Here is a 57,671-nt window from a genome sequence, read left to right on the forward strand (position 1 = left end):
GGGCTGGACGATGAGTTCAGTACGCTGAAATTCCTGGGTCAGGAGCTTCAGACCCGGGCAAAGAACATACGATTTCAGAAAGCGTCATAACTAGAATTGAGGATCGGAGAGGATTTCCTCTCCGATCCTTCTTTTGGATGAAACACAGGTGGGTCAGAGAAAAGCTCTCCAATGGTATGGTCACACTATTTTTTGAAAGCAATTGCTTTGTTATATTATCCCATTGTGAGATTCTGTTATATATGGTATGATGTCGTTATCTGTTGAGAACTTCAATATCTGATACTTTTAATCAAAGAATCAAGTTTCGTCCTTTAAGGCAATAATTTCGGCTAACCCGCGGCTGTCGCCCAGGATTTCAACATCTTCATCATTTGATCGGTTGACTTTCATCTGTGTAGACCCACCGCCATCAAGCATAACGCCGGCATATCTGGAATTAACTTTACCGCCATCTGTAATATCGAAGTATTCCTGAATCGCTTTGCGAAAGTTTTTATAGTTACATGCATTTTCAGTTGCAATCAGATATACATAGTTGATATTCATATCCGCAACCAGTGCCGTTCTGGCCGCAACTCTATCGTCATACGCCTGGGCCGGTTTCTCCCCTCCATTACCAGTTGCAACCGCAGTATCATAATCGGAGTAACCCAGCCACAGAGAAATTCCACCTTGTGCCCACGTTCCCACTGCGCTGGTTCCAGCAATATTAGCCGCATCCGTGCTTGGCTTATTGAATAGAGCAGACAATTGTCTACCGTTCCAAACAATAATACCGCCGCCGTTCCAATTATTCGAGTTTCCGTCATTTGCGTTCGGCCCTACAACATGCCCGTCTACCTACGCCAGACTAATTACTCGCCGCCCATTAGTACCACCTGGCCAGTTGAAAAAACCGCCGTTTACACCATAGTAACCAGATTCTTTTAAGTTTTTGTAACAACGGAGATTCTTTAGGGTAATGTTGCGCGCCCTTGTGCGAATCATGTGCAGGAGTATACCATTATAGGTCCCTGTTTTATAGTTATGATTTGTCGCCATCTTTTTAACTCCTTTGTTGTTTTTATAATGTATTATTGAAAAATTACATTATTAGTGTATTATATTCCTCGAAATATTTTTGCGTATTTCAACAAGCAACTCGTCCCCCATTTTTCTGGTTGCGAAATATGAATAATCCTGTTTTATAAAACACAGGGGGGATTGCTGGGAGGTGAACTATTTGTTTTTGCCCATTACTCCATTAGAAACCAAAAGTGATCAGGATTTTTTAAAGGCGCTTTACGAATCATATCAAGCCCAAATGTATGCAACAGCCTCACGCTATGTGTCTATTCAACAGGACCGAGAAGACATTGTACAGGATGCCGTTGTACGTTTATGCGGAAAAGTCAAAAAGCTAAGAAGTCTGCCACAATATGCTTTGCCGATGTACATCATGTATACGGTTAGAAATACAGCAATTAATTTTCAAACGCATCAATCTGTTGTAAAGCGCCATACTACCCCTCTGTCTGTGACACCTGACCACTACCCATCTCAGGCACTACTTTCTGAAAAGGCACTGGAATACGCAGAAAGTATGCAGGATTTAAAAAGAGTCTGGCACTTGCTCTCTGAGGAGGACCGCGAACTGCTTTACCGAAAGTACATCTTGCAGGAATCTAATGAGGATTTGGCAAAGCAGTATCATTGCCAAAAGGACAGTGTTCGAATGCTGCTGTTCCGTGCGCGGCAAAGAGCACTGGATCTAATGAAGGGAGAGCAAGTAAATGACGAGACATGAAGAATTATTGGAAAAATATACTGATGCATATTTTGCGCTGTTGATGGAAGAAGTCGCTATAGATGAGGGCAGACGGCTGGATCGGGAAAACGAGATGTTGCGGCAAGATCCAAATGTGGCAGTGCCGGAAGCATTAAACCAGCGGTGCATTCAAATCATTGATCGCTATTTTGCAGTTCAACGGCGGCAGAAGACTTTGCAATCGCTGAAAAAAGTCATGTATCGGGTTGCAGTACTAGTTATGATAGCCAGCACCCTGTTTACAACGGCATACGCATTTTCCGAATCTTTCCGGATGCTGATCGGCAGGTTCGGTACTCATGCTCAATTGCGTCTGGAGGCGCCTGTCACGATTAAAAACACTGCAACACCTTATGACATTTCAGCGGAGTGGCTTCCTGACGGATATGTTTTTACAGAGGAACGCCGGAGCAGCCAAAGTATTTGGAAACAGTATGCTGCGGCAGATGCCCGTCTAATTGAAGTGAGTACTTATATAGATCCTAATGTCACAATAAGTTTGGACTCTGAGGACGCAGAAGTGAAGCCATTAGAAATTCAGGGAAAGTCTGCGCTAATGATCGAAAAAGAAGGAGACGTGCAGATTGCATGGGTCGATCCAGAAACAGGGGTGTTGTGGGAAATATTTGGAGAGGGGATAGCTGAAACTACTATTATTCAAGTAGCAGAACATGTAATTCTAAAATAACATACTTTGGAGGGTGCTATGAAAAATCTTGCTTTACGTTATTTTTCCGTTGCTTTTCTTTTGGCTTTCGCACTTGTTTTAGCTCCAACCAATATTGCAAGCGCTGCGGGCGATACAAGCACAGGATTTATTGATGAAATTGAACCCAGATATACTGGCATTTCTAAACTGGGGGCTAATCTCACCATCAATTCAAATGGAGCTGCGCAATGCTGGGGAGAAGTTCGGTCCCGCAGTGGTTACACGTCTACTCTTACAGTATCCTTGCAGCAAGACGGAACTACAATTAAGAGTTGGAGTGTTTACGGTGGCGGTCTTCGTACTGTTGATGAAAGCTACACTGTGGAGAAAGGCCACAGTTATCAGGTAATTGCCAGCGTTGTTGTGAAAGATTCAAAAGGAACCGTTGTTGACAGAACCTCCGAAGAGTCCCGAGTGCAGTCCTATTAATCTTTCTAAATCGTTCAAGCATTTCCCTTTCTGCCGGTATGCAGTGCATAAAAAATACAGCGCATAGGAGATAAGTTCATTGGTGCTTGTCAGAGATGCTCCAGACATCTCTAAGTACAATCAACGCTTTTAAGATAGCCGGTCTGCCGCAAAACGCAAGGCCGGCCATTTTCTTTAATGCTTATCAGGCGACCGATTTACCGCTGTTTTGTGGGATCGGCCGCATTTCTTTTACCCTCATTTCCTATGCCAGATGCCGGTCTCCGCCTGATAAATTTGCCGTTGAACGATTGATAATGCAAATTTGTTTGGAAAGGACCCTGTCATATGAACACAAATAAGAATATAGAAGCATATGTTGTCAATATTTTGGAAAGCTACCCGAAACGTGAGCTTCAAATTAGTCTTCTGCATTATGAGATGCAGCATACAGCTCATATTTCGCCGGAAGAGATGATTGAGGGGATGTCTTTTGCCCATGGTGACAGCACAGGCGGCCGCAAGGGCCGTATCTCCGACAAGACCATGTACATTGCTCTGAATTATCAGGAGCGGATGGACCGTATGAATGAAGATGCCGCTAATAAAATTGCCCGTCGCCTCTTGGAACTGGAGTCCGAGCAGGATCGGATTCGTTATTATGTCTCGCTTCTGGAAAAGCGGGAAAGTGTGGTAATACGGTTGACTTATTTTGAGGGACTCAGTCAAGAGGCTGTCGCTGAATCTCTCGGAATTGTTTCCCGTACCATGCGTAGGATCAAGAAACGTGCAATCGAAAAACTGGCAAAGATGTATGGTTTTGCGGAGAATCCCAAAAGGTGATTATCCATACATAACCCGTTAGTCACAGTGTCCGCTAATTGTCCACCATATGGGACTTGCAATGTCCTTTTACTCTGTGCTATGATTAGACTGTCAAGATAAAAGATGCTCCCCGGGCAACATAAGACCCGGGGAGCATCTTTTATCTTGACAATTATTGAGGAAAGGAAGTAAATACATGGTACGTACTCGGACAATTCGGGAAGCGGCGGCCTACTTCCAAGAAAGCGACCCTCAGACCTGCCTGACGGAGACCGCCATCCGCACGCTGCTCCGCACAGGAGCCGTTCCCAGCGCCCGCGTGGGCAGGAAGTACCTGGTCACTATTGAAGCCTTGGAGGCCTATCAGAAGGGCTCTGTGGGGCCGGAGAAGCCCAAATCCGAGGCGTATAAGAAAGACTTGCCCGGGAAGTGGCAGATCAAGTGAGGCATTTACTTTTCCCGGCGTAGAGAAATAAAATAATTCCTTGTGGATTTCAAAGGAATACGGTATAATTTTATTGCTCTGAATCACAAGGCATTATTGAAAGGAGAATGCCAAATGGCCTCAAAAGCCAAAAAGAACTACACCTATTTTACAAAAGCGGTCCAACTACCTGACGGAACGCGGAAATATCTCAGGGGCAAGACCCAAGAGGAGCTGGATGAAAAGGTTTTGCAAGTCCAGATTTTAGTCAAAGCTGGAGTGGATGTATGCAGTGAAGAAACTTTTGGGCATCTCGCACAGATGTGGTTTGACATTTACAAAAAACCCTATCTCCGTGAAAAAAGCCTGGATGCAATTCGATATGTGCTCAATCATCAGATTTTGCCCCAGCTTGGCGGCTACCGGCTCCAGGACATCAGTCCTATGCAGATTCAAGCGCTTATGGCTGGCCTTGCTGAAAAAAGCAATTCCTTGCAGTCAAAAGTTTTAATCCACCTGCGCAGCATCTTCACCGTGGCCATGGAAAATGGCCTCATCGCCAAGTCGCCTGTGAGCAGTATGCTGAAAGCTGGCGGCAAACGGGCAGAAGAAAAGACTGCCCTGACCCCGGAGGAAAGCAGTCTGCTTCTGGAACAGGTCAAAGACATCCGGGCTAGAACCTTCCTGCTGATTGCCCTCCACACCGGGATGCGTCGAGGCGAGATCATCGGTTTGATGTGGGAAGACATTGATTTCCAAGAAAAAATCATCCATGTCCGCCACAATGCCATCATCAAGGAAAAGGCAACCACAATCAGCGATGACCTCAAAACGAAAGCAGGACGCAGGGATATCCCCATGTCGGAGGAACTGGCGCTCTGGCTGGAAGAACAGAAACACAAAGCCCATTCCAAATTCGTGTTCACCATGAAAGACGGCAAACCCATGACACAATCTTCTTACAAAAGCATGTGGCGGCACATCAGCGCGGAACTTCCTGATACACACATCTCCGCACATATCCTCCGCCACACTTACATTACCCGTATGTTTGAGGCCGGATTGGATATCAAAGAAATCCAATACCTGGCTGGACACAGCACGGTGGACATGACGCTGAGGGTCTATACGCACTACGACCAGAGGTCCAGAAAGACAAAAACCGCAGAAAAAGTGCGGGAAGCATTGAGAACGTAAGAGAAAAATTTTGTTCAATTGTTGCAAATTTGCAACAGAGCGCCGATTGGGAAATGGCGGAGGGTAATTCTATGCCGCTTTTAATTGCCTGCACGGTCCAAAACCCCGCAAACCCTTGGGCGGCAATCGGTTCAAGGCTCAAAAAATTTGCAACACTTTTGCAACAAAATGACCGCAAATAGCCTCAAAACACGGTAAAACACAGGAAGCACAGCAGGGTAAAAATGGAAGCAGAAAAACCCTCAAACCGTTGCGGCTCAAGGGTTTCCTGTGGTGACCCGGCGGGGATTCGAACCCCGGACCCACTGCTTAAAAGGCAGTTGCTCTGCCAACTGAGCTACCGGATCATATTCTGCTGTAAACCGCCCGCAGGCGGAGAAAAATGGCAGGGACGGCTGGACTCGAACCAGCGGATGAGGGAGTCAAAGTCCCTTGCCTTACCACTTGGCTACGCCCCTATGTGGAAAGAGGGAACCGGGGTAACCCCGATCCCCTGCTTTTGTTGGGGTGGGAGATGGGACTCGAACCCACGACACCCGGAACCACAATCCGGTGCTCTAACCAACTGAGCTACACCCACCACATATAAACCATACGGAACGCCCGCTGACATTTCCCACGGGAGAGATGGTACGCCAGAAGGGACTCGAACCCCTGGCCTACTGCTTAGAAGGCAGTTGCTCTATCCAGCTGAGCTACTGGCGCGAATTTGATGGAGCAGGTGACGAGAATCGAACTCGCATCCCCAGCTTGGAAGGCTGGTGCCCTGACCATTGTGCTACACCTGCGTTCGCCCTCCCGGAAATTGTCAGCTGAGATAGAATACCACGAAACCGGGCGGCTGTCAAGTAGTCGGACGCATTCTTTTGAAAATTTTTGCGAAATTGGCAGCCCGGGCCAGAACCAACGGCGGTCAGTACTGGCTCACGGCGCCGGTGACGCAGTTTACATAGTAGCCCACCGTGTCGGTGACGATATGCCAGACCGGCGTCAGGGACATGGGGGCGGCGGTGGAGCTCTGGAGCTCGTAGCAGAGGGACATCTCCGTGATGGAGGAGGCCACGGCGCCGGTCTCCCGGCGCATGGCCAGGAAGGCGGTCAGGGCGGCCTGGGCGGAGAGGAGCTCCGGGTCTCCGGCGGTCTCCGCGGAGGTCTCCGGCAGCAGCGTGCCCCGGGCGGATACCACCGCGTCCTGCTCCAGGAGGAAGGTCACAGCGCAGTTGGCCACCGTCAGCCCGCCGTACTCCCGGAGGGCGGTGACGGTGCCGCTGCCGGCGTCGTCCAGCTGAACGGAGGTTACCGTGTAGTGAAAATCCCGGCAGAACCTGCGGCAGAAATTCTCCCCGCCGGAGGCGGCCAGGGTGCCGGCGGCCTCAAAGCTGCCGTTTTCTCGAAACAGCGCCGCGCCGCCCGCGCCGCTGTACGAATAGACCCCTCCCCGTTCGGAGTGGCGGAGGCTGCCCCCCAGCAGATTTGTGGCGGCGGAGCGCTCCAGAGCGGTATCCCGGGTCAGGATGCGGCAGGGCGGTGGTTCCTCGTCCGGAATGGCGGCGGGAGAGAGCTCCATGCCGTCGGCGGCGAAGAGCTCCACCAGCTGTTCGGCAGACCGCTCCCGGGCGGCCCGGGCCGCCGTGCCCCGGTAGGCCATGGAGCCCAGCAGGAAGCCGTTCACCAGGAGCAGGATCAAAATGATAACGTTTTTCAGCTGATACCGGTCCATCCGCGCGGCTCCTTTGTCTGAGATTTGAGCGTCCGTTTCATATCATGCAAAGTGCCGGATATTTTTCCGCCGCTCTGCAGTCGATTTTCTTGCCGGGAGACAGCCCGCCTGCGGAAATCTGCCTTCATTGGCGGAAAAATCTCTCGCCGTTGGGCAGCCTGCCCTTCGTCAAACAAGACCTAATCCGCCAGCCACCGGGCGGAGGCGGCGGCGCCGTCGTCCACGTAGCCGATGGAGAGCTCCGCGCCTACCTGCCGCACGGCGATGGCCAGGGCCTGGCGCAGGGGCAGCAGCAGCGAGGTCTCCCCGGTGTCCGCATACTGCCGGAAGCGGAGCATGAGACCGGTCACCACGCCGCCGGACAGCGTGACCTCTGCGGCGCTGCCGCCGTGGTCAAAGCGGATGGGGACGCCGCCGGACTGCCAGCCGAAGGTGAGGATGGCGGCGCGCTCCGTCTGGCGCACGCCTGTCAGATACAGCCCGGCCTCGCTGGTCTGACCGGCCAGCAGGGTGTTCAGCAGGGCGTTGGCCCCCATGACCGCCTCCGTCACCGTGGGCTCCTCTCCGGCTGAGGCAATGGTGAGGGCCGGGTCGCCGCCGCTGCGGTAGCGGATCGAGCCGTCAGGATTGAGGCGCAGGGTGCGGTCGCCGTCGGTGATTACCTCCACGCCGCCGGACTCCGTGTAGCGGGAGTTGGTGCGGGGATAAAAGCCCAAGGCGGACAGCAGCGCGCTGCTGTCCGGGAGGGCCGAGGCGGAGGAGAGAACCGGCAGCTCCGGAAGCTCCAGGGGGAAGAGGGAGCAGGGGGCCGCGCCGGCGCTGTCCGGCTCCCCGCCGTCCAGGGCGAAATAGGCGCCGTTGAGCTCGTAGCCGCTGACCACACTCACCAGCTCTTCCGCGGAGACGGCGGAGGTCCCCTGCCGGCAGACATCTCCCTCGCACCACAGGTACAGCATGGCCTCATCGGTCTCACGGGCGGAGACCACCAGCCGCCGGACGGACAGATCACTGTCCAGGGACGTGCCCACCAGTCCCGCCAGCACCGGCAGGGGCAGGGGCTCCAGGAAGTCGCAGTAGACGGAAGTGCCGTTCAGCGCCTCCAAAAACGCCTTGTTCTCGCAGAGGGTGAAGGACTGCACAGAGCGCAGCGCCTCCCGCAAAAGCCCGCCCACGGGCTCAAAATCCCCGCCGGCAGTGGTGAGCGTCACGCTGCCGTACCGCCCGCCGTACACGCCGGTGACCGCCAGGCGCACCGGGGCGGAGAGGCTTGTCAGGGCGGTCTGGGAGACGTCCGGCGTCTGGGATGAATTTCCCGCCAGATACTGGAGATATCCGTTTCCGGCGTCCAGACCCAGGCTGTACAGCTGGGTCTGGGCGATCAAAAACGCCGCGGACAGGGCCAGCAGAACGATGGCGATGTTCTGGAAAAAGTCCCGGCGTTTCCGCCTGCTCTCGTCCATGTCCGTTCTCCCCTTTCTTTAGGCCTTGTTTGAAAAAGTCAAAACGCCCAAACGGTGGATCTTTATCCGCTGCTCTGCGTTAAATTTTCTTGCTGGGCGTCAGCCCGCCTGCAAAAATCTGCCTTGATTGGCGAAACAATCTCTCGCCGCTGAACATTCCGCCATTTATCAGACAAGTTCCGGAGCCTGTTCAGCCGCTTAAAGATGTGCGCTCACTCTCCGGACAGGATCTTGGAGTCCGGTCCGCCCACGGGCAGCTCCAGGCGCACGGTGGTGCCGGGGCCCTCGTGGGGGGCCAGGGCCAGAACGCCCTGATGGCGCTGGACGATCTCCAGGGCGATGGAGAGGCCCAGGCCGGTGCCGCCGGACTCTCGGGAGCGGGCCTTGTCCACCCGGTAGAAGCGGTCGAAGATGTGGGACCGGTCCTTCTCCGGAATGCCGATGCCGTCGTCCGAGACCTCCATCCAGGCCACCCCGTCGGTAGCCCCGGCGGTGACGCGGATGTGGCCGCCGTCCGGCGTGTATTTCACGGCGTTGCCGATGATGTTCATCATCACCTGCTCCAGCCGGCTGCGGTCGCCCACGATGAGAGGAAGGCTCTCCGGCGGGTCGTAGACCAGCTCGTGGCCCCGCTGTCTGGCGTTGAGGGCGTTGGCCCGGACCACGCTCTCGATGGCCTCCTCAAAGGGGAAGCGGGAGAGCACCAGCTCCGCGTCTCCCGCGTCCAGGCGGCTGAGGGTCAGCAGGTCCTGGACGATGTGGGTCATGCGGTCCGTCTCGTTGATGATGATGTCCAGAAAGCTGTCGGCGGTGTCACGGGGGATGTCGCCGCCCGCCTCCCGCAAAGTCTCGGCGTAGCTGCGGACATTGGTCAGGGGGGTGCGCAGCTCGTGGGAGACGTTGGCCACAAACTCCTTGCGCCGCTCCTCATTGCGGTGCTGTTCCGTCACGTCGTGGAGGACCACCAGGACGCCGCTGCTGTCCTGGCCGGAAAAGGGGGCCAGATACAGCTCCAGCGTGCTGCCCCCCACCACCAGCTCCCCCTCGGCGTGGTCGGGGCGCTGGAGGGCCAGCACCTCCCGGAAGGGGTGGACGGAGCCAAAGAGGCTGTCGTAGGAGCAGTCTGTGTCCACGGGCCTTTGGAGCATGGCGGTGGCCGTGGGGTTGCAGTGGATCAGGCGGCCCCTGTGGTCAAAGGCCGCCACGCCGTCGGTCATGTGGAGAAAGAGCGTATCCAGCTTGTTGCGCTCGTTCTCCACGGCGGCCAAGGTGGACTGGAGGATGTCCGCCATCTCGTTGAAGGTGCCGGTGAGGATGCCGATCTCGTCGGCGGACTCCACCAGCAGCTCCCCGCCGAAGTCCCCGGCGGCCACCCGCTCCGCGCCGGCGGTCAGCTTCTCAATGGGGCCCACCATGGTTTTCGACAGCAGAAAGCTCAGCAGCACGGAGATCAAAAGGCCGATGACCAGAGCCTGCATAATAATCAGGAACAGCTGGGAGTTCAGTCCGGAGACCGTGTCCTTGTTGTCCAGAATATAGATGATGAAGGCGTTCTCCCCGCCCATGATCGGCACCGCCACGTCCATGAAGTCCGCGGTGATGTCGCTCTCGTCTCCCACCGCCGTCTCGTCCTGCCGGAGCACGGCGTTCCGGGCGGCAAGGAGGTTGACGCTCTGCTGCCGGGGCAGGACGGACTCGTCGGCGGAGCTTGAGATATAGGCGCCGGTCTCGCCGTCCAGCACAAAATAGTTTCTGGTCCGGTAGTCCACGCCCAGGGAGCCGGCCCTGGCCTCCAGAATCTCCGCCACGCGGCCGGCGGGGTCCTCCGGGTCCGCGGCGGCGCCCCGCAGGTCAAAGACAAAGCTGTTGTTCTCCCCGCCGAAGACGTCGCTCATCTGCTGGTAAAAGGTGTTGATGTAAAAGCTGGAGACGCTGACCGTGAGAAAGGCGCCCACCACCGCCATCAGCGACGTAATCAGCAGCAGCAGGATCAGCGTGAGCTTCATGTGAAGACTTCGGAACATGGCGGGCCTCCTTTCGCAGTCTTTTCCGGGTCACTCCTGTACGGAGAAGTAGTACCCCACGCCCCGGCGGGTGAGGATATAGGCGGGGCTGGCGGGGTTCACCTCGATCTTCTCCCGCAGGCGGCGCACCGTCACGTCCACGGTGCGCACGTCGTCGCCCACGTAGCCGTAGTTCCACACCTGCTCCATCAAATCCACCCGGGAATAGACCTTGTTGGGGTGGCTGGCCAGGAAGGTCAAAAGCTCGTACTCCCGCTGCGTCAGGTCAATGGCCTGGCCGTCCCGGAAGACCTGGCGGCTCTCCGTGTTGATGGAGAGGTTGCCGGACACCGCCATGGCGCCGGCGGCGGCTGTGGCCGCGGCGGGGGCCGCCATGGCGGTGCGGCGGATGTTGGCGCCCACTCGGGCGATGAGCTCCCGCATGGAAAAGGGCTTTGTGATATAGTCGTCCGCGCCGATCTCCAGCCCCAGGACCTTGTCCGTCTCCTCCTCCCGGGCGGTGAGGATGATGACCGGCACGTTGTCCCCCGCCTGCCGCAGGGCGCGGCAGACCTCAAAGCCGTTCATCCTGGGCAGCATCACGTCCAGCAGGATCAGGTCCGGCTTTTCGGAGCGGGCCTTGTTCAGCCCGTCCTCCCCGTCGTAGGCCTCCCGGGTCTGGTAGCCCTCCCGCTGGAGATTGAAGCGAAGAATGTCCACGATGTTCTTCTCGTCCTCCACGATGAGGACGGTCTTCTGTCTGTCCATAAAAACCTCCGGGTTACTGTTACAGGTTCAGGAGCACCTTGGCCCGCAGAACGGCGGCCACGGTTTTGGCGTCCTCGATCTCGCTGCTGACGCAGCGGTGCACCATCTCGTCAAAGGGCACCCGCTCCACGTTCAAAAACTCGTCCGGGTCCAGATGCTGGGCCTCCATCCGCAGTCCCCGGGCCAGGAAGAGGTGCAGCGTCTCCCCGAAGCAGCCGGGAGAGGGCAGCAGGCGGCCCAGGGGCAAAAACACCTCCGGCACCGCGCCGGTCTCTTCCGCCAGCTCCCGCAGGGCGCCGGCCGCCGGCTCCTCGCCGTCGTCCAGCTTGCCCGCCGGGATCTCCAGCGTGGTCCTGCCGAAGACATATCGGTATTGGCTCACCACCAGCACGTTGTTCCGCTCGTCCAGGGGCAGGACCGCCACGCCGTCGGTGTGGTCCGCCACCTCCCGGAGGGAGGTCTCCCCGTTGGGCAGCTTCACCGTGTCCACGTGGACATCCATCAGGATGCCCTTATATTTATCTTCCCTGCGCAGGAGCTTTTCAGTCAGATCCATGGGCTGCTCCATTATATACACCTCGCGTTTTATTTTTTGAAAGGGGATCTACCCTCTGGCAGTATAGCACATTCCCGGGAAAAAGCAAAGATTTCCTTGCGCCTCCGGAATATTTTCCCTGGCAAAACGGCAAAAGCGCGTCCGGAAAAATGCTCCGCCGGGTCTGGAACGCCGCTGCTCCGCATAATCCTGAAAAAAGCGGAGAAAATGGAACTGCAAATCCTTTTTCCAATTTTGCGCTTTGGAGGCGGTTATGCGGAGACGTCTGTTTTTCTGGGAGCTGGGGGGCTTTTTGTTCACGGGGGCGCTGGGGGCGGCGCTCCACTTTGTCTACGACTGGAGCGGGCGGAATCCCGCGGCGGCGGCCTTTTCCGCCGTCAACGAATCCACCTGGGAGCACATGAAGCTGCTGTTTGTGCCGGTGTTTCTCCTCTCCGTGGTCCAGGTATGCGTCCTGGGGCGGGACTGCCCCCATCTGCTGTGGAGCCGGGCCCTCTCCACCCTGGCGGGGCTGGCGCTGATACCGGTTCTGTTCTATACCTACACCGGCGTTCTGGGCTTTTTCGTTGACTGGGCCAACATCGCCGTCTTCTACCTGGCGGACGCGGGGCTGTTTGCCCTGGACAGCTGGCTGCTGCGCCGCGGACGGCGGGGAGCCCTTTGGCGGCAGGTGGCGGGACTGGCGGTGCTGTGGGGGCTGATGTTCGCCTTTGTCTTCTGCACCTTCCGTCCGCCCCATATCGCCCTGTGGCAGGACCCGGTGACGGGACAGTACGGCATACCGCGCTAAGAGCGCCCGAAGGGCGCTCTTAGCATTATATAACGCCCCAAATGCGGCGCGCCTGCAGTCCCCGGCGCATTGCGCGGGGGACAAAAATGCGCTATAATGGCGTTGATCTTTGTAATAAGGAGCGCCGCCATGTACATCGCCGACCTTCACATCCACTCCCGCTTCTCCCGGGCCACCAGCCGGGACTGCGATCTGCCCCATCTGGACCGGCAGGCCCGATGCAAGGGCATCGGCCTTGTGGGCACCGGGGACTTTACCCACCCGGCCTGGCGGGCGGAGCTGCGGCAGCAGCTGGCCCCGGCGGAGGAGGGGGTCTATGTCCTGCGGGAGGAGTACCGCCTGCCGGAGGCCCCGGCGGGGGTATCTCCCCGGTTTGCCGTCACCGGGGAGATCAGCTCCATCTACAAGCAGGACGGCAAAACCCGCCGGGTCCACAACCTGATCCTCCTGCCCTCCCTGGAGGCGGCGGAGGCCCTCTCCGCCCGGCTGGAGGCCGTGGGCAACATCCGCTCCGACGGCAGGCCCATTCTGGGCCTGGACAGCCGCCGTTTGCTGGAGATGGTTCTGGAGATCTGTCCGGAGGCGGAGCTGATTCCCGCCCACATCTGGACGCCCCACTTCTCTATGTTCGGGGCCTTCACCGGCTTTAGCACGGTGGAGGAGTGCTTCGGAGACCTCGCGCCCCGCATCCGCGCCGTGGAGACGGGCCTGTCCTCGGACCCGCCCATGAACTGGCGGGTCCCCGCCCTGGACGGTCTGACCCTGGTCTCCAACTCCGACGCCCACTCCCCGGCGAAGCTGGGCCGGGAGGCCAACCTCCTGGAGACGGAGCGGACCTATCCGGCCCTGGTCCGGGCTATCCGCACCGGAGAGGGCTTTGGCGGCACCATCGAGTTTTTCCCGGAGGAGGGGAAGTACCATCTGGACGGCCACCGGAGCTGCGGCGTATGCCTGACGCCGGAGGAGACGCTGGCCCGGGGCGGGCTCTGCCCGGTGTGCGGGAAGAAGCTGACCGTTGGCGTGGAGCACCGCGTGGAGGAGCTGGCGGCGCGTCCCGCCGGCTTCCGGCCACCGGAGGCCAAGCCCTTTGAGAGCCTGGCGCCGCTGCCGGAGGTGATCGCCGCCTCCACGGGTTTCTCCCCGGCGGGGAAGAAGACGGCGGCGGTATACGAGACGCTGCTGGGAGCGCTGGGGCCGGAGTTCCGCATCCTCCGGGAGGCATCCATTGCGGACATCGCCCAGGCGGCGGGGCCGCTGGTTGCGGAGGGCATCCGCCGCCTGCGGCGGGGGCAGGTGGAGCTGCGGGCGGGGTTCGACGGGGCCTACGGCGCCATCACCCTCCTGTCCCCCCGGGAGCGGGAGGCATTGGTGAAAAAGACGGATCATGTTTAGGGCCGCCCTTTTCAAAGGGCGGCAGGGCCAGGGCAAAGCCCTGGCGGGTCCGGGCGGAGCCCGGCGTTCCGCGCCGCGTCTGCAGGACAACCGCCCTCCGGCACAGCCGGAGGGCGGTTGTCGATTCAAAAGCCGTGCCTGTCGCCCGGCACGCATCGCCGCGGCCCAAATCGCCGCCGGCCGCGTTAAAAAATCTCGAATACACAAAGCGTTTCCGCGGTTCTCTCCCTGCGCCCGGAAAAATTCCCTCGGAATCCCCGCAGATTTGTCTTATGTAAACGGCCCCCTGTTCAGCCCCTCGACGTAGTTGACAAACTGCTGGGCCACCCGGCCGGAAAAGCTTCCGTGGCGGACCTCCCAGGCGTTGGCCAAGGCCAGCAGCTCCTTCTCCTCCATCCGGACGCCCTGCCGCCGGGCCAGGGCCAGGACGATGGACTGATACTCCTTGGGGGTGGGGGCGTTGTAGTTGATGGTGACGCCGAACCGGGCGGAGAGGGACAGCTTCTCCTCCACTGTGTCGGAGCGGTGGATGTCGCCGTGGTGCTCCATGTCCGTGCGGTCGTTCCAGGTCTCCCGGATGAGATGGCGGCGGTTGGAGGTGGCGTAGATCAGCACATTGTCCGGCCGGGTCTCCACGCCGCCCTCGATGACGGCCTTGAGGAACTTGTACTCCACCTCGTTCTCCTCAAAGGACAGATCGTCGATGAAGATGATGAAGCGGTAATTTCGGTTCTTCACCTGGGCCAGCACGGCGGAGAGGTCCCCGAACTGGTGCTTGTAGATCTCGATCATCCGCAGGCCCCGGCTGAAATACTCGTTGACCAGGGCCTTGACGCTGGTGGATTTGCCGGTGCCGGCGTCGCCGTAGAGCAGCACGTTGTTGGCGTGCCTGCCGTCCAGAAAAGCCTCAGTGTTCCGGCGGAGCTCCTCCTTCTGCTTCTCATAGCCCAGCAGGTCCTCCAGCATCACCCGGTCCACGTTGGTGATGGGCAGGAACTCCAGCTCCCGCCCGTGGCCCTGGATGCGGAAGGCCCGGTTCATGGCGAAGAGGCCGAAGCCGTACTGCCGGTAGTAGCTGGTCAGCAGGGAGAAGACGTCCTCCTCGTCCCGGGCCTGGGCCAGGGCGCGGCTGAGGACCCGCACCTGCCAGCTCACGTCCCGGTTGTACATCCGCTCCCGCTTGGGCAGGGCGCTGTAATGGGAGATGACGGTGAAGCAGTCGAGTCCAAGGTCCTTTTCAATGGGGGAAAAGTCGTAGCGGAACAGCCGGAGGAAGAAGGCAAAGTCGGCCTTGACAAAGCCGTTGACGGTGCCCTCCCGGCCGCCGGAGCGCTCGCAGGTGAGGGTGAAGGCGTTCCGGTTGGTCATCAGCAGCCATGTGAGGTAGCAGTGCCACAGGTTCTCGTCAAACCCGCAGACGGTGCCCAGCTCCAAAAGACGCTTGATCTCTTTGCTGATTCGCCGGACCAGCTCGTCCCGGTCAAAGCCGCCCCGCTCCCAGTCCCGGAGGATCTCCGAGAGGCGGAGGAGGATGCTGTCCTCCCCCAGATCGCTGTACATCAAAAGGCGCGCCACATCTCGATACATTACGCCACTTCCTTTATATGGATTGCCGCCGCCCGCTGCGGGGAGGCGTATTTTTGGGAATCAGCCCAGCACGGCTCCCCTGTCGGCGGAGGAGACCATTCTGGCGTACCGGGCCAGATACCCGGTCTTGATCTTGGGCTCCGGGCAGACCCAGGCGGCCTTCCGCCGGGCCAGCTCCTCGTCGGAGACCTTCAAAGTGATGGTGTGGGCGGGAATGTCGATGGCGATGCGGTCGCCCTCCTCCACCAGGCCGATGGGGCCGCCGGAGGCCGCTTCCGGGGAGACGTGGCCGATGGACGCGCCGCGGGTCGCGCCGGAGAAGCGGCCGTCGGTGATGAGGGCCACGTCCTTGTCCAGCCCCATGCCGGCAATGGCGGAGGTGGGGTTCAGCATCTCCCGCATGCCGGGGCCGCCCCTGGGGCCCTCATAGCGGATGACCACCACATCTCCGGCCGCGATCTTTCCGGCGTAGATGGCCTCGATGGCCTCCTCCTCGCTGTCAAAGACCCGGGCGGGGCCCTCGTGGACCATCATTTCAGGGGCCACGGCGGACTGCTTCACAACGCACCCGTCCGGGGCCAGGTTGCCCTTGAGCACGGCGATGCCGCCGGTCTTGGAGTAGGGGTTTTCGATGGGCCGGATCAGCGTCTCGTCCCGGTTCGCCACGCCCTCCAGATTCTCCGCAACGGTCCTTCCTGTGCAGGTGAGGCAGGAGGTGTCTAGTAGATCCGCTTTACACAGCTCCGCCATGACGGCGTACACGCCGCCGGAGCGGTCCAGGTCCTCCATATAGGTGTCCCCGGCGGGGGCCAGGTGGCAGAGGTTGGGGGTCCTTTCGCTGATCTCGTTGGCCATGTCGAAGCTCAGCTCGATGCCGCACTCGTGGGCGATGGCCGGCAGGTGGAGCATGGTGTTGGTGGAGCAGCCCAGGGCCATGTCCACGGTCTCGGCGTTGTGGAAGGCGGCGGCGGTCATGATGTCCCGGGGGCGGATGTTCTTCTCCACCAGCTCCATGATCTTCATGCCGGCGTGCTTTGCAAGGCGCAGCCGGGCGGAGTACACCGCCGGAATGGTGCCGTTGCCCCGCAGGGCCATGCCGATGGCCTCGGTGAGGCAGTTCATGGAGTTGGCGGTGTACATGCCGGAGCAGGAGCCGCAGGTGGGGCAGGCGTTGTTCTCGTACTCCTCCACGCCGTCCGCGTCCAGCTTCCCGGCGTAGTAGGCGCCCACGGCCTCGAACATGTGGGACAGGCACGTGCGGCGGCCGTCGTTCAGCCGCCCCGCCAGCATGGGACCGCCGGAGACGAAGATGGCGGGCACGTTCACCCGGGCGGCGGCCATCAGGAGGCCGGGCACGTTTTTGTCGCAGTTGGGGATCATCACCAGGCCGTCGAACTGGTGGGCCATGGCCATGGCCTCGGTGGAGTCGGCGATGAGGTCCCGGGTCACCAGGGAGTACTTCATGCCCACGTGGCCCATGGCGATGCCGTCGCACACGGCGATGGCGGGGAACTCCACCGGGGTGCCCCCGGCGGCTCGGACGCCGGCCTTGACGGCCTCGGCGATCTTGTCCAGGTTCATGTGCCCGGGGACGATCTCGTTATAGGAGCACACCACGCCGATCAGGGGCCGCTCCAGCTCCTCTTTGGTGTAGCCCAGGGCGTAGAGCAGCGAGCGGTTGGGGGCGGCGGGGATGCCGGATTTCACTACATCGGAACGCATAGGAAAAGCCTCCTGTATCCATTGTATTCTGTCAAATTTGTATTTCCGGGGGATGGCCTGGCTGCGATGATTTATTCGTCCGCCGGATCATCATCCTCCTCCAGGCTCTCCAGGGCCCATCTGGTGGCCGCGATCACGAAAGCGGAGAAGCTGGTTTCTGTGCCCTGAATCGCCTTCTCCACACCCTCAATTACCTCATTGGGGAACCGGATGTTTTTTGGCGTGGTCTTGGGGACAGCCGGTATCTTGAATTTTTTGGTCATATTCTCACCTGCAATACAAATTGTACTTTACATTGTGTTGCAGGTATTGTAGAATTTATGCACCACGAGTTGTGCGCCAATTTGTATGGAGGAAATGAAATATGGGCATTTTGCAGAAAAATCTTTCAGAGTTTTTGCGCGGAAGTCAAATCAAATTGGAGATCACCGGCTTTGATATGGACGGTTTTGAAAAAGCTATGCACCGGGATCTGAGCAGCCGCCTGACCGCCATACAGGGCATTGTCTATGAAGACGGGGACGTTCTGTCGGATTCCCAGAAGATCGAGGCGGTCAAACAGTACTTAGAGCAGAATTTATAGGAAGCAGGGTCCCAGCCGCCGGCTGGGACCCCGTTCGTTTGGCGTCAGTTGGAGGCGGTGTCGGGGTCCGTGTCGTTGCCCCAGAGCATGTTGCGCCGCAGCTCCGCGCCCACGGTCTCCATGGGGTGCTTGGCCAGCTGGGCCCGCTTGGCGTTGAAGAAGGTGCGGCCAAAGCTCTTGTTCTCCGCGATCCAGCGGCCGGCGAAGGTGCCGTCCTGGATGTCCGTGAGGACGGCCTTCATGTTCTTCTTGGTCTCCTCGTAGGGCAGGATGCGGCTGCCGGAGACGTACTCGCCGAACTCGGCGGTGTCGGAGATGGAGTAGTTCATCATGGCCACGCCGCCCTTGTTGATGAGGTCGATGATGAGCTTCATCTCGTGGATGCACTCAAAATAGGCGTTCTCCGGGGCGTATCCGGCCTCCACCAGGGTCTCAAAGCCCAGCTTCATCAGCTCCACCACGCCGCCGCAGAGGATGGCCTGCTCGCCGAAGAGGTCGGTCTCGGTCTCGTCCTGGAAGGTGGTCTCCATTACGCCGCCCCGGGCGCAGCCGATGCCGGCGGCGTAGGCAAGGCCGATGTCCGCGGCCTTGCCGGTGGCGTTCTGCTCCACGGCCAGCAGGCAGGGCACGCCCTTGCCGTTGACGTAGGTGGAGCGGACGGTGTGGCCGGGGCCCTTGGGGGCGATCATCAGCACGTCCACATCGGCGGGGGGAACGATCTGCTTGAAGTGGATGTTGAAGCCGTGGGCGAACATCAGCGCGTTTCCGGCCTCCAGGTTAGGGGCAATGTCCTGCTTGTACATGTCGGCCTGGGCCTCGTCGTTGATGAGGATCATGATGATGTCGGCCCATTTGGCGGTCTCGGGCACGCTCATGACCTTCAGCCCGGCGGCCTCCGCCTTGGCCTGGTTGGCGCTGCCGGGCCGCAGGCCCACGCACACGTCGCAGCCGGACTCCTTCAGGTTCAGGGCGTGGGCGTGGCCCTGGGAGCCGTAGCCGATGATGCCGATCTTCTTGCCGTCCAGCTTGCTGATGTCGCAGTCCTTCTCATAATACATCTTTGCCATATTCCGTATTCCTCCTAAAAAATGGTGTTTTGCAATCTATCGTGCTACGCCCTCGTCTGACGGCGGTAGTACCGGATGAATGGAAAAAGCCCGTGACCCTGGCCGGGTCACGGACTTTCAAAAGTTCGACTGCGGTTTCCGGCGGTTCCAACTAGAATGAGCGGGAACCGGGGCCCGTATTCGCTCTCTGCGCATGACCAGGCGCACTATTCTGTTTTCCGGTAATCAGAACCAGAGCCAGAATAATGTGAAGTACCAGAATGCTGTTGAGAGCGAACGTACCGGTCATGGGAAACCCTCCTCGATGCCTGTCTTGTTTTGCTATTATACCTGCCGTGGAGCCAAAGCGCAATAAAAAAATTTGCCGCCCGGCTGATTCTGGATGATTTCACGAATGTATCCGGGTCAAAAGTTCTCTTTATAGTAAAATGCGACAATAAAGGCGGGAGGGCGCCGGGGGCGTGAGCTGATAAAATTTTCAGACAACGCCGGGCGTGGTATGACCAGCGGACCAAAAAATCCCCAGGACGGGCCGGGCTCTGTCCCGGCCCGTCCGCCGGAAACCTGGCTCTTCGGGAAAACGGGCGGGGACAGAGCCCCGCCCCTGCCGCAAAACCAAAATTCCGGACGGTAAAATGCCCGGCCGGACGCTTCCGCCAAAAATTTGGGCTTGACAAACCGGGCGAAGTCCTGTAATTTATTAAAAAAGCAAAACGCACAGATACGATGACAGGGAAAAAGTCCTCCTGGAGCGCTTCAGAGAGCCGCCGGTCGCTGCGAGGCGGCGCGGAAGGGAAAAGGACGTCACTGGCCCTCGAGTATTCCCGCTGAGCCGTTGGGGTTAGGCGGGAACGGGTTTCCCCACCGTTACCAAAGGGGCGGGATTCGCGCGGCGGCGCCGTACCGATTCCGGGAGCGGGCAGTTTTTGCCAATGAGAGTGGTACCGCGGAAGTTTGGGCTTTCGTCTCTTCAAGTGAGAAGGGATGGAGGCTTTTTTGCTGTCTGTGCCGGCTTTGAACAATCGTCAGGAGGAATGATCTATGAGGCGCATTAAAATTTTTGACACCACCCTGCGGGACGGCGAGCAGTCCCCGGGGTGCAGCATGAACCTCCCCGAGAAGGTGGAGATGGCCCGCCAGCTGGAGAAGCTGGGGGTGGACATTATCGAGGCGGGCTTCGCCATCGCCTCCCCCATGGACTTCAAGAGCGTGCAGAAGATCGCCAGGGCTGTGAAGAGCTGCACGGTGGCAAGCCTCGCCCGGTGCGTCAAGGGCGACATCGACGCCGCCTGGGACGCGGTGAAGGATGCCGCGCATCCCCGCATCCACGTCTTCCTCGCCACCAGCGACATCCACATGGAGTATAAGCTCCAGATGACCCGGGAGCAGGTCCTCGCCCGCATCAGCGAGATGGTGGCCTACGCCAGGGCCAAGTGCGGCGACATCGAGTTCTCCGCCGAGGACGCCTCCCGGTCCGACTGGGCGTTTCTGGCCCAGTGTTACTCCAACGCCGTGGCCGCCGGGGCCACGACACTGAATGTTCCCGACACCGTGGGCTACTCCACCCCCCAGGAGATGGGGGACCTGATCCGCTATCTGCGGGAGAATGTCAAGGGCGTTGAAAACGTGGACATCTCCGTCCACTGCCACAACGACCTGGGCATGGCCGTGGCCAACACCCTCTCCTGCATCCAGGCCGGGGCCAGCCAGGTGGAGTGCACCGTCAACGGCATCGGCGAGCGGGCGGGCAACGCCAGCATGGAGGAGATCGTCATGGCCCTCCACACCCGCAGGGACTTCTACGGCGCGGAGAGCGGCGTCAACACAAAGCAGATCTACCGCTCCAGCAAGCTCCTCAGCAACATCACCGGCGTGCCCATCCCCCCCAGCAAGGCCATTGTGGGGGCCAACGCCTTCGCCCACGAGTCCGGCATCCACCAGCACGGCGTCATCGCCAACGCCCAGACCTACGAGATCATGAACTCCACCGACGTGGGCATTCCCCAGAACACCATGGTGCTGGGCAAGCACTCCGGCAAGCACGCCCTGCGGGAGAAGCTGGAGTCCATGGGCTACGAGCTGACGGACGAGGAGCTGGAGAGCGTGTTCACCCGCTTCAAGGTCATGGCGGATAAGAAGAAAAACATCACCGGCTCTGACCTGGAGGCCCTGGTGCTCCACCGCCGCAACAACATCAATCCCACCTGCCGCCTGGTGGGACACTCCATCAACACCAGCACCAGCGACGTCCTGCCCACCACCTCCTATGTCAAGCTGGAGCGGGACGGGGAGATGATGGAGGAGGTGGCCATCGGCTCCGGTCCCGTGGACGCCGCCTTCAAGGCCATCAACCGGATGCTGGGCATGGACATCAAGCTGGAGAGCTTCAGCCTCAACGCCGTCACCGACGGCGAGGACGCCATCGGTGAGGCCGTGGTGAAGGTCACCGACGGCAGCGAGTCCTATACCGGCACGGGCCTGTCCACCGATATTCTGGAGTCCTCCATCCGGGCCTATGTCAACAGCATCAACAAGATCATTGAGGCCGGCACGGCCCCCGACTAATGCAAGGAGTACGAGACGATGGGAATGACTATGACACAAAAGATCCTGGCCCGCCACGCAGGACTGGACAGCGTCCGCCCCGGGCAGCTGATCCAGGTCCGGCTGGACCTGGTGCTGGGCAATGACATCACCACCCCCGTTGCCATCAACGAGTTTGAGGCGGCGGGCTTTGACCGGGTGTTTGACAAGAGCAGGATTGCCCTGGTGATGGACCACTTCGCCCCCAACAAGGACATCAAGGCCGCCGCCCAATGCAAGCAGTGCCGCGCCTTTGCCCGCCGGTTTGACATCGACCACTACTACGACGTGGGAACCATGGGCATCGAGCACGCCCTCCTGCCGGAGCAGGGCCTGGTGGCCCCCGGCGAGGCCGTCATCGGCGCCGACTCCCACACCTGCACCTACGGCGCCCTGGGCGCCTTCTCCACCGGCGTGGGGTCCACGGACATGGGCGCCGCCATGGCGGCGGGGGAGACCTGGTTCAAGGTGCCCTCCGCCATCCGGGTGAACCTGACGGGCAGGCTGCGGCCCCACGTCTCCGGCAAGGACGTGATCCTGACCCTGATCGGCATGATCGGCGTGGACGGCGCCCTCTACCAGTCTTTGGAGTTCACGGGTCCCGGCGTGGGGGAGCTCACCATCTACGACCGGCTGACCATCTCCAACATGGCCATTGAGGCCGGGGCGAAAAACGGCATCTGGCCGGTGGACGACATCACCCGGGCCTATGTTGCGGACCGGGTACGCCGCCCCTGGGAGGCCGTGGAGGCCGACGGCGACGCGGAGTACGAGCGCACGGTGGAGATCGACCTTGACCAGGTGGACTGCACCGTGGCCTATCCCCACCTGCCGGAGAACGCCCGCAGCGCCCGGGAGGGGAGGGACATCGCCATTGACCAGATCGTCATCGGCTCCTGCACCAACGGCCAGCTGCCGGATATGGCGGCGGCGGCGGAGATTTTGAAGGGCCGCCGTCTGGCCCCCGATGTCCGGGGGATCATCATCCCCGCCACCCAGAGTGTGTACCGGGAGTGTATGCACCGGGGCTATACGGACATCTTCCTGGACGCGGGCTGCATCGTCTCCACCCCCACCTGCGGGCCCTGCCTTGGCGGCCATATGGGCATCCTGGCGGCGGGAGAGCGGTGCGTCTCCACCACCAACCGCAACTTTGTGGGCCGCATGGGCCATGTGGACAGCGAGGTCTATCTGGCCTCCCCCGCCGTGGCCGCGGCCTCCGGCATCGCCGGACATATCGCTCATCCTGAGGAGGTGCTGAAATGAACGCACACGGAACTGCCCATAAGTACGGCGACCACGTGGATACCGACGTCATCATCCCGGCCCGGTATCTCAACACCCAGAGCCACGCGGAGCTGGCCGCCCACTGCATGGAGGACATCGACAAGGACTTTCGGAGCAAAAGCAAACCCGGAGACATCATGGTGGCGGGGCTGAACTTCGGCTGCGGCTCCTCCCGGGAGCACGCCCCCATTGCCATCAAGGCCGCCGGCGTCTCCTGCGTCATCGCAAAAAACTTCGCCCGCATCTTCTTCCGCAACGCCATCAACATCGGCATGCCGATTCTGGAGTGTCCCGCCGCCAGCGAGGGCATCGGCGACGGGGACGAGGTCTCCGTGGACTTTGACACCGGCGTCATCACAAACGTGACGAAAAACGAGACCTATCAGGCGGAGCCCTTCCCGGACTTCATCAAGGAGATCATTGCCTCCGGCGGCCTGATGGCATCCTTGAAGGCAAAGGAGGCGCGGACATGAACAAGACCATTGCCGTGATCCGGGGCGACGGCATCGGCCCGGAGATCGTGGGGGAGACCCTGGGCGTGCTGGACGCCGTGGCCCAAAAATTCGGCCACACCTTCACATACAAGGAGGCCCCCATGGGCGGCTGCGCCATCGACGAGTTCGGCGTGCCCCTGCCGGATTCCAGCCTGGAGACCTGCCTGGCATCCGACAGCGTACTGCTGGGGGCCGTGGGGGGCCCCAAGTGGGACGCCCAGCCCTCCGCCAACCGCCCGGAGCGGGGCCTTTTGAAGCTGCGGGAGGCCATGGGCCTCTACACCAACGTCCGGCCCGCCCGGATGTTTCCCGACCTCTCCGCCGCCTGTCCCCTGCGCTCGGACATCGCCGCCCGGGGCATTGACTTTGTGGTGGTGCGGGAGCTGATCGGCGGCGTGTACTTTGGACAGCACACCACCGAGACGGTGGACGGCGAGCAGAAGGCCGTGGACATCATGAGCTACACGGAGCACGAGATCCGCCGGGTGGCCCATGTGGCCTTCCAGATGGCCCGGAAGCGGCGGAAGCGGGTCACCTCCATCGACAAGGCCAACGTGCTGGACACCTCCCGCCTGTGGCGGAAGACCGTGACGGCGGTGGCGGAGGAGTACCCGGACGTGGAGCTTCTCCACATGTACGTGGACAACGCCGCCATGCAGATCGTCCGGGACCCCAGCCAGTTTGACGTGATCGTGACGGAGAACCTCTTCGGCGACATCCTCTCCGATGAGGCCAGCCAGATCACCGGCTCCATCGGCATGATCCCCTCCTCCAGCATGGGGGAGGGCGCCCGGGGGATGTACGAGCCCATCCACGGCTCCGCGCCGGACATCGCCGGCCAGGACAAGGCCAACCCCATCGGCACCGTGCTGGCGGCGGCCATGATGCTGCGGTACAGCTTCGACATGGCGGCGGAGGCCGACGCCGTGGAGGCCGCGGTGGACGCCGTGCTGAAAGAGGGCTGGCGCTGCGGCGACATCATGCAGGGCGGCGGAAAGCTGGTGGGCTGCCGGGAGATGGGCCGCCTGATCCGGGAGCACATCTGAAATCCGCGTAAAAGATTCCCCGATATTTGCATTTGTAGCGGTAAGAAGCTATACCGGACATCAGCTGGCAAACTATCATTGTGCATTTCAAAATAAAACGAGGTCGCAGGTAATTTCCTGTGACCTCGTTCTATTTGAAATGCGTTGGTTTTGCATTGATTGATCATCCATACTCAAGTAAATATGAGTTCTCGCTTAGCAGCGGTCAGAAACGCGCAGTATCAGCCGTTTCTTGAGCTCTTCGCTGAAACACTCCAAGCGCTTTTGGACAAACAGATCGTAATCATCGGAGAAAATTCCCCAGCTTTGGGGATCACCAATCAAGTGCGTCTTCAATGCCGTTTCCAACTGTGGATTGGATTTTTGAAAATCAGCAATATACCGTGAAGGAGACTTATCTCTGATAGTTCGTTTATTCAGGAAGTCATCAACAATTGTAATGTTAGCAATGTGATTGATCCGAGACATATCTTTTCCCATTTTCAGCAGATACGCCTTGGGGAAAAAGTGGTGATAATTTTTGCTGTTGGCCTGTTTCAACCAACTATTATCGATAGTTACCAGCGCATTGTCCGCAAGAGACTGTGGCTGTTGATAGGCCAGCAGGCACAAAAAACCTTTGATGTATGCTGTTCCAGGAGAAAAGTATCCATGGTCACGGATGTAATCGGCAGTAATGTCCACCGGTTCTTCATATTCCGGCGGAACATCTTGCAATATTTTGTCAATCCGCCGTATGTCCTGCCCGATTTTTGTTTCGAGTGCGTTAGAAAATCGAGAACTGAGAACTACTCTCCAAAAGTAGTCCTGAAGGAAGTCCCGCTGTGTTCCAAGGGGCTTGTTCTTATGGTTATAAAAATAGTAAGTAAATGGTACAAGCAGGCCGTCATACGGAAGCAATTGCGAGACTGGAATTCGGAAAAAGGTTCTAAAGTAATCTACTGCCATTTCAAAAGCGTCTATCACATCATCCCAAATGTCAATGAATTTGTTTTTATCCAATTGCAGTATATGCTTTTTGTCGCATTCCTTCACAAGGCACACCGAAACGGCCTGCAGCACAGTGGATTCTGAGATTGTCTCGTAACTAACGCCCTCCAGCTTAGCAATCAGTTCTTCATATTTTTCGGATAAATCAAAATTACGGGCGGCATCATATGTTTTTGCCACCATAATTTCAAACACTGACAGCGGTTTACCGCCCACATTGATTCTAGTGAAAATCTCCGTAGCAATGTCAATAGGAGCATTTACAACAAGAATAATCGGAAATTGATAGGTTTTGAAAGCGCTGGAATAATCATCCAGCTTGTCGAGGTAATTAGGGTATTTTTCGCCAAGAGCATAGCCGCCATTGAGCAGATCGGTGAATTTTATAATCTCATCTGGATTTCTTCCAGAAACATCCGTAGTAACAACAGGCTCGTCCAAAGATGCTTCAAAGTCTACATATATTTCGCCGTAGTCAATATCTTTTCCATTGTCATCCGCTATTTTCGCACCCTTTAAGGACACATATAGACTCGTCATACGCTGCTGGCCATCCAAAACATATTGTACAAAACGGCCCTCCGGTGTGTCGGGTAGAGCGATGTTGCCAATATTGCGGATAGAGCGCAGCTTTTCACCCGTCTGCCATAAAATGAATGTGCCAATTGGATACCCTTTTAGAATACTGTCTAACAGGTTAGCAGTCTGTTCCAACGTCCATACAAATTTTCGCTGAAACTGTGGAATCTTGATAATCCCCTGTTCTATATCCGAAATTAGCATATTGTATTGAAGTGTGTTAGATCTTGGTTGCAGCATTCTGTCCCCTCCCATTACAAACTGATTGGCGAATTTTGTTTCGGCAAAAAGCACTATATCAAAAATTATAATGGGTTTCAATAGTTACAAAATAAAACATGGTATTATGGTAAAGATACACCATATCTCATCGTAGTGGGAGCGGCTGTTACCCCATCAGCGCCTGATGGACTGTCAGTGGAATTTTTATGGAGAGCAGACATGGTCTATAAGTGATAAGGTTTAGGGCTGTCCTCTCCGGGGTCCCCGCGCGAGCTGGGCAAAGCAGGCCGCACGGGGAGAGAAGGAAAGAGCAGAGGAGTTTCTTCCGACGGCGGCGGTGGGAGTGCGGGGGCAAAGCCCCTGCAGATCACGCCTCCGGCTCCTCAGGGGCGGGCGCCTCCTGCACGGCCTCGCCGCCGGAGATGTTGATGACGGTCTGGCCGTCCCTGCCGTCTCCCGCGGCGATCTTTCCGCCCAGCAGGCCGGAGAGAAGGGATTTGATGTCGATGCCCATGCCCTCGGTAAAGCCCTCGGTGATCTGGGTGGTGCCGTTGATGATGTCCTGGAGGAGTTTGGCGCTGTTGCCCTCGCCGTACATGGTGATCTTCTCCACCTTGGAAAGGGGCTCCGCCACGTTCCGGGCGATGTCCGGCAGGGCCTGCATCACCATCTCCACCATGGCGGCCTGGCCGTACTTCTTCATGGCCTCGGCCTTGCGGTCGATGCCCTCCGCCTCCGCCAGGGCCTTGGCCTGGATGGCCTCGGCCTCCGCCTTGCCCACGGCGGCGATGCCGGCGGCCTCCTGCTCCCTGGCGTACTTGGCGGCCTCGGCGGCCTTCTTGGCGGCCTCAGCGGCCTGCTCCTCCTCGTAACGCTTGGCCTCGGCGTCCTTCTGGCGCTTGAAGAGGTCCGCCTGGGCCTCCTGCTCCATGCGGTAGCGCTCGGCGTCCGCCTGGGCGCGGATCTCCGCGTCCAGCTTCTGCTTGGCGATTTCCACCTCCTGCTTTTTCAGCTCCGCATCCCGCTCGGCCTTGGCGATCTGGGCGTTGACCGTGGCGGTCTCAATGCTCTTTTGCTGCTCCTGCTGCTGGATGGTGTAGGCGGCGTCCGCCTCGGCCTTTTTGGTGTCGGAGATGATTTTCAGCTCCGCCTTCTTGATCTCCAGCTCGTTGTTCATCCGGGCAATCTCCGTGTCGGAGAGGACCCGGGCCTCGTTGGCGGCCTTGTCGGCCTCCGCCTGGGCGATGGCCACGTCCCGATCCGCCTGGGCCTTGGCGATGGCGGCGTTCTTCTTGATGAGGGAGGTGTTGTCCGCGCCCAGGTCCCGGATGAGGCCGTTTTCGTCGGTGACGTTCTGGATGTTGCAGGAGAGAATTTCAATGCCCAGCTTATCCATGTCCTTGGAGGCCTTCTGCATCACCTGATCGGAGAAGGAGTCCCGGTCGGTGTTGATCTCCTTGAGGGACAGCGTGCCGATGATCTCGCGCATATTGCCCTGGAGGGAGTCCTGGAGGTCCCGGGTGATGTCTGCGGCCTTTTTGTTCAGAAAGTTCTTGGCCGCCAGCTTGATGCCCTCCGGCGTGGGGGAGATGCGCACCTTGGCCACGGCGTCCACGTTGACGTTGATGAAGTCGTTGGTGGGGACAGACTGCTCCGTCTTGATGTCCACGGTCATCTGGCCTAAGTACAGCTTATCCAGCCGCTCGAAGAAGGGGATCTTGATTCCGGCCCGGCCGATCAAAACCTTGCCGTCCTTTTTCAGGCCGGAGATGATGTAGGCCTGATCCGGCGGGGCCTTGACGTAGCCCATCAGCAGCAGAATCAAAATAATGACCACTGCGATTACAACAGGCAGGAAAGTAAGAATGGCGTCAAGCATTTCAGGGACCTCCTCACAATTTGAATTTGGGGTTTCCGTACATTCTATGGGAAAACACGGGATGTTTGCCGCCGGTTTGGGACCTTCGGCAAAAATCGACATATCTCCCCTTTCTATGATACCACATCTCCCGCTCCGGCACAAGGGTCAGATTTCCCCGGCGCCGCCCCCCGGGCCGGGGGGAAGGGGCGGGGGCGCGGCGTCCTGGAAGGCGCGCCGCAGGCTGAACAGGGAGATCATCAGCCAGAGCCCCAGGATGCAGTACCCCGCCGCCAGGATCAAGACGGCGACGCCGGTGACATCGTTGGACGGCCCCGCGGGCAGGTAAGGCGCGAGACTGAACAGCGTCACCAGAACGGTCTGCACGGTGCGGCAGAGGAGGATCTGCCGGCTCAGTAGCCTCCCCTCCGGGTGATAAGTCTCCGCCAGGGCCGCCAGATCGGTGAGGAACTGGAAGAGGAAGTAGAGCTGGGCCGCCGCGATCACCAGGTCCAGGGGCGGGAAGAGGCCGTCCACGTCCCTCCCGGCCCAGGAGGCCAGCCAGTCCGCCCCGGTCCACAGCGCCATCAGGACGCCGAGGGGCTGCAGGAGGGCCAGGTCCCGCCGCTCCTCCTTCAGCTTCTCAATGGCGGAGAGGAACAGCAGCCACCCCGCGAACCGGGGCAGGATGCTGACATTGCCCAGGTTGAAGTCCACGCAGAGAAAGAGGTATCCCCAGGCCGTGCGGGACAGGCCCTCATACATGGTCTGCCGGTCGGTCATTGGAGGCCTCCTTCCACGGGGAGCAGCGTCAGCTCCCCGATTTTTTCTCCGTTCAGGTAGAAGTCCGCGGCATAGCAGTCCGGGGGCAGGTACTCCCAGGGCTCGCTGCCGCCGCTGCCCCCGCCGCCGCCTCCGCCCAGGGGGATCTCATTGCCGTGCATCGCCCAGTTGAAGGTGTCTGTGGTGCCCCACTCGCCTCCATCGCTGCTGGAGCCGGTGGAATATCCTGTCCCCGGGCTCCGCAGCTCCGGGCGCTGGTCTCCAAAAGACCACGGGGCGCAGGAGACGCCCACGCTGCGGATGGAGTCCCGGTCCGCCGGGGCGCCCTTGTAGACGGCGGTGAGGTCTGTGCTGTAATAACCGTTTATAAACTGCCCGCTGGGCTGGGGCGTGATGTCAAAAGTCCATGCGTTGGTGGGAAAAGCGCCCGTCCGCACCGATTTTACCTCTGCGTAAGCAACGGTCTGGTACCGCATCCGCAGGGTAAAGTCCCCGCATTGGGCCTCGTAGACCCAGGCGGGCAGGCCCAGGTTTCCGGTGGTTCGCTCATCTCCCTGGACCACCTGGAAGTCCCCCAGGGGCAGGATGACCCACCGGCCGCCCTGATTCTCCGCTCGGAGGGGCTGGGCGGCAAGATACCGGCTGTGTACGGTGCCGTCCCACTGGCCCAGCAGCGGCGACCACTCCACACCCACCGCCAAAAGCCCCTCGTAAGCGCCGTTTTCCACAGGGCGGAGGTTGTAGATCCGGTAGCCGTACTGGGGGTCGGCCTCCGCCTCCAGTCCGCTGCTCCAGAGCAGGCTGGAAGCCGCAAAGTGATAATAGAGATTGTTGCCGTCCGCAGCTGGCCGCAGCTCCGCCGCCAGAGTGTCCTGCTCCGAGAGGGGCGCGCACATGGCCCGGAATATGCCGCACTGGCTCAGCACCGCCTTGGCGTAGGCGTCAAAGGCCCCTGCATAGGTGGTGCAGGGCGTGGTGCGGGCGGAGGCCATAGCGGCATAGGCCCGCAGGCGCTGGGGGAGAGGGCCGCCGCCTGTGTAGACGCTCTGGGCCCGGGTGCCCACAAGACAGGGCCCTGCCAGCACCAGCGCCACGCACACGCTGGCCAGCGCCATGCCGGAGGGGTATCTCTTAAACCGGGCGATGGCCTCGATCCGGCGGCGGATGTTTTTTCCGCCGTTGGCCATGGAGGAGGTGCCGGGCGCGCGGGCGTACTTCTCGTTGGCCATGCTCAGGAGGATGCGGCCGTAGTCCCGCCGGTCCTCTCCCTCCAGCCGCTCCAACGCCCGCTGGTCGCAGAGGGACTCCAGGTCGTTCCCCGCCAGATCTGCGCAGTACCACAGCAGGGGGTTGCACCAGTGGACGCACCGCAGGAGGCAGATCAAAAGCCCCCAGGCGGCGTCGCGGTGCCGCAGGTGCAGCAGCTCGTGGAGCAGGACCTTTTCGTCCGTCTCCTCCCCGGCCGGCAGGGCCAGCACGGGCCGAAGCACCCCGCAGATGAAGGCGGAAGGAAGCCCCTCCACCTCCACGGCGGGGCAGACAGGCAGGCCGTACCGCTCCGCCGTCTCCCGAATCAGGGCGGCCCGGGCCTCCCCGGCGGGGGTTCCCCGCCGCAGGGCCAGCCGCAGGCGGAGGTAGGAGACGGCGTACCGGCCCAGGAAAAACACTGTGCCGGCCAGATACACGATGTAGGCCCACTCCGCTCCGGTCCGGGGAGGCCCTGCAAACTGAGGCAGGGGCACAGGGGCGGACACCCGGGTGAGGACGCCGAACTCCTCTGTGAGGAGGGAGCGCAGAAACTCCACCGCCAGAGGCCAGTTCAACAGGGCATACCGCCCCCCAAGGCCCGCGGGGACCGCCAGCACCAGGGCCAGCATCCCCCACGCGGCGAACTGCCACCGGGGGGACAGCTTGTCCCGCAGCATGGCCTTGACGGCCAGGAGCACCGCCGCCGCCCCGGAGGCGGTGAGGGTCTGCAAGAGAAAAGACCAAATATCGGACATAGAGACCTCCTAATCTGTAGGACCGTTTTGGACAGCGCCGCGCCGCCCGGCGGCAGGGCAGAGAGGTTGCCCATGTGCGTAACGCGCTGAAATTCTTTTTGGTTCTTTTTCAAGAAAAAGGCCTAGGCCATGTTTGAAAAAAGACAAAACGCCCAAACGGCGGATCTTTATCCGGCACTCTGCGTTAAATTTTCTTGCCGGGCGTCATCCCGCCTGCAAAAATTTGCCTTGATTGGCGAAAACATCTCTCGCCGTTGGGCATTCCGCCATTTTTCAAACAAGGCCTACACCTCCATCTCGTCCAGCAGGCGGCGCAGCTCCTCCCGCTCCTGAGACGAGATGGGGCTCTCCTTCAAAAACGCCGCCACCAGATCCCCGGCGGCGCCCCGGTAGACCCGCCGAAGGAAGGTCTCCCGCTCCCGGGCCTGGCAGTCCTCCCGGCTCAGGGCGGCCCGGTAGACATGGGGCGAGCCCTCCTTGCGGATGGACACCAGCCCCTTGGCCTCCATGCGGGTGAGATAGGTCAAAACCGTGTTCCGGCTCCAGCCGGTCTCCGGCCGCAGGGCCTCCGTCAGTTCCCCCAGGGTGCTGCCGCCGGAGGCCCACAGGGCGGTGAGGACCGTCCACTCCCGGTCTGATAAATTTGCCATGGCGCTGCCTCCTACAAGTGTAGTCATATCCGTATACTACACTTGTAGGAGGCAGATGTCAAGAAAAACCGCCCCAGCGGCTTGGCCGCTGGGGCGGTTCATGGGTCTTTGGAGTTCTCAGGCGGGGAGCGGGGCCGTCCGCCCGAAGAAGCCGGCCCGTTTCAGGGCCATCACCAGCAGGGGAATCAGCACAATGTGGACGATGATGCCGGGCACGGCGTTGAAAAACGCCTCCGCCATGAACATGGTCCAGGTGAAGGGCTCCCCGGACACGCCGCTCAGGACCGTGCGGACAATGCCCCAGACCACCCGGCCCGCCAGCATGGCTCCGATAAGGGCGGCGTAGATATTGGCGGGGCGCTTGGGCAGGTGCCGGTACAGCAGGCCGGCTACCAGGCCGTAGGCCGCCAGCTCGAAGCACATGGCCAGTCCCGTGGGAAAGATGGGGGGCTTTTGGAACAGGGCGAACCGCAGCAAGGGCGCCACAGCCCCCACCGCCATGGCCCACCAGGGGCCGCAGAGGAAGCCCGCCAGCAGCACGGGGATGTGCATGGGGCTCAGGGCGCTGCCGATCTGGGGGATCTGCCCCGTCAGGAAGGGCAGGACCATGCACAGGGCCAGGCAGACAGCCGCCGTGACCAGGTTCTTGGTGTTCAGATTTTTCATAGTTTCGTTCTCCCTTTCAAACAGATGTGTCTGCCGTCTTGAACGGGAGGCCGCGCCTTCATGGCGCGATTGGGTGCGGGGACATCTATATCAATCTCCGGCTTGGCCGGGAAATTACGCTCGATCAGGTCTCCGGGCACATGGCCCGCAGCAGCTCCACCGCCTCGTCCATGAGTTTGGAGAGGGTCATGGACTGGGTGCCCACCACCACGTTGTTGCAGTGGTTCACAGGCAGCAGCAGCTTCCGGGCGGGGCTCTGGCCCACGGCCAGCGCCATGGCGGGGGTCACCTCTCCCAGCAGGGAGTCGGCGGCCAGAATGCCGATGGGCCCGGCGATGACGTCCGCGTCCCGGCAGTTCACCACCACCGGGTTCTCCCCGGTGGCGCCGGCGTCCGCCCCGGCCTTGAGCATGGCGGAGGTGGCGATGGCGTTGGTGCCAACGGCCGCAATCTCACAGGGCAGGGCGGCGGCCCTGATCCGCTCAATGAGCACCTGGCCCATGCGGCCGCTCTGGCCGTCGATCACAACTACTTTCATCCGTCCACCTCCAGAATCAGATCGCAGCGGCCCGCCGCGTCCGTGGCGTCAAAGTACCGCTGCTCCAGGGGAATCCAGGCGCTGAAAAACCGCTCCCGGGCCTCCGGGTCGTTCCGCCTATGGATGCGGAGCCTTTGCAGCTCCGGGGAGATCCGCAGAAAGGCGGAGAGGCCGTAGCAATCCGCCAGGGCCGGGTGCATGCTGTACGCGCCCTCCACGATATTCAGCGCCCCGGGAGCCATTGGGACCGGTCCGCCCGCTGTCCGGGTATGGCAGTCATAGGGCCGGTATTGAACCGTCTCCCCCCTGGTCAGGGGCTCCAGAACCTCTTGGAGGAACCGCTCATAGTCCACATTCCCGCCGGACTCCGCCAGACGCGCCTCCGTCCGCTGCTCCGGGCGGAGGAAGAAGTCGTCCATATGGAACACGCAGCAGTCCGGGTAGATCCGCTCCAGCAGGGCCGCCAGGGTAGTCTTGCCCGCGGCGCTGCCGCCCTCCAGGGCGGCGGTGACCCGGGCCTTCTCCGCAAGCTGCCGGTCCAGGCCCGCCAGCAGGGGCAGGAGCCGGACGTACTCCCGCCGGATCACCCGGTAGGCCGGGGCATAGGCCCTGCGGAACTCCTCCGAGTGACGGCAGGCGGGAAATCCGCTCTCCCGCCACGATTCCACGGCCCGGACCGTGTCCTCACAGGAGAAGGGCAGCAGCCCCTCCCGGGCCAGGTCCAGGAGGCAGCGGAGCTTTTCCTCCAGGTCCGCCGCGTCCCCGGCGGGAGTTTTGGCGGACAGGGCGAAGAGACGGAACAATGTCCGGGGGGCAAGACCGCTCTCCGTCAGAAACCGCAGGTGCAGGCGGCAGAAGGGACCGTCCAGCATCTCCGGAGCGGGGCTGTACGCCCCGGCGGGAAGCGAAGTCAGCTCCTCCCGGAGCAGACGCAGGCCCGCCGCCTCGTCCGTGACGAAGTGGCCGCAGCCGAACACGCTCTGGTGCAGGGCCTTCAGCAGGTCCTGCGGGCGCAGGGCGGGGTACTGCCGGCACTGGGCCAGGAGAAATTCGGTTGTGGACCGGGAGTGATCCATAGGCTTCTCTCTTTCAGACACTGTATTTTTAATATTATACAACATAGAGCGGGGGCTAAGTCAAGAGCGGATCGCAAAAGGAAGTGTCCGGCCGCGCATTTTATGATCTGTGATTGAGGTTTTACGGCTGTGGCTTTGTAGGGGCGGGGCTCTGTCCCCGCCCATTTTCCCGAAAACGCCGGGTTTCCGGCGGCCGCACCGGGACAGAGCCCGGCCCCTGCATAAAATCTGCGAAGTGGACACTCCCTCGCAAAACGCCGCGCCGCCTGCTGTATTTAGAATATCGTACACCGCAGGCTGCGTTCTGTCAACAGTGCGCCGCGTCCATTGCCGGATGGGATTCTCTGGGGCGTTCCCATATGTCCTTTTTTAGAACCCGTTTTCATAACCGGGGGAGCGGGATGGGCGAGGATATTCCTCGCAGGACAAGAAAATTGCCCATGCAATCCGTCAGGATTGCATGGGCAATTGACGCCGTATGGCGGAAAAAGATCCACCGTTTGGGCGTTTTGACTTTTTTCAAACAAGGCCTAAGATGTCGCGGATATATCCATCAGGACTAGGGCGTAATAGGTATAGTTGGGATTGTCCATACCGGTAGATTCTCTGACGCCGTACCAGGAGATGGACCTGTCGTTCCAGGTGATGGAAACAGGGCTGCTGCTGTCAAAGCCCAGCGCGACGTATGTGGCTCCCCGGGTTGCCCAGATAAATTGGTTGCTGCTGTTGAATAGAAAGATTGCCATCGGCTTGTAGGCAAAGGTCAGGGTCTTCGGATTCGAAGCGGTGCCGCCGTTGGTGCCCTTGTAGGTGATGAACTGAAGCTGGCAGTTGCCCCGTTTGGAGACGGCCGTGTTCAGGGCCGCCAGGGCTGCCTCGTGGTTTTTCAGGGTTGCGGCGTGGGTTTTCATACTCTCCAAAGAGTCTTCGTGGGCTTTCAGCGCGGCTTCGATTCTGGCGTTGTCGCTGTTGAAATCCTCCATCTGGATGCGGTCGGGTTTCTCCCATTGGGAGAGCTTGTAGACAGCGGTCTGTTTCATAAATTTTCCCCTTTCAATAAGGTAATTCCAGGTCTTGTTTGATAAATGGCAAAATGCGCAGCGGCGGAAAAGTCTGTCGTTTTCGCGTTTTGACATTTTTCAAGCAAGGCCTAATTGAGCCGCCCTTTTTCGGAGGAGTTGCATAAAAACGTGCATGAAATCAGAAAAACATGTGAAGATTTGTTATGTGAAGATGCCACACGCGCTTTCCCGGGCTTGAAAAGCGCGTTGATTTAGTATACAATCGTAACGACTCGAATTTTGGGAGGGGTACATTTGAAGAAGAAACGGACTGCGTCCCTGTCGCTGACGGGGCCGCGTCAGGATGCGGCTGAGGCCGCGCTGTTTTCACTTGTCTTGTTCTTTGCTATGCACATTTGGTCGGAGCCCTTTGCCCTGGGGGCGGCGTTCCTTGCGTTCATAGTGTGTCTTGGAAGGAACCCCTGGCGTCTGGCCCAGGAGCGCTTCTGCGTCCCGGTGCTGGGGTTTGCCGTCTTTGTGCTGTTGTTTGGTGCGGCGGCGATCTATTCCCCTTTCGGCAGCTCGGCAGTCCGGGATTTCCGGGGGGCACTGGCCGCCTTTGCGGTGGCGGCCCTGGTGCTGTTCCGGATTGAAAAGAGGCATGTTCGGGCGCTGCTGTGGGGCCTTGCGGTGATCTGCGCCGTGGTGAGCCTGCTGTGTACCAGCTTTGCGTGTGAGGGCCCCCTGTATGAGATCTTCTGCTCCGTAATGGACCTCTTCGGACAGTCCTATATGTATCGGGGGGAGATTGAAAATACGATTGCCCGCGTCAACGGCATTTATAACGACGCCAATATCTCTGCCAGCATTTTGGCGTTGGGGACGCTGGTATCCCTCTATCTGGCCCGGACCGGGAAGAAGTGGTGGGAGAGGCTGCTTGCCTGTGCGCTGGTCAGCGCTTCCGCCTTGGGGATTTTATTGTCCGTCAGCCGCGGCGCCATTTTGTGCTTTGGGATTTCTCTTTTGGTGTGGCTGGCTGCCGCAGGGAAGGGGGAGCGCTTTCGTCTCTTTTTGCTGCTGGTGATAGCCGCAGGTGTGACGCTGGTTGTCTCGCTTCCGGCCGGCGCGGCGGTGGAGCCGGGGAACCCGCTTCCCAATGTGCTGGCGATTGTTTCCGGCGGGGCGATTTTCCTGCTGGATTGGTTTCTTGGGGATCGGCTGGCGCGGGGAGTGTATGGCCGCACCAAGGCTGTGGCGGCGGCTGTCGGCGCAGTCGCGGTATGCATAGTTGTGTTTGCTGTGGCGGCTCTCAACTTAAAAGGTGCATATGTATTTGGAGAGGGGGACAACCTGTATCGCGCATTGCCCCTGGAGCCCGGCGCGTATACGCTCTTTGTTGAATGGGAAGGCGATGAAAACTGCCGGGTGGTTATTTACAGCCGCTCGGAGCAGCAGGCTCTGACAAATAGCCAAACGGAATTGTATGATGGCTATGAAGATCAAATCACCTTTGAAGTTCCCGATGATGCGGTCCGGGTTTTTTTCCGTTTTCGGGCGCCTGAGGGCAATATCATACACAGTGCGACGCTCTCTGACGGCACGGAGATTCCCCTGTCCTACCGGCTGCTGCCTGAGATGATCGTCCGCCGTCTGCAGGAAAATCCCTTTGAGGACAACAGCTTCCTGATGCGGCTCCAGTTTGATAAAGACGCCTGGAAGATTTTCACTCAGAGCCCGCTTTTCGGGCACGGCCTGGGCTCTACGGATAATCTCTATCCGGCGGTCCAGCCCTTCTATTACACCTCGCGCTACGTCCATAACCATATTTTGCAGATCATGGCGGATATGGGACTTCTGGGTCTGGCGGCGTTTTTGGCTTTCCTGGGCGGGGTTTTGTGCCTGCTGATCGGACAGCTTCGAAAAGAGCGGGATATGCTGGCGGCTGTGCTTTTGGCATGCTGGGTGATGATCAATACCCACAGTCTGATGGAGGTCAATTTTTCAGTTCAGGCATATCAATGTGCCGCCTTTGTCCTGCTCCTGCTCCCGGCGGCGCTTTACGGCCGGCCGCTGTCTGAAAGCGCGGCAAAGGCCGGCGGCGCGGCAGTCTGTGCGGGATTTCTGACATATTTGGCGGTTTTCGGCGGCCTTATGGGCATGCGGCAGACTGTCTGGCGGGAGTATACCACTCGATATGCCAGCAATATTGATGAGGCTATATCCTGGCTGGCCGATTACGCAAAGCGCGACGTATTTGAGCCTGAGCGCTATGAGGTGGAGTATGTTGCCGCAACGGCACAGGATACAAGCGGGCAATACGGTGAGAAAATGCTGAACTTCGTTGAGAAGATTCGAAATTCTGGAAATTACCCGTCTTGCTCCGCGCTGCCGGAGATATATTACCTCCGGGTTGAAGATTTTGAGGGTCTGTTTGAATGCTCTCGGGTTTGTCTGCTTCAAAGAGCGTCCTATGCAACGGTATGGAATGAGCAGGCTGCTTTTTATAGGGAGCGGGTGCTCCTCGCTGCTGGAGTAGAGAATATAGATGTATTCCTGGAGGGGGTTTTGGCTTTTTATGATCTGTTAGAGGAGACGAATCAGCGTCTGACCCAGGACATCAGTTTAACAGGCGTGAATCAGGCTTTTGTAGAGCTGGCTCTGTCCGCAAGGGAACAGAATCTTTCCGGGGAAGCGCTGTATGATTATTTGATTTCCGGGAACTGAGGGAGTTTTGTCTGAATAAATTCTAGTCCGCCCCGCAAATGACCACTAAAACGGTGGTTATTTGCGGGGCGGATTTCTATGTATTTTTTAGAAAGTTCGAGAAAATACTTGCCTTCTAACTAAACGAGTAGTAATATGTTATGGAAATTTGCTATGCAAACGTAACTGCTTGGCCGTTAATGGACCATGACAGGGGGGCTCATGCGGACCGGAAACAACATCAGGCAACAAACAGATAGGCGCTATGAGGCCCGGTACATTAAGGGGCGGAATTCCCAGGAACATGCTGTATGGTTACTGCTATGGAAAAACATGAGAGGACGCCGCACAAAAGCGGAAAGAGGCAGTTTCGTGTTCTGCTTCTGCGAGTGAACTGAATTTGCTGATATCGGGGATGGGGAATCACGGCAGAGAAGTCCGGGAATTTGCGGAAAGTTTGCGGGTTTTTTGAAAATTGCCTTTTTGGATGATGAGAATCCAGAGGCAATCGGCCCCTGTAAAATACTTGGGCAATATGTAGGCGAGTATTCCGCCGTAATTCCAACGATAGGGAACCAGATGCTGCGGATGCGTTGGATCGGAGAACTGACACAGGCTGGCTTTATTCTGCCAGAGCTGATTCATCCAAAAGATGACATCATCCAGCGCGAAAATTGGCTGTGGTACAGCGGTCTGTGTACAAGCCGTCATCGGCGCTGGAGCAAACATTGGAAGGGGCTGTATTATTTCCAGCGGAGCCGCTGTTGACCGAGATATGATTCCGGATGGTATTAATGTAGGCTGCGGACAGGCGATTACTTCCAATATTCAAATTGTCCGGGAAGGGAGTGCTATATGGATAATCGGATCTTTTTGTCATCTCCAACGGTGTACAAGCAGGTATTTATAAAAAGTGCTCGAGGGACATTGTTTTAGGCCTTGTTTGAAAAAAAGTCAAAACGCCCAAACGGTGGATCTTGATCCGCCACTCTGCGTTAAATGTTTTTGCCGGGCGTCAGCCCGCCTGCAAAAATTTGCCTTGATTGGCGAAAAAATCTCTCGCTGTTGGGCATTCCGCCATTTTTCAAACAAGGCCTAGTATAAATTTGGTTTTTTAAGGATGGATTGTTGATGATATATCGCGCATATATTAAACGATTTTTAGATATTGTGTTAGCTTTAGTTGGGTTAATTGTATTGGGGATACCAATGGTTTTCATTGCAGTCATTGTAAGGCTAGATTCTCCAGGACCGATTTTCTTTTGGCAGAAGCGTATTGGAATACATAAGACCTGCTTTATGATGCCAAAGTTTCGATCTATGCGTGTGGATACACCGCATGATACGCCGACCCATTTACTTATGAATCCTGAGCATTGGATTACTCCAGTTGGCCGTATATTGCGAAAAACTTCTTTGGATGAACTTCCGCAGATATTCTGCATTTTAACTGGGCAAATGTCGGTGATTGGCCCCCGTCCGGCTCTGTGGAATCAGGAGGACTTACTGTCGGAGCGTGATAAATATGGGGCGAACGACATTCGTCCTGGACTCACCGGCTGGGCACAGATTAATGGTCGGGATATACTTTCTATTGAAGATAAGGCTCAGTATGATGGGGAATATGTAAAGAAGATGAGTTTCGTTTTTGATTGCCGCTGCTTTTTTGGCACGATTGGAAAGGTGCTTCGTCGAGATGGTGTGGTGGAAGGCAGTGTTGGTGAATTGAGAAAGCAGAAAGAGGAGTTACCTCAAAAATGAAGCAAGTACTGATTTTGCAAAGGTCCACGGTTATGTTGGAAAGAGTTTTTTGATCAATCATTTGTGGTGCCGATAGTCTTCTAGAGCAGTGCTGTTTATGCTTGAACGATGCCAGCGGTCAAGCATATGTGGAAAGAATATGGGAATATTAGGCCATGTTTGAAAAAAGTCAAAACGTCCAAACAGCGGATATTTTCCGTCATTCTGCGTTGATGTTCCTGCCATACACAGAGTATGACTGCGTTAAATCGCCTTGACTGGCAAAACATCTCTTGCTATTGCTCAGATAAGATCTGGATTTCCGACAAGGAGGGCCAAATGAAAAAAAATGTTTGGATTATAAATCATTACGCTGGAGGCATGCTGTTCGACCAAGGCGGCCGACATTATAATTTTGCAAAATATCTAAAACAACAGGCAGACTATGAACCGGTTATATTCTGTGCAAGCAGTGAGCATGGAAAGCCGCGGCAGTATTTTGATACGCAGGATCTCTGGCAGAAACACACTTCGGAGGAGATAGGAGTCCCTTGGGTGTTTGTAAGGGCTCGAACATATGTTGGAAACGGAAAACAGCGTGTTCTAAACATGATAGATTTTTACAAGAATGTGAAAAGAGCAGCCAAGAAGTACACTGCCAACCATGAGAAACCAGACGTCATATATGCCTCGTCTCCTCACCCGTTGACTTTAGTGGCAGGAATTCAGTTGGCAAAGTATTATCGGGTGAAATGTATTTGTGAAGTGAGGGACCTCTGGCCGGAGAGTCTCATAGTGTATGGGTTGCTGAAACGGAATTCCCTTCTGGCCAAAGCGCTATACGCTGGAGAGAAGTGGATTTATAAAAAGGCTGACGCGCTTATTTTTACCATGGCAGGGGGCTGCGATTATATTGTGGAACGGGGCTGGGATCGGAAAATCCCGCACTCTAAAGTACACAATATTAACAACGGTGTAGATTTGGAGGTTTTTGATTACAACCTGAACCACTATCATCATGAGGATTCGGATTTGGATAATCCAGATGTTTTTAAGGTTGTTTATGCTGGCTCGATCCGAAAGGCAAACAATTTGGGATTATTGTTGGATTCGGCGAAAAGAGTGCGTAATCCTCGTATTCGATTTCTGATTTGGGGTGATGGGGACGACCTTCCCTTTTTGCGGCAGAGAGTTTTGGATGAGCATATCGAAAATGTAACTTTTAAGGGGAGGGTTGAAAAAAAATATGTTCCTTCCATTGTCAGTAGAGCAGACTTAAACTTTATTGATGGAAATTATAGTGATCTTTTTCGTTTTGGGATTAGTCTCAATAAACTCTTTGACTATTTTGCTGCGGGAAAGCCCGTAATTATGCCTATGAAAGCCAACTATAATCCGGTGCAGGAATTTTCCTGTGGCTTGACCGCGGAGAGGGAAGAACTGCTGCCGCAGCTGCTGGAACAAGCCGCGACGCTTTCTGAAGAGGAATATCAAAGAATGTGCCTTAATGCTCGGAAAGCGGCGGAAGAATACGATTTTAAGAATCTCACCCAGAAGCTGATTCAGATATTGGAGAGCTAGAAAACAAATGGAATTTACCTATCGAGCCTACCGGGATCTTTTGTCGCTTTTGCGGGAACAGGGATATGCCTTTCGGAATTACCACAACTATGAAGCGGTCTGCCGATGCGTTATCCTCCGGCACGACATTGATAACAGTCTCTCCCAAGCGGTAAAGCTGGCGGAGCTGGAAGCGGATGCGGGCGTTTGTTCCACCTATTTCGTCCTGCTGCGAACGGATTTTTATAATGTTGCGGCTAAGGCGGGGCAGGAAGCCCTGCGGCGCATTCAAGCGCTGGGTCATGAAATCGGACTGCATTTTGATGAGGCATTTTATGGCCCGGCCCTGAAACCGGATGAAATTATCCAAAACATTATAAAGGAGAGCAGCCTTCTGGCCGCGCTCCTTGAGACCGCTGTCACGACCGTTTCCATGCACCGGCCGTCGCGGAGTTCCCTGGAAGCGGACTACCATATTCCTGGCATCGTGAATTCCTATGGGAAGACGTTTTTTCAGGATTTCAAATACCTCTCCGACAGCCGCCGGAGATGGCGGGAACCGGCGGAAGAGATTATCCGCTCCGGAGAGTATGAACGCCTTCACATTTTGACACATGCGTTCTGGTATCATGAGGAGGAAAAGGACATTTCTCAAACAGTGGGAGATTTTATCCGTCTGGCAAACCAGGAACGGTACCGTCAAATGGCGGAGAATATCACAGACATTGAATCTATTTTGGGAAAAGGGGAATTTTACTGTGAGAGTGGCCATTTATCAGCCACATTATTTTCCTTGGATGGGGTATTTTGACAAGATGGCCAAAGTGGATGTTTTTATCCTGTTGGGTTAGGCCATGTTTGAAAAATGGCGGAATGCCCAACGGCGAGAGATTTTTTCGCCAATCAAGGCAAATTTTTGCAGACGGGCTGACGTCCGGCAAGAAAATTTAACGCAGAGTGGCGGATAATGATCCACCGTTTGGGCGTTTTGACTTTTTTCAAACATGGCCTAGGTCCAGCTTGAGAAAAATTCTTTGATGCTGAGAAACCGGGTCCTGGATAAGAGCGGGGAAATCAAGTATAACACCATTTCTGTTCTTGATATGTTGTTCAATTGCGGCGTTGATATGAAGCGCCGTATCTTCTGGGAAAATGTGAAAAGCACCCATGAGTTTGACACTGTCCAGCAAGATATGTTTGAGTTCGAATATAATCCGAACTCCCGTGGGGCTCCCACAGGAAGAGATACTGTTTGCCACGTATACTTTTTCGGTATATGTCTGTTTCGTGAAAGGATAGCGGCCTGATGAGAATTTTTGAGCTTTTGGATTTCTTGGAGAAGGAGAAACTACCTTTTTCCTTCTCTGGAAATAGAGAGACTGCAGTAGAAGGATTTTCCTCCTTAGTTCACTACAAACCTGGTTCTTTTACTTGGATTAAGAGTACCGAAAATATTCCAAAGCATTTTGATCTTTCTCAGATTACACTGGCCTTTGCAGCAGAAACGCCGGGAGTCAGCTCTGTTCCCAATATCATCCGTTCTCCGGAAAGCAAGCGGGCCTTTTTTCACACAATAGAGCATTTTTACAGTCAGGAAGAACCGCGACCTACAGTTGGCCATTTTACCTATGTTTCTCCAGGCGTTAAGCTGGGGAAAAATGTTCGCATTGGCCATAACTGTACTTTGGATGGAGATATTTCTATCGGAGAGAATACAGTTATCTGGAATAATGTAGTAATTGTGAATCGGGTCCGTATTGGGAAAAATTGCTTTATCCATTCCGGTACGATCATTGGACATGATGATTATTCATATACTGAAGATTCCAGTCATAAAAAAACAATGATCAAACACTATGGCGGCGTCATAATAGGGAATGATGTTTGGCTCGGAAAAAATGTCTGCGTTAATCGAGGCACTATTGATGATACAGTATTAGAGGACGGCGTAAAAATTGATGATCTTAGCCAGATTTCACACAATTGTATTTTGAAAGAGAATGCTACGCTGGCTTATCCTTGCAGTTTGGGCGGTAGTACGTGTATTGGAAGAAATGGATATATTTCAGGTGCCATTATTCGCAACCAATGTACGATTGGAGAAGATGCTTTTGTAGGTATGGGGGCCGTGGTAGTGAAAAATGTTCCCCCTGGCGAGACCGTAGTAGGAAATCCTGCCAGACCTTTGGTAAGAAAGAAGGAATAAACTCATGCAGTTTATTGACTTGAAGGCCCAATACCAGGCCCTGAAAAGCGAAATCGACGCCAACATTCAAAGCGTCCTGGATTCTGCCCAGTTTATCGGCGGCTCCTACGTCAAAGAATTGGAGACTCAGCTGGCCGCCTTTGTGGGCCGCAGGCACTGTATTACCTGCGCCAACGGTACGGACGCGCTTCAAATTGCCTTTATGATTGCCGGGATAGGGGAAGGAGATGCGGTGTTCTGTCCGGACATGACGTTTATCTCCTCCACGGAGCCGGCAAAGATGTTGGGGGCTGCCTCTATTTTCTGCGACATCACGCCGGATACCTACAATCTGGCCCCCGCCAGCCTGGAGCGGCAGATCAGAGCTGTCCTGGCAGAGGGCCGGCTGATTCCAAAGGCTGTGATTGCGGTGGATATTCTGGGGAACCCTTGTGATTATGACGCAATCGCGCCCATCTGCGAACAATACGGTCTCACATTGATCGAGGACGCCGCCCAGAGCTTCGGCGCATCCTATAAAGCGCGAAAAGCCTGCTCCTTCGGACACATTGCCACGACCTCCTTTTTTCCCGCCAAGCCCCTGGGATGCTACGGCGACGGCGGTGCCGTATTCACCGATGACGACGAAGCGGACAACCTCTGCCGCTCCATCTGTGTTCATGGCAAGGGCCCTGGCGGGAAATATGACAACGTTCGCATTGGAATGAATTCCCGGCTGGATCATCTCCAGGCCGCCATACTGCTGCCAAAGCTCAAGGCGCTGAGGGAGTATGAATTGGATGCGCGGCAGACTGTGGCTGAACGCTACAACGCCGCTTTTGCGGGAAAGCTGGTCACTCCCTTTGTAGCTGAAGGGTACACGTCTGCCTGGGCGCAGTATGCCCTGCTTGCCCGGGATGGCACCCAGCGTGATAAGATTGTGGCCCATTTGACGGAAAAGGGTATTCCCAACATGATTTACTACCCTACCCCCCAGCACGCCCTGCCGGTGTTTCAGAAGGAGCCCGCTTATGGGGAGACATTCAAAAACGCAAACGACTACTGTGCCCGGACCTTCTCCCTGCCCATGCATCCGTATCTGACGGAGGAGGAGCAGCAAACGGTAATAAATGCAGTTTTGGAGGCGCTGTGATGGACAAGCCGTATTTTGTACACGAATCCAGCTATGTGGACGATGGCTGTGAGATCAAAGCGGGGACCATGATCTGGCACTTTTCCCACATCATGAAGGGGTGCAGGATTGGAAAACACTGCAATATTGGACAGAATGTGGTCATTTCGCCAGATGTGATTTTAGGAGACGGAGTAAAAATTCAGAACAATGTCTCTGTATACACCGGTGTGACCTGTGAAGACAGCGTGTTCCTGGGACCCTCCTGTGTATTTACTAATGTGATAAATCCCCGGGCTTTTATTGAGCGGAAGAATGAATATCGAAAGACTGTGGTAAAAAAAGGTGCCAGCATTGGAGCCAATGCCACTGTTGTCTGCGGGCATTCTATTGGCCGCTATGCTTTTGTGGGCGCAGGCTCTGTTGTGACAAAGGATGTACCGGACTACGCCATGGTCTACGGTGTGCCGGCTGAAATACGAGGCTATGTATGCCAGTGTGGAGAGCAGCTCATGTTTTCGGATTGGAAAGCCGTCTGTCCCGACTGCGGGCGAGCATACTGCATGGACGAAAACAACTATTCCATCAAGGAGGCCGATTGAGATGGCCATTAAAGAAGCATTGATTCAGAAGATCCAAAATAGAACCTTGGTCATGGGCGTCTGCGGCCTGGGCTATGTAGGACTGCCCCTGGCCGTGGATAAAGCCAAGCACGGTTTTAAGACCATCGGTTTTGACGTGCAGCAGGAGAAGGTGGATCTGGTCAACGCCGGAACAAACTACATCGGCGATGTGGTAAACGCCGATCTGGAAGCGTTGGTAAAGAGCGGGATGCTGCGGGCCACCTCAGATTTCAGCTTTGTGGAAAACGTGGATTTTATCGCCATCTGTGTTCCAACGCCGCTGGACAAGCACCAGCAGCCCGACATCAGCTATATCCGTGATTCTACAATTTCCATTTCCAAACACCTGAAACGGGGATCGATCGTCGTATTAGAGTCCACCACTTACCCAGGTACCACGGAGGAGCTGCTGAAACCCATTTTGGAGGAGGGAAGCGGTCTCAAGTGCGGTGAGGACTTCTATCTGGGATTTTCTCCGGAGCGCATTGATCCAGGCAATCTGTTTTACAAGACCAGTAACACCCCCAAGGTGGTGGGCGCTGTGGGAACGGACGCCACCGAGGTTATCGCCATGGTTTATCGGGCCATCTTAGAAGGAGATGTTACTACAGTAAGCAGTCCTGCCGTGGCTGAGATGGAGAAGATTTTGGAAAACACCTACCGAAATGTGAACATTGGTCTTGTCAATGAGCTTGCTATTTTGTGCAATAAAATGCACATCAATATCTGGGAAGTAGTAGATGCCGCCAAAACCAAGCCGTACGGTTTTCAGGCGTTTTATCCCGGTCCAGGCCTGGGGGGCCATTGTATCCCTCTGGACCCCTATTATCTCAGCTGGAAGGCCCGAGAGTATGGATTTCACACCAGTATGATCGAGGCCTCCATGATGATTAATGACCGGATGCCGGAGTACACTGTGGAACGGGCGGGGAAGATTCTGAACCGTTACCGGAAGTCTTTGAATGGTTCCAAAGTATTGGTTTTGGGTGCGGCCTACAAACAGGACATTGATGATTACCGGGAGAGTCCCGCTGTGCGTGTGATGGCGGAATTCCGTAAAACCGGCGCCCTGGTGGACTATTACGATCCCTATGTCCCCAAGTACCGGGACGGCGGCATGTGGTATGAAGGCATTCCTGCTTTGACGGAGAGAGCGGTAAAGGAACATGACCTGGTAGCCATTGCCACTGCACACACAGAGGTAGATTACGCTATGGTAGCAAATTGCGGCGTGCCGGTTTTTGATTGTAAGAATGTGTGTAAGGGAATTCAAAACCGGGAGAACATCGAGACGCTGTAATAGCAGGCAGTTGTCCATAGCATGATGCTGTGAGTATTGTTGGTGAAAGCGCCTTACAGGCAGAGACGACCTCCTTTTACACGTTGGAATTTCTAAATAATTACAAAAATGGGGGATCTGGTTGCTTTTCAATTCTTATATTTTTGTTTTACTTTTTCTTCCGAGTTGTTTAGCGGGTTATTTTGCCCTCAACCACTTCCGCTTTGAAAGAGGTGCCTCCTACTTTTTGCTGGGAATGTCTTTGTGGTTTTACGCGTACTTCAACATAAAATATCTGCCAATTATTTTATTCAGCATCTGCTTTAACTTCTTTTTTCATCGTCTGCTCTGCCATACCCGCCGGTTTTCTGTCCGGAAAACCGCTCTTTGTGCGGCGGTTCTGTTTAATCTGGGACTGCTGTTTTATTTTAAGTATTATGATTTCTTTTTCTCCAATGTGAATTTGGCGTTTGGTTCCAGCTTTGTTCTGAAACACCTTGTTCTGCCGTTGGGAATCAGCTTTTTTACCTTTCAGCAGATCTCTCTGGTAATTGACACTTATTGGGGTGAGACGGCGGAATATGGTTTTTTAGATTATGCGTTGTTTGTCTCTTACTTTCCACAGCTGATCGCTGGTCCTATTGTAACGCATCAGGAACTGATTCCTCAATTTCAAGACCCTGAAAAGCGCAAGCTGAATTGGGATAATTTCTCTCGCGGCCTTTACCTTTTTGCGCTGGGCATGGGCAAAAAAGTTATTCTGGCAGATACTTTTGGGAATGCGGTAAATTGGGGCTTCAACAATATCGGCAGTTTGGATACCATAAACGGCGGTTTGATTATGCTCTCCTATACCTTCCAAATTTATTTTGATTTCAGCGGATATTGTGATATGGCGTCAGGAATTGCAAAAATGATGAATATTGACCTTCCCTTAAATTTCAAATCGCCATACAGAGCCTTTACAATCACAGAGTTTTGGGAACGTTGGCACATTACATTAACCCGGTTTTTTACCCGATACGTTTATATTCCTCTGGGAGGCAGTCGGGGAAGTGCGCTGCGGACATACCGCAACATCATTTTAGTATTTCTCGTAAGCGGTCTCTGGCACGGAGCAAATTGGACCTTCGTCATTTGGGGCGGACTCCATGGTGTTTTTGTGGTGATTACCCGCCATTTTCATCAGTTTTTTGAAAAACTTCATCCTGCTTTGAATTGGCTTTTAACATTTGTCTTTGTTAATATTACCTGGATCTTTTTTCGGGCAAACTCCATCAGGCAGGCCTTGCTTTTCGGATATCAGATGGCGCTGTTGAATTTCAGCTCTATCAAAGATCAGATCCTGAACTGTTTTGCTTTGCCGGAGCTCCGGCTTATATTGGAGGCTCTCCACATCAATTTTGGAAACTTTTATAACAGATTCTGCCTATTGATCTTCTTTTTGGCCGCTTTGTGGCTCGCTGTGGGCGGAAAAAACGCCGTAGAGCGGACAGATGGTTTCCGTCCGTCTCTCTCCCGAAGCGCTGTGACGGTTTTTCTTTTGACCTGGTGCATCTTTTCTTTTTCCGGAATCAGCGCATTTCTGTACTTCAACTTTTGAGGGAGGTCTCGCTGGATGTTGAGTAAAGAGCAAAGGAGGTCCCTCCCGAGGCGTTTGACTTCTTCCAAAAGGTGGGCCCAATACACTCTGGGCGGACTGCTCTCCGCATTGGCAGTGTTGGGCGGAATGACAGCGGTTATTGATCCATATTTCCACTATCACAGACCGCTGGATTCGGTACAGTATATCATGAACAGGGGACAGGAGCGGTATCAAAATGATGGAATTCTAAAGAACTTTGATTACGATGCTGTTATCATTGGAACATCTCTGGTTGAAACTATGAAGACCTCTGAATTTGACTCTCTTTTTGGTGTGCACTCGGTAAAGGTTCCGTTTGCATCAGCAACCTATCGGGAAATCAATGAAAATCTGCGGCGTGCTTTTGACGCAAATCGAGAGATTCGTTATGTAGTCCGTTGTCTGGACTATGAAAAGCTGCTGGAAGAAAAAGACGCTATGGCATACACGACTTATCCGGAATATCTGTATGACAGCAATCCGTGGAATGACGTTAGATATTTGTTCAGCAAAGATATTTTCAAAGTAACCCTTCAGTTCTTAAACTATACATGGTCAGGCGGGTTGACGCCCACTTTTGATGAATATGCCAACTGGCAAAACGAATGCGTCTTTGGAAAAGCGGCGTTGGATGAAAAATACCAGAGGAAAGACCCTGTGGATGATCCGCCGGCCATTTTTACAGAAACACTTCGCCAGCAGCAAGAGGAGCATCTCACGCAAAATATTACTGCTCTTGCTGCGGAAAATCCAAATACCCAGTTTTATCTGTTCTTTTCCCCGTATCACATCTATTTCTGGGATGACCTGAACCAAACTGGACAGCTGGAACTATATTTAGATGCGGAGCAGTCAGCGATTGAACACCTTTTAACCTATGATAACATTCACTTGTTTTCGTTCTTTAACTGCCACGGCTTCATTTTTAATTATGATAATTACAGAGATATATGGCATTACAGTGAAGACGCCAATATCCAGATACTTCGATGGATGGCGGCTGGAGAGTATCGACTGACAAAGGACAATTACCTTGAATATTGCCGTAGGGAGCGTGAATTTTTCACAACCTATGACTATGATTCACTCTTTACAGCTTAGGGGCTGCCTGAAAATGTCAAAACACCCAAGCGACAGACCTTTTCCGCCGCTCCGCGTTGATGTTCTTTGCCATATATAAAGTATGGCGGTTTTAAATTGCCTTGATCGGCAAAAAAACTCTCGCTGTTGAGCATTTCGCTTCTCTGGAGACAGCAAAAGCCGCAGTGGGTTTCCCAACCCATCCACCACCGCATAGAATTTCGTACTCATTTCTCCCCGGCTGCGTCCGAGAGCTTCTTCGCCCCCTTTCTTGCGCCGCTGCTGGTGGACCTCGGCCGATGTCCTGGGCAATCAATTTCTCAAAACGTGTTCCCACACACCTTGCCGGTTCCACCGGCAAAACCGGGTGTACACGCTTTTCCAAGGGGCGGACCGCTCCGGCAGATCCCGCCAGGGTATCCTTGTCCTTGGCCAATACAAGATTCCATTGAGCATTACCCGGCTGCCCTTTTCGGGCGGCAGCACGTCTTTCACTTTATTCCATTGTTCGTTTGTCAATTTATGTCGTTTCGTGCCCCTTCTTTACTACTTTTTCTCTATCCTTTGTTTGAAGACATTTTCCGGGCTTAATTGGGAATTTGGGGGACAGCCGCGCTTTGTTAAATTCAGCCCTATTTTTATGCTAAAACATTTTACACAAATATAGAACGGTGAAGGAGAATGATATGGATTATGCCCTCATTGGCTGCGGCCGTATCGCGGTGAACCACATCAAGGCCGCATTAAATAACCACTTAAATATCTGCGCTGTCTGCGACGTGAAGCCGGAGGCCATGGAGACGCTGCTTGCCAAATATGGTTTGGAGAAAAATGAGAATATCCGCCGTTACACCGACTATCATGAACTGCTGAAGGCAGAGAGGTCTGTCCTCGCAAGCATTGCCACGGAGAGCGGCCTCCATGCCGAAATTGCCCTTGCGTGCATCCGCGCCGGGGTAAACGTCATCATTGAAAAACCCATGGCTATGTCTATGGCCGATGCGGATGAGATTGTCCGCCAAAGTGCAAAAACGGGTGTCAAGGTTTCTGCCTGTCACCAGAATCGCTTCAATATTGCCGTTCAGGAACTGCGCCAGGCTGTGGAATCCGGCCGTTTTGGGCGAATATCTCACGGAAGCGTCCATGTTCGCTGGAACAGAAACCGGGATTATTACAATCAGGCCTCCTGGCGGGGAACATGGGCCCAGGATGGCGGCTGCCTTATGAACCAATGCATTCACGGTATCGATCTGCTCCGATGGATGATGGGAGACGAAGTGGAGGAGGTATATGGGGTCACAAAACAGCAGTTCCATAGCTATCTGGAGTGTGAGGATATTGGAATGGCCGTAGTGAAATTCAGAAATGGCGCCGTGGGCACTATTGAGGGAACGACCAATGTTTACCCGAAGAACCTGGAGGAGACACTGTATCTTTTTGGGGAAAATGGCACGGTAAAGCTGGGAGGAAGTTCAACAAATAACATCGATGTGTGGGACTTTGCAGATGAGGGCGCGGCTGACAGTGAGAGAAAAGGCCTTCAGGAAGTTACCAGCAACGTCTATGGAAACGGGCATACCAGTCTTTTTGCGGACATGATTGAGGCGATTGAAAAAGATCGCCCTCCCTATGTAGATGCGGTAGCAGGGCGAAATGCCTTGGAGATGATCCTGGCTATTTATCAGTCCAGCGCTGCAGGCAAACCCGTCAAACTGCCGCTGTTGAACGCGGCCAGTACGGATTACAGCGGCCAGTTTGGCCGGTGAACACCGAGACCTTAAAATGATGATTTATTTTAATACCATAAAGGAAGTGACCGTATGTCAGCGAGTCTGATTCCCCTCTCAATCCCGAATTTTTCAGGCAATGAGAGAAAATACGTGGATGAGGCCATTGACACAGAATGGGTTTCCACCGCCGGTGCGTTTATTGGCCGGTTTGAAGTGGAGATGGCAAAGAAATTGGGCGTGCCGCGAGCCTGTGCCTGCCAGTCTGGTACGGCGGGACTGCATCTGTGTCTCCGCCATTTCGGTGTGGGGGCTGACGATATTGTGCTAGTTCCTACGCTTACCTTTATTGCGCCCATCAACGCTGTGATGTATCAGGCAGCTACCCCTGTATTTTTTGATTGTGACGACCATATGTGTATGGACCCAGATCAGGTAGAGGCATATCTGTCCCGCGAGTGCCGGATCGAAGGCGGCAGGACCATCGAAATTTCTTCCGGGAAAACGGTAAAGGCTATGCTTCCCGTCCATGTGTTCGGTGACCACTGTGATATGGACCGTCTGATGGAACTGGCAGAGGCGTATCACCTTTATGTGATTGAGGATGCCACTGAATCTGTGGGCGGCGTATTTTCCAAAGGCAAATATGCCGGCCTCCATACCGGAACTGTTGGACACGCAGGGGTGCTCTCTTTTAATGGGAATAAGATTATCACCACTGGCGGCGGCGGAATGGTAATCTCCCGTATTGCTGCGGCGGTAGACCATATGCGCTATCTGTCTCAACAGGCGAAAAATGATACGCTGTATTTTGTCCATGAGGAGTATGGTTACAACTACCGTATGACAAATCTGCAGGCTGCCCTGGGTCTGGCCCAGCTGGAGGAGCTGGATGGCTTTCTGGAAGTCAAGCGGCAGAATTATGCCAAGTACTGTGAAAAGCTGGCGGGCTGCCGTTACGGTGGAATGCTGCCCTTTGAAAGCGGAGCGGCATCCAATCACTGGTTCTACTCCTTTGCGTTGAACTCTCCAGACGCCGCCAAGCGGGACTGCTTGATCCGCTGCATGAATGGGCAAAATATCCAAGTGCGCCCCATTTGGAAGCTGAACCATACGCAGACCCCCTTCCGCCGATTTCGAGCGATGCAGTGCGGCAACGCACAGCGATTTTATGATAGTGTTGTTAATATTCCGTGCAGTACCAATTTGACTGGAGCGCAGCTGGATCGTGTATGCGATGTGCTGTTGGCATTTGAAACGGAAAATCATCTGTAAACGGCTGCTGGAAAGGAGAGCTAACACAATGGAGAAGAAACTGCTGGTCACAGGTGCCGACGGCTTTATCGGCAGCCATTTGACAGAGCTCCTGGTGGAAAAAGGCTATGAGGTCCGAGCTTTTGTCTTCTACAATTCCTTTAATACATGGGGATGGCTGGATTCTTTGCCTGCCTCCATTATGGATCACGTAGAGGTGTTTACTGGTGACATCCGGGACCCCAACGGCGTTCGGGAGGCCATGAAGGGCTGTGGGGCCGTCTTTCACCTAGCGGCGCTGATTGCCATTCCTTTCAGCTATCACTCGCCGGATTCCTACGTGGACACCAATATCAAGGGAACCCTGAATGTACTTCAGGCTGCCCGTGATCTGGGGACCGAGCGGGTCCTCATCACCTCTACATCTGAGGTGTACGGGACGGCGCGCTATGTGCCCATTGATGAAAATCACCCATATCAAGGACAGTCTCCCTACTCCGCCACCAAGATTGGCGCGGACCGGCTGGCAGAGTCGTTTTACCGCAGCTTCTCCCTTCCAGTCACCATTGTGCGCCCGTTTAATGCCTATGGCCCCCGTCAGTCTGCTCGGGCGGTGATCCCAACAATTATCACCCAGCTCCTCTCTGGCAGGACGGAGATTAAATTGGGGTCGCTGACGCCGACCCGGGATTTCAATTATGTGAAGGACACAGCCGGAGGATTTTATGAGATATTTCGCTCCGATTGTACCATCGGCGAGGAGATCAACATTGCCACACAGCGAGAGATTTCCATCGGTGCATTGGCGGAGGAGTTGATCCGGCAGATTAATCCCGAGGCGAAAATCATATGTGATGAGGAACGGCTGCGTCCGGGAAAAAGCGAAGTCAACCGTCTTCTGGGCTGTAATGAGAAAATCAAACGCATGACTAGCTGGGCTCCGCAGTATACGCTGGAGGAGGGGCTGGGAGAAACAATCGTATTCCTCCGCGAAAATCTATGGAGATATAGAGAGGACATTTACAACATTTGATTAGAATTGACGGAGGCCGATGATGGTTATGCCTATAGAGAGATTTAGAATCAACGCCAATGAGCTGAAATATTTTACTGCCTTTTTTGTATTCATTTGTTTACTCAGTGCCTGTCCTTACACAAATTGGCTTTTTCGCCCTGCCCTTGCAATTGTTTTGGCATATGGACTGATTATGCTTGTCCGCTTTTTTGGGCAAGGCAAACTCCTAATTAAAAAGCCTCTATTTATGCCGCTCTTTTTGTTTTCTGCAATTTACTGTCTGAACATCCTTTGGCATATTCGGGATGGATTATTTACTTTTGTCACAAACGGCGGCCAGATGACCCTTGCCTGCCTTTACTTTTTTATATTCTTTTTCCAGTTTTCAATGCTAGACAGCAAAGAGCGAGCCGAGATTCTGCAATTTTCTTTCAACATTTACATTTGGGGGGCATTGTTTTTTTCGGTAGTCTCGTTGGTTATGCTGCTGTTTCAGTATTCTAGCGCTTTTTCCATAAACGGAACAGTATACCGCATCGGAATGAACGGACGCGCCATTACAAATGGAGTCGTCAGCTATCAGCTTTTTGGAATTGGAACATCTTCCTCTATATTGGGCAGTATATGTTTAACAGGCACGTTGATTTCTGTGGTCTCCCTTTGGCTCAACGGTAAGAATCGCCAACGGTTTTATAGTATTTCAATTGTTATCTTTATGCTTACACTCTGTGCGGCAAACGCATTCACAAGTGTACTAATGGCAATGGTTTTTGCTGCTAGTTATGTGGGCTGCCACTATCTTACCTCAATCATTTCGCTCCATGGGGCTTGCCTTGTTAAACGCATCTGCAAGTTAATTATTATGGTGCTTGGTACGTTGATCTCCGTATATGTGCTCTATTATGCCGTCCAAGGTGCTGAAGCCAGTGTTGTCAATCTCTTCGAGAGAACCCGTGTAACGGTTTGTACTTTTATCGAAAAAATGGAGGAATCCATTTCTCATCCGACACTACCTGAAGTACCACCAGATGGGGAAGAGCCAAATGAATTCGCAAAGCCTGAAATCACTGAAAAACCTCCCATGACAATTGAACGAACTCTGACATCCTCTATTTACAGCGGGAGATTGACTATATGGGCTGAAGGATTTCAGAAATTTTTGCAACATCCGATTTTTGGTGTTACAAATGAAAATATTAGTGTGTATGTGAATGATCGTGATCGACAGTATGTAAATTTACACAATGCGTATCTGATGCTTCTTGTGGGAACGGGAATTGTGGGGGTTAGTTTGATCTTCTTTTTTGGATTATCACTATTGATTAAAGCTTTGCGCTTTATTTCCTCAAAATCTGGAAATATCGTAAAACATTTATCCATACTAGTATCTGCTTGTTTAGCAATTTTGGCAGGAGATTTCGTTAATGGAAATTTTGTGTTTGCTCCCAGTGAAAGCTACATTTTCTTGTGGATGTTTTTGGGAGAAATATATGGTATTACTTTTGCTCAATCGGAACCTGCATCACTCAAAGAAATGAGGCTGGAATCTTGAACTCAATTCAGATATTGAAAAATTGCTTTGCAAAGATTCCTTTCCGGGGAACTGCTTACGGTCCCTCTGTTGTGGCTCAGAAGTTATTTCTAGAGAAACTTCCTTCCCCGCAGGATGACTGGGAGCGGAGTTATTTGCAATATAAGTGTCAAACATTTTTGCAAAGCTATATTTGGTCGATTCTGTTAAACTGTGCAGCAGCAGTTCTATTTCCGATATACTGGATTCGTCTATGCAGTGTAAAACTGTCTGACCAACAGCCTTGTGATGCAGTTTTGCTCTTTTCCGGTCCACGCAATATTGTTCCCCGTTCTCTTGAGGAAGAATTCAGAATCCTCCAGATTGAAGACTTTCAAGATCATCTCTATCTGGATAAAGAGGATCAGGTTTATTTGCGTAAATTGCACCGCCGCTACCCCTTTTCATTTTATTTTTTATTAAAATGTATGCTTAAAATCGCCATGTACAGAGATGTAATCTCTCGTTATCAACCAAAGGCTATTATCTGTTCTGAGGAGTATTCGTTCACTTCGTCTGTGCTGACAGACTACTGCCTGAGACATCAAGTAGAACACATCAATTTTCAACATGGTGTAAAAATGTATTTTATTAGGGAGGCTTTCTTCCGTTTTGACCGATGCTATGTTTGGGATCAGCACTCTGCGGATATATTACGTTCTCTGCGGGCGGCTCCAGGGCAATTTGTTACTGAACGTCCTCTTAGCCTATGCTTTTCTGAACAAACCACTACTTTAGAGCGGGTAGACTATACGTACTATTTACAAATACCCACTCCCCAAGAACTTGAGACAATTATTAAAAACCTCACGATTCTGCAAAAACGAGGCGGTAAAATTGCCGTCAGGCCACATCCGCTGCATATTGATTTGGTAAAATCTCTCTATAAAGATTCGTCTGGATTACTCTTGGAAGATCCTCGTGAAGTCTCGATTGAACAATCTCTGCTGCGTACAGACTGCGCAATTGCCCTCTCTTCGGCGGCTCTGATTCAGGCTGTATATAATAATATACCGATAGTGATTGATGACATCACTATTCCTGGGCTCTATGATGATCTAACCGCTCGGCAATATATCTGCATGAAAAAAGAACATAGGCGGTTGTCTGAATTGCTGGCGAGCCTGGAATAATGGCCGAGGCCTTCATATTGAGGAGTCCTTGTATAGTTATACACTGTTGTTTTGAGAAAGCTTAGGCCTTGTTTGAAAAATGTCAAAACGCTCAAGCGGCGGACCTTTTTCCGCCGCTCCGCGTTGAGTTTCCTTGCCATACACAAAGTATGGCGACGTCAAATCACCTTGACCGGCGAAAAAATTTCTCACCCCTGCGAATTTCGCCATTTATCAAACAAGGCCTAACACTTTTTTAGATCATATTTGAATAAGTGAGGAATTGTATTCAGATGAACCATGTTTTATTGATTGCTGTTGGAAATATCGGTTTTCGTCATTTTCAGGCACTTCTCAACTGCAGCTCTTCTTTTGATCTCTACGTAGTTGATTTTGACGACAGCGCGATTACGAGAGCAAAGTTGTACGCCGCAGATAACGCAAATGGCAGATTGATTTATTATTATTCATCGTTGAAGGATATTGACGTTCCCACCGCTTTCCATACTGCTATTATTGCAACCTCATCTATCCCACGAAGAGCAGTTTTTGAGGAACTTATTTCTCTGCACACTGTAAAAAATATAATTTTTGAAAAGGTTCTCTTTCCGCGTGTTGAAGATTATTTGCACGTTCAGACGCTATTGGATAAAGGGGGGATCGCCGCCTATGTAAACTGTATTCGCAGGACAGCTGACGTCTATATTGCTCTGCGCGAAGAACTGGCGGCAGCAAAGAAAATCTTTTTCTCTATGCGAGGAGGGGACTGGGGGCTTGCCTGTAACAGCATTCATATTCTTGATCTTTTTGCGTTTCTCACTGGAGCCGAAAATCCCGCAGTTTCTTGCTCAGGCGCGATGCTGGAAGATAAGATTTTTGAGAGCAAACGTTCGAACTATATTGAATTTTACGGAAAACTAGTCGGCAAGCTCAATGAACAATCTCTTTTCTCTATTGACTGCATTCACGGGCAGTCGGCCGCAGAAATTGAAATCTATACTGATGCGACATACTATTGCATTTGCGAATCTATGGGGACGATCTTATCGCAGCCGCTGGACGGGTCAAAACCTGCTGATATACGCCGCTTTGATCTATTGCCTGTAAGTCAGACAACAAATCAAGTTGTTGATCAGCTCTTCAGCGGACAAATTCCTAAACTAACAGCTTACCGGGAATCAGCCGATTTGCATGTTCCTATTTTACAAGAATTTATCAAAAAACGAAATGCACTTATAGAAAAGGAGGAGGATTTGTGTCCAATTACGTAACTCCGCTTCTTTTAGTTGGCTGTGGGTATATGGGGGCGGAGTATGCCTCCGTTCTTCAAGCGCTGGGAATCAATTTCTGTGTTGCGGGCCGCAGTCAGCAGTCAGCAGAGTCATTTTTCCATAGGACTGGTATCTGTCCGGCGGCAGGTGGCTTAAAGAAGTATATGAAAGATCAATCTGTACCGCCGCAAGAAGCAATTGTGGCAGTGAGTTTTGAATCTCTCTACCCAGTAGTCAAGTTTCTGCTTCAAAATGGCGTAAGACGAATTTTGGTAGAAAAACCTGGCGGCATTCATTATGAACAAATTCAGGAGTTGTCTCAAATGGCGGACCAGGCAGGTTCCCAGGTTTTCATCGCCTATAACCGCAGGTTTTATGCCTCTGTCATCCAGGCAAAAAAATGTATTGCAGAGGATGGCGGTGTCAGCAGTTTTTGCTTTGAGTTTACAGAATGGGCTCACAAAATCAGTCTTTTGGATAAGCCGGCTATTCAATTGAACCACTGGTTTCTGGGAAACTCGACTCATGTAATCGACCTTGCCTTTTATCTTGGCGGCATGCCTGCGGTAATGAATGCCTACACTGCCGGTTCTCTGGACTGGTACAAAAATGCCAGCAGTTTTTCTGGCGCGGGGCTCACTGTGGATGGAGTGCCGTTTGCCTACCATGCCGACTGGGAGAGCGCGGGGCGCTGGTCCGTAGAAATTCTGACTAAAAAGCGCAAACTTCTTCTCTGCCCGCTTGAGGAATTGCGATTTCAGCAAAGAGGATCTTTGGTAGTTGAAAAGATGGACATTGAAGATGCGTTGGATGTTGATTACAAGCCTGGTCTTTACAGGCAGACCTCGGCGTTCCTTACAGACGCCTCCGCTCCGCTGCTGCCGCTTCGTGAACATGTGAAGCTGTGCAAATTCTATCGGCAGATAGAACTTGGAACCTCGCTGTAAACTTACCGGCCAGGAAATTCGTCCATGAGCCGCTTTCATAAAAGGAGAGTGT

52 protein-coding genes, 5 tRNA genes, 1 pseudogene and 1 other annotated feature (1 of these 59 cut by a window edge) are annotated in these 57,671 nt (G+C 55.0%); of the genes and pseudogenes, 32 read left to right on the plus strand and 26 right to left on the minus strand.

The window, feature by feature from the left end; all coding sequences use genetic code 11:
- A pseudogene (locus C816_RS25535) lies at nt 1–90 on the plus strand (DUF6744 family protein); it begins 867 nt to the left of the window's first position.
- A 210-nt stretch (nt 91–300) separates the two neighbouring features.
- Here the strand turns inward: C816_RS25535 and C816_RS03850 are convergent.
- A complete protein-coding gene (locus tag C816_RS03850; RefSeq protein WP_040654602.1) occupies nt 301–753 on the minus strand; it encodes a hypothetical protein in 453 nt (150 codons plus the stop codon).
- A gap of 472 nt (nt 754–1,225) precedes the next feature.
- Between C816_RS03850 and C816_RS03855 the strand changes: the two genes are divergently transcribed.
- The 6 genes from C816_RS03855 (at nt 1,226) to C816_RS03875 (ending at nt 5,373) form a co-directional block, all read left to right on the plus strand.
- A complete protein-coding gene (locus C816_RS03855; protein ID WP_016321103.1) occupies nt 1,226–1,789 on the plus strand; it encodes an RNA polymerase sigma factor in 564 nt (187 codons plus the stop codon).
- Nucleotides 1,776–2,498, plus strand: a complete 723-nt coding sequence (locus C816_RS03860) for a DUF4367 domain-containing protein (RefSeq protein WP_016321104.1) — start codon at nt 1,776–1,778, stop codon at nt 2,496–2,498. The genes C816_RS03855 and C816_RS03860 overlap by 14 nt, the downstream gene beginning before the upstream one ends.
- A gap of 18 nt (nt 2,499–2,516) precedes the next feature.
- Nucleotides 2,517–2,948, plus strand: coding sequence for a hypothetical protein (locus tag C816_RS23415; protein ID WP_016321105.1), 432 nt, complete (start codon nt 2,517–2,519; stop codon nt 2,946–2,948).
- Between the two features lie 327 nt (nt 2,949–3,275).
- Complete coding sequence (locus C816_RS03865; RefSeq protein ID WP_016321106.1) at nt 3,276–3,770, plus strand: sigma-70 family RNA polymerase sigma factor; 495 nt, start codon at nt 3,276–3,278, stop codon at nt 3,768–3,770.
- A 178-nt stretch (nt 3,771–3,948) separates the two neighbouring features.
- The gene (locus tag C816_RS03870) at nt 3,949–4,197 is read left to right on the plus strand and encodes a helix-turn-helix domain-containing protein (protein WP_016321107.1); all 249 of its coding nucleotides are present in this window, start codon (nt 3,949–3,951) and stop codon (nt 4,195–4,197) included.
- Between the two features lie 114 nt (nt 4,198–4,311).
- Nucleotides 4,312–5,373, plus strand: a complete 1,062-nt coding sequence (locus C816_RS03875) for a tyrosine-type recombinase/integrase (protein ID WP_016321108.1) — start codon at nt 4,312–4,314, stop codon at nt 5,371–5,373.
- 271 nt (nt 5,374–5,644) lie between these two features.
- Here the strand turns inward: C816_RS03875 and C816_RS03880 are convergent.
- From C816_RS03880 to C816_RS03925, 10 genes are all read right to left on the minus strand, one after another.
- Nucleotides 5,645–5,720: transfer RNA gene (locus C816_RS03880), tRNA-Lys, on the minus strand.
- A gap of 36 nt (nt 5,721–5,756) precedes the next feature.
- Nucleotides 5,757–5,831 (minus strand) — tRNA-Gln (locus C816_RS03885).
- Nucleotides 5,832–5,876: 45 nt separating this feature from the next.
- Nucleotides 5,877–5,953: transfer RNA gene (locus tag C816_RS03890), tRNA-His, on the minus strand.
- Between the two features lie 48 nt (nt 5,954–6,001).
- Nucleotides 6,002–6,078 (minus strand) — tRNA-Arg (locus C816_RS03895).
- Nucleotides 6,079–6,086: 8 nt separating this feature from the next.
- Nucleotides 6,087–6,161: transfer RNA gene (locus C816_RS03900), tRNA-Gly, on the minus strand.
- A gap of 125 nt (nt 6,162–6,286) precedes the next feature.
- Entirely contained in the window at nt 6,287–7,093 is an 807-nt protein-coding gene (locus tag C816_RS03905) for a two-component system regulatory protein YycI (protein ID WP_016321109.1), read from the minus strand.
- Between the two features lie 179 nt (nt 7,094–7,272).
- Nucleotides 7,273–8,553: a hypothetical protein gene (locus C816_RS03910; protein ID WP_016321110.1), complete on the minus strand. Its 1,281-nt coding sequence runs from the start codon at nt 8,551–8,553 to the stop codon at nt 7,273–7,275.
- 212 nt (nt 8,554–8,765) lie between these two features.
- Nucleotides 8,766–10,577 (minus strand): ATP-binding protein, encoded by a 1,812-nt coding sequence (locus tag C816_RS03915; RefSeq protein WP_016321111.1) that lies wholly within the window; start codon nt 10,575–10,577, stop codon nt 8,766–8,768.
- Nucleotides 10,578–10,607: 30 nt separating this feature from the next.
- Nucleotides 10,608–11,324, minus strand: coding sequence for a response regulator (locus tag C816_RS03920; RefSeq protein WP_016321112.1), 717 nt, complete (start codon nt 11,322–11,324; stop codon nt 10,608–10,610).
- Between the two features lie 19 nt (nt 11,325–11,343).
- Nucleotides 11,344–11,880 (minus strand): NUDIX hydrolase, encoded by a 537-nt coding sequence (locus C816_RS03925; protein WP_040654875.1) that lies wholly within the window; start codon nt 11,878–11,880, stop codon nt 11,344–11,346.
- Between the two features lie 253 nt (nt 11,881–12,133).
- Here C816_RS03925 and C816_RS03930 point away from each other — a divergent pair, with 253 nt between their 5' ends.
- Nucleotides 12,134–12,670, plus strand: a complete 537-nt coding sequence (locus C816_RS03930) for a DUF6512 family protein (protein WP_016321114.1) — start codon at nt 12,134–12,136, stop codon at nt 12,668–12,670.
- A gap of 96 nt (nt 12,671–12,766) precedes the next feature.
- Nucleotides 12,767–14,062, plus strand: a complete 1,296-nt coding sequence (locus C816_RS03935; protein ID WP_371254349.1) for an endonuclease Q family protein — start codon at nt 12,767–12,769, stop codon at nt 14,060–14,062.
- A 270-nt stretch (nt 14,063–14,332) separates the two neighbouring features.
- Here the strand turns inward: C816_RS03935 and C816_RS03940 are convergent, their stop codons facing one another.
- The 3 genes from C816_RS03940 to C816_RS03950 all read right to left on the minus strand — a co-directional run bounded on the left by C816_RS03940 (nt 14,333) and on the right by C816_RS03950 (nt 17,634).
- A complete protein-coding gene (locus tag C816_RS03940; RefSeq protein ID WP_016321116.1) occupies nt 14,333–15,649 on the minus strand; it encodes an ATP-binding protein in 1,317 nt (438 codons plus the stop codon).
- Between the two features lie 60 nt (nt 15,650–15,709).
- Complete coding sequence (ilvD, locus tag C816_RS03945; RefSeq protein WP_016321117.1) at nt 15,710–17,371, minus strand: dihydroxy-acid dehydratase; 1,662 nt, start codon at nt 17,369–17,371, stop codon at nt 15,710–15,712.
- A 71-nt stretch (nt 17,372–17,442) separates the two neighbouring features.
- Complete coding sequence (locus C816_RS03950; protein ID WP_016321118.1) at nt 17,443–17,634, minus strand: YlcI/YnfO family protein; 192 nt, start codon at nt 17,632–17,634, stop codon at nt 17,443–17,445.
- A gap of 101 nt (nt 17,635–17,735) precedes the next feature.
- Between C816_RS03950 and C816_RS03955 the strand changes: the two genes are divergently transcribed.
- A complete protein-coding gene (locus C816_RS03955) occupies nt 17,736–17,954 on the plus strand; it encodes a hypothetical protein (protein WP_016321119.1) in 219 nt (72 codons plus the stop codon).
- A 44-nt stretch (nt 17,955–17,998) separates the two neighbouring features.
- Here C816_RS03955 and ilvC read toward each other — a convergent pair whose 3' ends face one another.
- On the minus strand, nt 17,999–19,021 hold the full coding sequence (gene ilvC / locus C816_RS03960) for a ketol-acid reductoisomerase (protein WP_016321120.1): 1,023 nt from the start codon (nt 19,019–19,021) through the stop codon (nt 17,999–18,001).
- Between the two features lie 717 nt (nt 19,022–19,738).
- Nucleotides 19,739–19,994 (plus strand) — a binding site (T-box leader).
- Nucleotides 19,995–20,062: 68 nt separating this feature from the next.
- Here ilvC and C816_RS03965 point away from each other — a divergent pair.
- The 4 genes from C816_RS03965 to leuB are packed head-to-tail and all read left to right on the plus strand — an operon-like array spanning nt 20,063 to nt 24,431.
- Nucleotides 20,063–21,586 carry a 2-isopropylmalate synthase gene (locus C816_RS03965; RefSeq protein ID WP_016321122.1) on the plus strand — a complete coding sequence of 508 codons (1,524 nt, stop codon included), beginning with the start codon at nt 20,063–20,065 and terminating at the stop codon, nt 21,584–21,586.
- A gap of 18 nt (nt 21,587–21,604) precedes the next feature.
- Nucleotides 21,605–22,870: a 3-isopropylmalate dehydratase large subunit gene (leuC, locus tag C816_RS03970; RefSeq protein WP_016321123.1), complete on the plus strand. Its 1,266-nt coding sequence runs from the start codon at nt 21,605–21,607 to the stop codon at nt 22,868–22,870.
- Complete coding sequence (gene leuD / locus C816_RS03975) at nt 22,867–23,364, plus strand: 3-isopropylmalate dehydratase small subunit (protein ID WP_016321124.1); 498 nt, start codon at nt 22,867–22,869, stop codon at nt 23,362–23,364. Before leuC ends, leuD begins: the two co-directional genes overlap by 4 nt.
- Nucleotides 23,361–24,431, plus strand: a complete 1,071-nt coding sequence (gene leuB / locus C816_RS03980; RefSeq protein ID WP_016321125.1) for a 3-isopropylmalate dehydrogenase — start codon at nt 23,361–23,363, stop codon at nt 24,429–24,431. The genes leuD and leuB overlap by 4 nt, the downstream gene beginning before the upstream one ends.
- Nucleotides 24,432–24,626: 195 nt before the next feature.
- On the opposite strand, the gene C816_RS03985 is transcribed toward leuB, so the two are convergent.
- The 9 genes from C816_RS03985 to C816_RS04025 all read right to left on the minus strand — a co-directional run bounded on the left by C816_RS03985 (nt 24,627) and on the right by C816_RS04025 (nt 34,836).
- Entirely contained in the window at nt 24,627–26,240 is a 1,614-nt protein-coding gene (locus C816_RS03985; RefSeq protein ID WP_016321126.1) for a GmrSD restriction endonuclease domain-containing protein, read from the minus strand.
- A 349-nt stretch (nt 26,241–26,589) separates the two neighbouring features.
- On the minus strand, nt 26,590–28,101 hold the full coding sequence (locus C816_RS03990) for a flotillin family protein (protein ID WP_016321127.1): 1,512 nt from the start codon (nt 28,099–28,101) through the stop codon (nt 26,590–26,592).
- A 147-nt stretch (nt 28,102–28,248) separates the two neighbouring features.
- Entirely contained in the window at nt 28,249–28,863 is a 615-nt protein-coding gene (locus C816_RS21560) for a hypothetical protein (RefSeq protein ID WP_016321128.1), read from the minus strand.
- Complete coding sequence (locus C816_RS04000) at nt 28,860–30,866, minus strand: M56 family metallopeptidase (RefSeq protein ID WP_016321129.1); 2,007 nt, start codon at nt 30,864–30,866, stop codon at nt 28,860–28,862. Before C816_RS04000 ends, C816_RS21560 begins: the two co-directional genes overlap by 4 nt.
- Before the next feature lie 284 nt (nt 30,867–31,150).
- The gene (locus C816_RS04005; RefSeq protein WP_016321130.1) at nt 31,151–31,516 is read right to left on the minus strand and encodes a BlaI/MecI/CopY family transcriptional regulator; all 366 of its coding nucleotides are present in this window, start codon (nt 31,514–31,516) and stop codon (nt 31,151–31,153) included.
- A 117-nt stretch (nt 31,517–31,633) separates the two neighbouring features.
- Entirely contained in the window at nt 31,634–32,182 is a 549-nt protein-coding gene (locus C816_RS04010) for an ECF transporter S component (RefSeq protein ID WP_016321131.1), read from the minus strand.
- A 124-nt stretch (nt 32,183–32,306) separates the two neighbouring features.
- The gene (locus C816_RS04015; protein WP_016321132.1) at nt 32,307–32,720 is read right to left on the minus strand and encodes a DUF3842 family protein; all 414 of its coding nucleotides are present in this window, start codon (nt 32,718–32,720) and stop codon (nt 32,307–32,309) included.
- Complete coding sequence (locus C816_RS24170) at nt 32,717–33,796, minus strand: uridine kinase family protein (protein WP_016321133.1); 1,080 nt, start codon at nt 33,794–33,796, stop codon at nt 32,717–32,719. Before C816_RS24170 ends, C816_RS04015 begins: the two co-directional genes overlap by 4 nt.
- A gap of 530 nt (nt 33,797–34,326) precedes the next feature.
- Complete coding sequence (locus C816_RS04025) at nt 34,327–34,836, minus strand: hypothetical protein (protein ID WP_016321134.1); 510 nt, start codon at nt 34,834–34,836, stop codon at nt 34,327–34,329.
- 276 nt (nt 34,837–35,112) lie between these two features.
- Between C816_RS04025 and C816_RS04030 the strand changes: the two genes are divergently transcribed.
- From C816_RS04030 to C816_RS04040, 4 genes are all read left to right on the plus strand, one after another.
- On the plus strand, nt 35,113–37,521 hold the full coding sequence (locus C816_RS04030) for an O-antigen ligase family protein (RefSeq protein WP_016321135.1): 2,409 nt from the start codon (nt 35,113–35,115) through the stop codon (nt 37,519–37,521).
- Between the two features lie 462 nt (nt 37,522–37,983).
- Complete coding sequence (locus tag C816_RS24445) at nt 37,984–38,268, plus strand: LbetaH domain-containing protein (protein ID WP_207636895.1); 285 nt, start codon at nt 37,984–37,986, stop codon at nt 38,266–38,268.
- A 363-nt stretch (nt 38,269–38,631) separates the two neighbouring features.
- Nucleotides 38,632–39,261: a sugar transferase gene (locus C816_RS04035; RefSeq protein ID WP_016321136.1), complete on the plus strand. Its 630-nt coding sequence runs from the start codon at nt 38,632–38,634 to the stop codon at nt 39,259–39,261.
- 318 nt (nt 39,262–39,579) lie between these two features.
- The gene (locus tag C816_RS04040) at nt 39,580–40,821 is read left to right on the plus strand and encodes a glycosyltransferase family 4 protein (RefSeq protein ID WP_016321137.1); all 1,242 of its coding nucleotides are present in this window, start codon (nt 39,580–39,582) and stop codon (nt 40,819–40,821) included.
- On the opposite strand, the gene C816_RS22375 is transcribed toward C816_RS04040, so the two are convergent.
- Nucleotides 40,787–41,572 carry a hypothetical protein gene (locus C816_RS22375; RefSeq protein WP_196803606.1) on the minus strand — a complete coding sequence of 262 codons (786 nt, stop codon included), beginning with the start codon at nt 41,570–41,572 and terminating at the stop codon, nt 40,787–40,789. The two genes, C816_RS04040 and C816_RS22375, sit on opposite strands and share 35 nt — an antisense overlap.
- On the opposite strand from C816_RS22375, the gene C816_RS25540 reads away from it, so the two are divergent.
- The 7 genes from C816_RS25540 (at nt 41,565) to C816_RS04075 (ending at nt 48,744) form a co-directional block, all read left to right on the plus strand.
- Nucleotides 41,565–41,651 (plus strand): WbqC family protein, encoded by an 87-nt coding sequence (locus tag C816_RS25540; RefSeq protein WP_371254358.1) that lies wholly within the window; start codon nt 41,565–41,567, stop codon nt 41,649–41,651. The two genes, C816_RS22375 and C816_RS25540, sit on opposite strands and share 8 nt — an antisense overlap.
- A gap of 455 nt (nt 41,652–42,106) precedes the next feature.
- Nucleotides 42,107–43,006: a DapH/DapD/GlmU-related protein gene (locus C816_RS22385; protein WP_016321140.1), complete on the plus strand. Its 900-nt coding sequence runs from the start codon at nt 42,107–42,109 to the stop codon at nt 43,004–43,006.
- Nucleotides 43,007–43,010: 4 nt separating this feature from the next.
- Nucleotides 43,011–44,138, plus strand: coding sequence for a DegT/DnrJ/EryC1/StrS family aminotransferase (locus C816_RS04055; protein WP_016321141.1), 1,128 nt, complete (start codon nt 43,011–43,013; stop codon nt 44,136–44,138).
- Nucleotides 44,138–44,719 (plus strand): acyltransferase, encoded by a 582-nt coding sequence (locus C816_RS04060; RefSeq protein WP_016321142.1) that lies wholly within the window; start codon nt 44,138–44,140, stop codon nt 44,717–44,719. Before C816_RS04055 ends, C816_RS04060 begins: the two co-directional genes overlap by 1 nt.
- A gap of 1 nt (nt 44,720) precedes the next feature.
- Nucleotides 44,721–46,040 carry a nucleotide sugar dehydrogenase gene (locus C816_RS04065; RefSeq protein WP_016321143.1) on the plus strand — a complete coding sequence of 440 codons (1,320 nt, stop codon included), beginning with the start codon at nt 44,721–44,723 and terminating at the stop codon, nt 46,038–46,040.
- 121 nt (nt 46,041–46,161) lie between these two features.
- Nucleotides 46,162–47,622: an MBOAT family O-acyltransferase gene (locus C816_RS04070; protein ID WP_016321144.1), complete on the plus strand. Its 1,461-nt coding sequence runs from the start codon at nt 46,162–46,164 to the stop codon at nt 47,620–47,622.
- Between the two features lie 15 nt (nt 47,623–47,637).
- Nucleotides 47,638–48,744, plus strand: coding sequence for a hypothetical protein (locus C816_RS04075; RefSeq protein ID WP_016321145.1), 1,107 nt, complete (start codon nt 47,638–47,640; stop codon nt 48,742–48,744).
- Nucleotides 48,745–49,035: 291 nt separating this feature from the next.
- Here the strand turns inward: C816_RS04075 and C816_RS25545 are convergent, their stop codons facing one another.
- Entirely contained in the window at nt 49,036–49,242 is a 207-nt protein-coding gene (locus C816_RS25545; RefSeq protein ID WP_081646252.1) for a transposase, read from the minus strand.
- 167 nt (nt 49,243–49,409) lie between these two features.
- On the opposite strand from C816_RS25545, the gene C816_RS04080 reads away from it, so the two are divergent.
- The 7 genes from C816_RS04080 to C816_RS04105 all read left to right on the plus strand — a co-directional run bounded on the left by C816_RS04080 (nt 49,410) and on the right by C816_RS04105 (nt 57,619).
- A complete protein-coding gene (locus C816_RS04080) occupies nt 49,410–50,489 on the plus strand; it encodes a Gfo/Idh/MocA family protein (protein WP_016321146.1) in 1,080 nt (359 codons plus the stop codon).
- A 54-nt stretch (nt 50,490–50,543) separates the two neighbouring features.
- Nucleotides 50,544–51,725 (plus strand): LegC family aminotransferase, encoded by a 1,182-nt coding sequence (locus C816_RS04085; protein WP_016321147.1) that lies wholly within the window; start codon nt 50,544–50,546, stop codon nt 51,723–51,725.
- Nucleotides 51,726–51,753: 28 nt separating this feature from the next.
- Nucleotides 51,754–52,737 (plus strand): NAD-dependent 4,6-dehydratase LegB, encoded by a 984-nt coding sequence (locus C816_RS04090; RefSeq protein WP_016321148.1) that lies wholly within the window; start codon nt 51,754–51,756, stop codon nt 52,735–52,737.
- Between the two features lie 28 nt (nt 52,738–52,765).
- Nucleotides 52,766–54,271 (plus strand): O-antigen ligase family protein, encoded by a 1,506-nt coding sequence (locus C816_RS04095; RefSeq protein WP_196803608.1) that lies wholly within the window; start codon nt 52,766–52,768, stop codon nt 54,269–54,271.
- A complete protein-coding gene (locus C816_RS23430) occupies nt 54,268–55,422 on the plus strand; it encodes a hypothetical protein (protein ID WP_016321150.1) in 1,155 nt (384 codons plus the stop codon). The genes C816_RS04095 and C816_RS23430 overlap by 4 nt, the downstream gene beginning before the upstream one ends.
- A 272-nt stretch (nt 55,423–55,694) precedes the next feature.
- Nucleotides 55,695–56,672: a hypothetical protein gene (locus C816_RS04100; RefSeq protein WP_016321151.1), complete on the plus strand. Its 978-nt coding sequence runs from the start codon at nt 55,695–55,697 to the stop codon at nt 56,670–56,672.
- Nucleotides 56,657–57,619: a Gfo/Idh/MocA family oxidoreductase gene (locus tag C816_RS04105; RefSeq protein ID WP_016321152.1), complete on the plus strand. Its 963-nt coding sequence runs from the start codon at nt 56,657–56,659 to the stop codon at nt 57,617–57,619. Before C816_RS04100 ends, C816_RS04105 begins: the two co-directional genes overlap by 16 nt.
- Nucleotides 57,620–57,671: the final 52 nt, after the last annotated feature.

The organism is Oscillibacter sp. 1-3 (assembly GCF_000403435.2).
GTDB lineage: Bacteria > Bacillota > Clostridia > Oscillospirales > Oscillospiraceae > Oscillibacter.

Excerpts from the sequence above, each read along its gene's own strand:
- leuD (WP_016321124.1), top strand. The coding sequence starts at position 22,867 with ATGAACGCACACGGAACTGCCCATAAGTACGGCGACCACGTGGATACC.
- C816_RS22375 (WP_196803606.1), bottom strand. The coding sequence starts at position 41,572 with ATGGCCACTCTCACAGTAAAATTCCCCTTTTCCCAAAATAGATTCAAT.
- C816_RS24170 (WP_016321133.1), bottom strand. The coding sequence starts at position 33,796 with ATGGATCACTCCCGGTCCACAACCGAATTTCTCCTGGCCCAGTGCCGG.
- C816_RS04060 (WP_016321142.1), top strand. The coding sequence starts at position 44,138 with ATGGACAAGCCGTATTTTGTACACGAATCCAGCTATGTGGACGATGGC.
- C816_RS04080 (WP_016321146.1), top strand. The coding sequence starts at position 49,410 with ATGGATTATGCCCTCATTGGCTGCGGCCGTATCGCGGTGAACCACATC.
- C816_RS03965 (WP_016321122.1), top strand. The coding sequence starts at position 20,063 with ATGAGGCGCATTAAAATTTTTGACACCACCCTGCGGGACGGCGAGCAG.
- ilvD (WP_016321117.1), bottom strand. The coding sequence starts at position 17,371 with ATGCGTTCCGATGTAGTGAAATCCGGCATCCCCGCCGCCCCCAACCGC.
- C816_RS04055 (WP_016321141.1), top strand. The coding sequence starts at position 43,011 with ATGCAGTTTATTGACTTGAAGGCCCAATACCAGGCCCTGAAAAGCGAA.
- leuB (WP_016321125.1), top strand. The coding sequence starts at position 23,361 with ATGAACAAGACCATTGCCGTGATCCGGGGCGACGGCATCGGCCCGGAG.
- C816_RS03860 (WP_016321104.1), top strand. The coding sequence starts at position 1,776 with ATGACGAGACATGAAGAATTATTGGAAAAATATACTGATGCATATTTT.
- ilvC (WP_016321120.1), bottom strand. The coding sequence starts at position 19,021 with ATGGCAAAGATGTATTATGAGAAGGACTGCGACATCAGCAAGCTGGAC.
- C816_RS03950 (WP_016321118.1), bottom strand. The coding sequence starts at position 17,634 with ATGACCAAAAAATTCAAGATACCGGCTGTCCCCAAGACCACGCCAAAA.
- C816_RS03985 (WP_016321126.1), bottom strand. The coding sequence starts at position 26,240 with ATGCTGCAACCAAGATCTAACACACTTCAATACAATATGCTAATTTCG.
- C816_RS03910 (WP_016321110.1), bottom strand. The coding sequence starts at position 8,553 with ATGGACGAGAGCAGGCGGAAACGCCGGGACTTTTTCCAGAACATCGCC.
- C816_RS04005 (WP_016321130.1), bottom strand. The coding sequence starts at position 31,516 with ATGGCAAATTTATCAGACCGGGAGTGGACGGTCCTCACCGCCCTGTGG.
- C816_RS03935 (WP_371254349.1), top strand. The coding sequence starts at position 12,767 with ATGGCGTTGATCTTTGTAATAAGGAGCGCCGCCATGTACATCGCCGAC.
- C816_RS03865 (WP_016321106.1), top strand. The coding sequence starts at position 3,276 with ATGAACACAAATAAGAATATAGAAGCATATGTTGTCAATATTTTGGAA.
- C816_RS03955 (WP_016321119.1), top strand. The coding sequence starts at position 17,736 with ATGGGCATTTTGCAGAAAAATCTTTCAGAGTTTTTGCGCGGAAGTCAA.
- C816_RS03990 (WP_016321127.1), bottom strand. The coding sequence starts at position 28,101 with ATGCTTGACGCCATTCTTACTTTCCTGCCTGTTGTAATCGCAGTGGTC.
- C816_RS03930 (WP_016321114.1), top strand. The coding sequence starts at position 12,134 with ATGCGGAGACGTCTGTTTTTCTGGGAGCTGGGGGGCTTTTTGTTCACG.
- C816_RS03915 (WP_016321111.1), bottom strand. The coding sequence starts at position 10,577 with ATGTTCCGAAGTCTTCACATGAAGCTCACGCTGATCCTGCTGCTGCTG.
- leuC (WP_016321123.1), top strand. The coding sequence starts at position 21,605 with ATGGGAATGACTATGACACAAAAGATCCTGGCCCGCCACGCAGGACTG.
- C816_RS04090 (WP_016321148.1), top strand. The coding sequence starts at position 51,754 with ATGGAGAAGAAACTGCTGGTCACAGGTGCCGACGGCTTTATCGGCAGC.
- C816_RS04040 (WP_016321137.1), top strand. The coding sequence starts at position 39,580 with ATGAAAAAAAATGTTTGGATTATAAATCATTACGCTGGAGGCATGCTG.
- C816_RS03925 (WP_040654875.1), bottom strand. The coding sequence starts at position 11,880 with ATGGATCTGACTGAAAAGCTCCTGCGCAGGGAAGATAAATATAAGGGC.
- C816_RS04035 (WP_016321136.1), top strand. The coding sequence starts at position 38,632 with ATGATATATCGCGCATATATTAAACGATTTTTAGATATTGTGTTAGCT.
- C816_RS03875 (WP_016321108.1), top strand. The coding sequence starts at position 4,312 with ATGGCCTCAAAAGCCAAAAAGAACTACACCTATTTTACAAAAGCGGTC.
- C816_RS04000 (WP_016321129.1), bottom strand. The coding sequence starts at position 30,866 with ATGTCCGATATTTGGTCTTTTCTCTTGCAGACCCTCACCGCCTCCGGG.
- C816_RS04100 (WP_016321151.1), top strand. The coding sequence starts at position 55,695 with ATGAACCATGTTTTATTGATTGCTGTTGGAAATATCGGTTTTCGTCAT.
- C816_RS03940 (WP_016321116.1), bottom strand. The coding sequence starts at position 15,649 with ATGTATCGAGATGTGGCGCGCCTTTTGATGTACAGCGATCTGGGGGAG.
- C816_RS04085 (WP_016321147.1), top strand. The coding sequence starts at position 50,544 with ATGTCAGCGAGTCTGATTCCCCTCTCAATCCCGAATTTTTCAGGCAAT.
- C816_RS04010 (WP_016321131.1), bottom strand. The coding sequence starts at position 32,182 with ATGAAAAATCTGAACACCAAGAACCTGGTCACGGCGGCTGTCTGCCTG.
- C816_RS21560 (WP_016321128.1), bottom strand. The coding sequence starts at position 28,863 with ATGACCGACCGGCAGACCATGTATGAGGGCCTGTCCCGCACGGCCTGG.
- C816_RS03920 (WP_016321112.1), bottom strand. The coding sequence starts at position 11,324 with ATGGACAGACAGAAGACCGTCCTCATCGTGGAGGACGAGAAGAACATC.
- C816_RS03870 (WP_016321107.1), top strand. The coding sequence starts at position 3,949 with ATGGTACGTACTCGGACAATTCGGGAAGCGGCGGCCTACTTCCAAGAA.
- C816_RS04015 (WP_016321132.1), bottom strand. The coding sequence starts at position 32,720 with ATGAAAGTAGTTGTGATCGACGGCCAGAGCGGCCGCATGGGCCAGGTG.
- C816_RS04095 (WP_196803608.1), top strand. The coding sequence starts at position 52,766 with ATGCCTATAGAGAGATTTAGAATCAACGCCAATGAGCTGAAATATTTT.
- C816_RS03905 (WP_016321109.1), bottom strand. The coding sequence starts at position 7,093 with ATGGACCGGTATCAGCTGAAAAACGTTATCATTTTGATCCTGCTCCTG.
- C816_RS04075 (WP_016321145.1), top strand. The coding sequence starts at position 47,638 with ATGTTGAGTAAAGAGCAAAGGAGGTCCCTCCCGAGGCGTTTGACTTCT.
- C816_RS23415 (WP_016321105.1), top strand. The coding sequence starts at position 2,517 with ATGAAAAATCTTGCTTTACGTTATTTTTCCGTTGCTTTTCTTTTGGCT.
- C816_RS04065 (WP_016321143.1), top strand. The coding sequence starts at position 44,721 with ATGGCCATTAAAGAAGCATTGATTCAGAAGATCCAAAATAGAACCTTG.
- C816_RS04025 (WP_016321134.1), bottom strand. The coding sequence starts at position 34,836 with ATGAAACAGACCGCTGTCTACAAGCTCTCCCAATGGGAGAAACCCGAC.
- C816_RS22385 (WP_016321140.1), top strand. The coding sequence starts at position 42,107 with ATGAGAATTTTTGAGCTTTTGGATTTCTTGGAGAAGGAGAAACTACCT.